Origin of the sequence: Kitasatospora sp. NPDC052868, from assembly GCF_044547105.1 — a bacterium.
Taxonomy (GTDB): Bacteria; Actinomycetota; Actinomycetes; order Streptomycetales; family Streptomycetaceae; genus Kitasatospora.
Genome location: NZ_JBITZW010000006.1, coordinates 284,510 through 325,305, shown reverse-complemented (window position 1 = coordinate 325,305; position 40,796 = coordinate 284,510). Strand labels below are relative to the sequence as shown.

Annotated in this window: 27 protein-coding genes; 13 read left to right on the top strand and 14 right to left on the bottom strand. The window is 73.3% G+C overall.

What is annotated here, in order from left to right; translation table 11 throughout:
* Window positions 1-143: 143 nt before the first annotated feature.
* From ACIGZJ_RS13670 to ACIGZJ_RS13650, 5 genes are all read right to left on the bottom strand, one after another.
* Entirely contained in the window at window positions 144-1,661 is a 1,518-nt protein-coding gene (locus ACIGZJ_RS13670; protein WP_396457345.1) for an MFS transporter, read from the bottom strand.
* Window positions 1,662-2,021: 360 nt separating this feature from the next.
* Window positions 2,022-2,822: an SDR family oxidoreductase gene (locus tag ACIGZJ_RS13665; protein ID WP_396457344.1), complete on the bottom strand. Its 801-nt coding sequence runs from the start codon at window positions 2,820-2,822 to the stop codon at window positions 2,022-2,024.
* Window positions 2,823-2,906: 84 nt separating this feature from the next.
* Entirely contained in the window at window positions 2,907-3,275 is a 369-nt protein-coding gene (locus ACIGZJ_RS13660) for a YciI family protein (protein ID WP_396457343.1), read from the bottom strand.
* An 811-nt stretch (window positions 3,276-4,086) separates the two neighbouring features.
* Window positions 4,087-6,828 carry an FtsX-like permease family protein gene (locus ACIGZJ_RS13655; RefSeq protein WP_396457342.1) on the bottom strand — a complete coding sequence of 914 codons (2,742 nt, stop codon included), beginning with the start codon at window positions 6,826-6,828 and terminating at the stop codon, window positions 4,087-4,089.
* A complete protein-coding gene (locus ACIGZJ_RS13650) occupies window positions 6,825-7,604 on the bottom strand; it encodes an ABC transporter ATP-binding protein (RefSeq protein WP_392934347.1) in 780 nt (259 codons plus the stop codon). The genes ACIGZJ_RS13655 and ACIGZJ_RS13650 overlap by 4 nt, the downstream gene beginning before the upstream one ends.
* A 351-nt stretch (window positions 7,605-7,955) precedes the next feature.
* Here ACIGZJ_RS13650 and asnB point away from each other — a divergent pair, with 351 nt between their 5' ends.
* Both asnB and ACIGZJ_RS13640 read left to right on the top strand, forming a co-directional pair.
* Window positions 7,956-9,788 carry an asparagine synthase (glutamine-hydrolyzing) gene (gene asnB / locus ACIGZJ_RS13645; RefSeq protein ID WP_396457341.1) on the top strand — a complete coding sequence of 611 codons (1,833 nt, stop codon included), beginning with the start codon at window positions 7,956-7,958 and terminating at the stop codon, window positions 9,786-9,788.
* Between the two features lie 303 nt (window positions 9,789-10,091).
* Window positions 10,092-10,781 carry a DUF1275 family protein gene (locus ACIGZJ_RS13640; protein ID WP_396457388.1) on the top strand — a complete coding sequence of 230 codons (690 nt, stop codon included), beginning with the start codon at window positions 10,092-10,094 and terminating at the stop codon, window positions 10,779-10,781.
* A 73-nt stretch (window positions 10,782-10,854) separates the two neighbouring features.
* On the opposite strand, the gene ACIGZJ_RS13635 is transcribed toward ACIGZJ_RS13640, so the two are convergent.
* Both ACIGZJ_RS13635 and ACIGZJ_RS13630 read right to left on the bottom strand, forming a co-directional pair.
* Window positions 10,855-11,376: a GNAT family N-acetyltransferase gene (locus ACIGZJ_RS13635; protein ID WP_396457340.1), complete on the bottom strand. Its 522-nt coding sequence runs from the start codon at window positions 11,374-11,376 to the stop codon at window positions 10,855-10,857.
* Window positions 11,377-11,455: 79 nt separating this feature from the next.
* Entirely contained in the window at window positions 11,456-12,142 is a 687-nt protein-coding gene (locus ACIGZJ_RS13630) for a hypothetical protein (RefSeq protein ID WP_396457339.1), read from the bottom strand.
* 422 nt (window positions 12,143-12,564) lie between these two features.
* Here ACIGZJ_RS13630 and ACIGZJ_RS13625 point away from each other — a divergent pair, with 422 nt between their 5' ends.
* The 3 genes from ACIGZJ_RS13625 to ACIGZJ_RS13615 are packed head-to-tail and all read left to right on the top strand — an operon-like array spanning window position 12,565 to window position 16,012.
* Complete coding sequence (locus ACIGZJ_RS13625; RefSeq protein ID WP_396457338.1) at window positions 12,565-13,089, top strand: PadR family transcriptional regulator; 525 nt, start codon at window positions 12,565-12,567, stop codon at window positions 13,087-13,089.
* The gene (locus tag ACIGZJ_RS13620; protein ID WP_396457337.1) at window positions 13,086-13,787 is read left to right on the top strand and encodes an ABC transporter ATP-binding protein; all 702 of its coding nucleotides are present in this window, start codon (window positions 13,086-13,088) and stop codon (window positions 13,785-13,787) included. The genes ACIGZJ_RS13625 and ACIGZJ_RS13620 overlap by 4 nt, the downstream gene beginning before the upstream one ends.
* The gene (locus ACIGZJ_RS13615) at window positions 13,784-16,012 is read left to right on the top strand and encodes an FtsX-like permease family protein (protein ID WP_396457336.1); all 2,229 of its coding nucleotides are present in this window, start codon (window positions 13,784-13,786) and stop codon (window positions 16,010-16,012) included. Before ACIGZJ_RS13620 ends, ACIGZJ_RS13615 begins: the two co-directional genes overlap by 4 nt.
* A gap of 13 nt (window positions 16,013-16,025) precedes the next feature.
* Here the strand turns inward: ACIGZJ_RS13615 and ACIGZJ_RS13610 are convergent, their stop codons facing one another.
* Together ACIGZJ_RS13610 and ACIGZJ_RS13605 are read right to left on the bottom strand one after the other, a co-directional pair.
* Entirely contained in the window at window positions 16,026-16,499 is a 474-nt protein-coding gene (locus ACIGZJ_RS13610; protein WP_396457335.1) for an NUDIX hydrolase, read from the bottom strand.
* Between the two features lie 21 nt (window positions 16,500-16,520).
* Complete coding sequence (locus ACIGZJ_RS13605; RefSeq protein WP_396457387.1) at window positions 16,521-17,972, bottom strand: SDR family NAD(P)-dependent oxidoreductase; 1,452 nt, start codon at window positions 17,970-17,972, stop codon at window positions 16,521-16,523.
* A gap of 368 nt (window positions 17,973-18,340) precedes the next feature.
* On the opposite strand from ACIGZJ_RS13605, the gene ACIGZJ_RS13600 reads away from it, so the two are divergent.
* On the top strand, window positions 18,341-19,780 hold the full coding sequence (locus tag ACIGZJ_RS13600; protein ID WP_396457334.1) for a GuaB1 family IMP dehydrogenase-related protein: 1,440 nt from the start codon (window positions 18,341-18,343) through the stop codon (window positions 19,778-19,780).
* 6 nt (window positions 19,781-19,786) lie between these two features.
* Here the strand turns inward: ACIGZJ_RS13600 and ACIGZJ_RS13595 are convergent, their stop codons facing one another.
* The 3 genes from ACIGZJ_RS13595 to ACIGZJ_RS13585 all read right to left on the bottom strand — a co-directional run bounded on the left by ACIGZJ_RS13595 (window position 19,787) and on the right by ACIGZJ_RS13585 (window position 22,377).
* A complete protein-coding gene (locus ACIGZJ_RS13595) occupies window positions 19,787-20,635 on the bottom strand; it encodes a DUF5995 family protein (protein WP_396457333.1) in 849 nt (282 codons plus the stop codon).
* Between the two features lie 140 nt (window positions 20,636-20,775).
* Window positions 20,776-21,165 carry a DUF3224 domain-containing protein gene (locus ACIGZJ_RS13590; protein WP_396457332.1) on the bottom strand — a complete coding sequence of 130 codons (390 nt, stop codon included), beginning with the start codon at window positions 21,163-21,165 and terminating at the stop codon, window positions 20,776-20,778.
* A gap of 126 nt (window positions 21,166-21,291) precedes the next feature.
* Complete coding sequence (locus ACIGZJ_RS13585; RefSeq protein WP_396457331.1) at window positions 21,292-22,377, bottom strand: PP2C family protein-serine/threonine phosphatase; 1,086 nt, start codon at window positions 22,375-22,377, stop codon at window positions 21,292-21,294.
* Between the two features lie 144 nt (window positions 22,378-22,521).
* On the opposite strand from ACIGZJ_RS13585, the gene ACIGZJ_RS13580 reads away from it, so the two are divergent.
* Window positions 22,522-23,493: a pseudouridine synthase gene (locus ACIGZJ_RS13580; protein ID WP_396457330.1), complete on the top strand. Its 972-nt coding sequence runs from the start codon at window positions 22,522-22,524 to the stop codon at window positions 23,491-23,493.
* Between the two features lie 98 nt (window positions 23,494-23,591).
* On the opposite strand, the gene ACIGZJ_RS13575 is transcribed toward ACIGZJ_RS13580, so the two are convergent.
* Window positions 23,592-27,404, bottom strand: coding sequence for a ricin-type beta-trefoil lectin domain protein (locus ACIGZJ_RS13575; RefSeq protein ID WP_396457329.1), 3,813 nt, complete (start codon window positions 27,402-27,404; stop codon window positions 23,592-23,594).
* 280 nt (window positions 27,405-27,684) lie between these two features.
* Here ACIGZJ_RS13575 and ACIGZJ_RS13570 point away from each other — a divergent pair, with 280 nt between their 5' ends.
* The 5 genes from ACIGZJ_RS13570 to ACIGZJ_RS13550 all read left to right on the top strand — a co-directional run bounded on the left by ACIGZJ_RS13570 (window position 27,685) and on the right by ACIGZJ_RS13550 (window position 38,738).
* Entirely contained in the window at window positions 27,685-35,175 is a 7,491-nt protein-coding gene (locus tag ACIGZJ_RS13570; RefSeq protein WP_396457328.1) for an RHS repeat-associated core domain-containing protein, read from the top strand.
* A gap of 78 nt (window positions 35,176-35,253) precedes the next feature.
* On the top strand, window positions 35,254-35,487 hold the full coding sequence (locus ACIGZJ_RS13565; protein WP_396457327.1) for a hypothetical protein: 234 nt from the start codon (window positions 35,254-35,256) through the stop codon (window positions 35,485-35,487).
* A gap of 417 nt (window positions 35,488-35,904) precedes the next feature.
* The gene (locus ACIGZJ_RS13560) at window positions 35,905-36,726 is read left to right on the top strand and encodes an SDR family NAD(P)-dependent oxidoreductase (protein ID WP_396457326.1); all 822 of its coding nucleotides are present in this window, start codon (window positions 35,905-35,907) and stop codon (window positions 36,724-36,726) included.
* Window positions 36,723-37,790, top strand: a complete 1,068-nt coding sequence (locus ACIGZJ_RS13555; protein WP_396457325.1) for an S-adenosylmethionine:tRNA ribosyltransferase-isomerase — start codon at window positions 36,723-36,725, stop codon at window positions 37,788-37,790. Before ACIGZJ_RS13560 ends, ACIGZJ_RS13555 begins: the two co-directional genes overlap by 4 nt.
* Window positions 37,791-37,928: 138 nt before the next feature.
* Window positions 37,929-38,738, top strand: a complete 810-nt coding sequence (locus tag ACIGZJ_RS13550; protein ID WP_396457324.1) for an arylamine N-acetyltransferase — start codon at window positions 37,929-37,931, stop codon at window positions 38,736-38,738.
* Between the two features lie 25 nt (window positions 38,739-38,763).
* Here the strand turns inward: ACIGZJ_RS13550 and ACIGZJ_RS13545 are convergent, their stop codons facing one another.
* Window positions 38,764-39,225 carry a nuclear transport factor 2 family protein gene (locus tag ACIGZJ_RS13545; RefSeq protein ID WP_396457323.1) on the bottom strand — a complete coding sequence of 154 codons (462 nt, stop codon included), beginning with the start codon at window positions 39,223-39,225 and terminating at the stop codon, window positions 38,764-38,766.
* Window positions 39,226-39,460: 235 nt separating this feature from the next.
* Here ACIGZJ_RS13545 and ACIGZJ_RS13540 point away from each other — a divergent pair, with 235 nt between their 5' ends.
* Window positions 39,461-40,186, top strand: coding sequence for an SDR family oxidoreductase (locus tag ACIGZJ_RS13540; RefSeq protein ID WP_396457322.1), 726 nt, complete (start codon window positions 39,461-39,463; stop codon window positions 40,184-40,186).
* Window positions 40,187-40,796 lie beyond the last annotated feature (610 nt).

Below are 40,796 nucleotides of genomic sequence, written 5' to 3'. Positions count from 1 at the left end.
CCGGGGTCCCGCGCCCGCGGGGGGGGCCGGGCGCCGCCGCCCGGCCGGGGGCCCCCGGGGGCGGCCCCCCCCCCCCCGCCGGGGGGGGGCGGGGGGGCCCCCCGCGGGCCCCCCCCCGGCCTCCTCGTACCGGTTGCGCAGGGTCAGTCGCCGCTGGTGCGGCTCGCCCGCTGGAAGTAGACCCCCGCCAGGAGCGCCAGCACGACGAAGACCCCGGCGGAGACGGCCGCGACGGTGTTCAGCCCGCTCACGAACGCCGCGTGCGCCGTCTTCAGCAGCGCCGCGGCGGCGTCAGAGCCGAGCTGCGAGGCCTCGTCGGCGGCGCCGGCGACGGTCTCCTGGGCGCGGTCGGAGCCGACCCCGTCCATCTGGCTGCTGTAGACCGCGGAGCCGATCGTGCCGAGGACGGCCAGACCGAGCGCACCGCCGAGGTAGTTCGCGGTCTCGGCCATCGACGCGGCCGAACCCGCGCGCTCCGGCGGCACCGACCCCACCACCAGCCCGATGCCGAGCGCGAACATCGGACCGGCGCCCAGGCCGATCACCGCGGTGCCGAGGACGATCGGCCAGGCGCCGTGGTCGCCGTTCACCACGATCAGCACGGCCGCGCCGATCGCGGAGAGGAGCATGCCGCCGATGATCGCGGTCCGCGGCTGGACCGACCGGGTCAGGGCCGGCGTGGACATCGTCCCCACCGCCATGCAGAGCCCCATCGGGACGAACCACATGGCCGAGGCCAGCGGCGAGTAGCCGAGCACCGTCTGCAGCAGCTGGGTGACGTTCAGGGCGGTGCCCGCCAGGATCATCCCGGCCAGCGCCAGGGCGGTCAGGATGAGCGTGAAGGAGCTGTTCGCGAAGAGCCGCACGTCGAGCAGCGGGTCGTCACCCCGGAGCTGCCGGCGCACGAAGAAGATGCCGAACAGCAGGCCCACGGCCAGCGGCACCAGACCGGACAGGACACTCCCGTTGCCCAGCGAGAGCACCTTGATCGCGTACACCACCGGCAGGATCGCGAGGAGGGAGAGCACGACGCTGACGAGGTCCAGGCGCCGCGCCTGCTCGGGGCGGAACTCCGGGAGCACCATGGGCCCGGCGATCAGGACCACCGCCGCGACCGGGATGGCCAGCAGGAACACCGCGCCCCACCAGAACGGCACCAGCAGCACGCCGCCGAGCACGGGCCCGAGCGCGGCACCCGTGAAGGTGCAGGTGGCCCAGATCGAGATGGCCTTTCCGCGCTGCCTGTCGTCGCGGAAGATGTTGGTGATCAGGGCGAGGGTGGAGGGCATCAGCGTCGCGCCCGCGATGCCCTGCACGCCGCGCGCCACGATCAGCATGAGCGGGCTGGTCGCCCAGGCGCAGGCCACCGAGGCCAGCGCGAACACCGCCATGCCCGCCATGAGGAGCCGGCGTCGCCCGATCCGGTCTCCGACCGTGCCCATGGTGATGACCAGGCCGGCCACCATGAAGGCGTAGGCGTCGGTGACCCACAGCTGCTGGACGTTGCTGGCGCCGAGCTCGGCGGTGAGCCGGGGCAGCGCCAGGAACAGGACGTTCGAGTCGAGCGCGACCAGCAGTGTCGGCAGTGCGAGGATCGCGAGTGCCAGCCACGGCCTCGCATTCGTGCGCGGGAGGTCTGTCTCCGCTGTAGTGACGGACATGGCCGTCCTTTCGCTCATTTCGGAATGTCGCTCACTACGTTGTCGAAGCAGCGGGCCGATTCTTGCGCCGGTTCGCGGAACTTTTTTCGCGAAACCTCTTCGCGTGGGCCGCCGCGCCGCTCGGACGGGTCCCGGGCCCGTCGGACGGCCCTCGCGTGGGCGCTCCCGGCACGGGCACCGCGGCATGGTGCCAAGGCGTCGCCGCCCCGAAAACGGAACACCGGCTGCCGATCGGGTCGGCAGCCGGTGTCAGGTCCGTAGCCCGCGCCGTCCGGCACGGCCCGCGCGCGGGGCGCGGCCGTGGCGGCGGAGCGAAGGCCGGCGGTGCTCAGTGGTGCTCGGTGGGTGCTCGGTGGGTGCTCAGTGGTGGTACTCGCCGCAGTTGACGTCGAAGCAGTGGCCCGTGACGGCGCGCGCCAGGTGCGAGGCGAGGAAGATCACCACGTCGGCGGTCTCCTCGGGGGTCTGCAGGCGGCGCAGGTCCATCTCGGCGGACACCTCCGCGTAGCCCTCCTCCAGCGTGAGGCCGCGCATCTGGGCGAGCTCCCCGATGAAGTCCTTCACCTTGTCCGTCCACATCGGTCCCGGCGCCACGGTGTTCACCCGGATCCCCTCCGGGCCCAGCTCGGTGGCGAGGATCTGGGCCGCCGCGAGCAGCCCCGACTTGGCGATCTTGTACGCGCCGCAGGCGCGCTTGGAGTGCCGCAGGACGGAGGAGTTGACCATGACGATCGAGCCGCCGCTGTCGCGTAGCGCCGGGGTGAACAGCTTCGACAGCCGCAGCGCCGCGTAGACGGTCACCTCCATACCGAGGCGGATGTCCTCCATCTCGGTGACGGCGAGCTCCGTGTGTGGCGGCTCCACCAGGGCGTTGTTGATCAGGGTGTCGACCCGGCCGAACTCGGCGAGGGCTGCGGCGACGAGCGCCTCGGCGGCAGCCTGATCGGTGATGTCGGTGGGGACCGCCAGCGCGCGGCGCCCGGTCTCCTCGACGGCCTTGGCCACCTCGTCCAGGTAGGAGGACGTGCGCGCCGCGAGCACCACGTCGGCGCCGGCCTGGGCGCACCGCACGGCGAGTGTCCGGCCGAGTCCGGCGCCCACACCCGACACGACGACGACCTTGTCGCGGAGCAGCTCCGGAACCTCGATGTGTTCGTCCATGTGTCAGTCCTCTCGATGAAGGGCGCACGGATTGGGAAGGGGAAAAAAGGGTGCCCGGGGGCCTCGCGGCCCCCGGGCAACCGGTCAGGCGGACGCACCCTCGCTGAAAACGATCGGCCGGACCTCGATGCCCAGGCCCTCGACCGCGGCGTCCGGGATCATCGCGGCGATCGCGTGGGCGCGCTCCAGATCCGCGGCCTCGATGATGTAGGCGCCGCCCACGTACTCCTTGGCCTCGGCGTACGGGCCGTCCGTCACCGCGGGCACGCCGCCGCGAACACGCACCACGGCGCTCTGATCGTGGCCGGCCAGGGCCAGGGTCCCGACGAACTCGCCGGTCTCCTTGATCTTCTCCATGAACGGGCCGTGCCCCTGGAAGACGGCGTTGCGCTCGTCCTCGGACAGCGCGGCCAGGACCTCGGCGTTCGGGTACATCATGATCAGGTACTTCATGGTTCCGCTCCTTGCGACGTGAGACGCCCCGCGGCGCCCCTCTACTTCTTCGTCGGCGCCGATGCGCCGTTCTCGACATGGTCGCGAAAAACTTTTTCCCGGCCCAACCGGACCGCCGACATCCGCTTCAGCGTGTCGGTCCGCCGGTGCCGGAGCGGCCTCCTCCGGTCGGGCGGACCCTGCGTCGAGCGGACCTTGCGTGGAGCGGACCCTGCGTGGAGCGGATCCCCGGGCAGAGCGGATCCGGGTGTCCGACGCCGACCGACGCCCAGGAGCCGTGCCGTATCGGGGTGAGCCCAGTATTGTCCGCCCGGATTTCGGCAGGCTTCTCTGCCCGTGCTGAGCGCTCCGACCCGGCGGTGGAGGTCGGGGAGAGGAGGCCCGGGGGCGGTCGACACGGTGGCCCGGCGGGCCGTGCCGCCCCCCGGCGGCACGGCCCCTACCGGGCCACCGTGGTTCAGGGGGCGGAGACCTCCGCGGCGACCGGGAGAGCGCGGCCCGACCGGCGGACCGTACGTACGGTGCGGCGGGGACACATGGCCTTCTCCGGTGGGTTGACGTGACCTCAGTGGGCGGTGACAGCACGCTACTTCGCCCCCGATCATCAGATGATCGTCAGACTGTCCCGATTCTGTCCCGGCCACCGTTCCGCACCGCCTGCGACCGCCGCCGGACACGGCTGCGCCGCCCCCGCAGCACGAGGGCTGCGGAGGCGGCGCGGTCTGACGGCCCGACGGCCGGGCCGGTCTCAGAAGAGGCCGGTCTCAGGAGGAACCGGTCTCGGAAGGAGCCGGTTTCAGAAGGAGCCGGTCTAGGAGGGGCGGCGCACCAGCGACACCCGCGAGCGGGTCAGCGCCGCCGCCGCCAGCCCGGCGACGACCGGCAGGGCCAGCATCATCAGCCCGATCGTCCCCCAGGGCGCGGCCGCCAGGGCCGAGCGCATGTCCAGGTTGAGGGTCCTCGACCGCAACAGGCCCAGGGCCGGGACGAACCCGCTGACCGTGCCGAGCACACCTCCGAGGAAGGCGATCAGCGCGCACTGCAGGGCGGCCAGGGTGCGGCGGATCCGGGGCGGGGCGCCGACCGCGGCCAGCGTCGCCTGGTCCTGCCGGGAGTCGGCGGCCGCCAGACCGGTCGCGATGCCGGCGGCGCCGAGCACCACCAGGGCGGCGAAGCCGGTCAGCGCGAGGGTCATCGCGTCGTTCTTCGGCTGGTAGCCGCGCTCCACCTCCACCTGGGCGAGCCGGTCCAGCCGGGACACCGCGGCATCGGCGCGCTGCTGCGTCCGGTCGTCCGGCGGCGTGGCGGGCAGCCAGACCGAGCCGGTGGCCTCGGGGGTGAGCCCGGCCTTGCGGACGGTCGCCGCGCCCACCAGGCCGGAGCCGAACCGCGCGGCCGACGCGTTCTCGACCAGCACCGCCTCCACCCCGACCTCCTGGAGCTCGGGCTTGGGGGTCTCGCCGGGCTGGGTCGCCCCGCCGCCGCCGCGCAGGATGAGCACGGCCTTGCCCTCGTGCAGGTACGCGCGGTCGAACACGACCACCTTGCCTGCGGCGAGCGCCTGCTCGACGGCCTGATCCTGCACGCCGAACTGGTTGTGCAGCACGGTGGCGTCGCCGACGACCAGGCTCCCCGGGTCCACCCACCGCTGCTTCACCGGGTCGCCCTTGAGGTTGACCGTGCTGGAGCAGTTGCCGCAGAACCGGTACACGGGCTGGTAGAGGTCGGCGCGCACGCCGAGGCCCGGCATCTCCTGCTCCATCGTGCTGCGCAACTGCGGCAGCGCGGGGGAGTCGCCCACCACCCGGAGGGTGACGGCGCCGTTCGGGGTCTGCGGGTGGTAGCTGTTGCGGCCCTCGGCGTCCATGCCGCTGGTGTAGAGGCCGACGGCCACGGAGCCGGCCACGGCGGCCATCACCGCCGCGACGGCGGGGGCGGTCCGGGAGCGGTGGCGGGTCGAGTCGCGCAGGGCGAGCCGGGGGCTGATCGGGAGGTGGCGGGCGAGCCGCCCGAAGAGCGAGACCAGCAACGGGGTGCAGGCGAGCAGGCCGAGTTCGGCGGTGGCGGCGCCGCCCAGCACCGCGAGGGTGCGGGCGTCGAATCCGGCGACCACCGGGGGGCCCGGCACACCCGTCCGGGTGACGGCGCCGAACAGGGCGAGCGCGGCGCCGCCGAGCAGCATCAGCAGGCCGATCAGGGTGATCCAGCGGTTCGGCGGGCGGACGGAGTCGCGGCCGGTGAGGCCCGCGGTGACGCTGCGCCGGGCCGCCTGCACCGCGGGCAGCGCGGCGGCCAGCAGGGCGGTGAGCAGGCCGATGCCCGCGATGGCCAGCAGGTCGACCGGCGGCACGGCGAAGTGGCCGAAGCGGCTGCCGCCGGCCCGCTCGATCCACGGCCGCAGCAGCGCGACCAGACCGGTGCTGAGGACGACACCCGCGAGGGCGCCGGTCAGGCCGAGGACGAGGCCGGCGCCGAGCACCACCGCGCCGACATGGGCGCGGTTGCCGCCGGCGGCGCCGAGCAGGGCGAGCTGTCGGCGCGAGCGCCGGGCGCCGACCGCGAAGGCGGGGCCGGCCAGCAGCGTGACCTCCAGCAGCGCCATGCCCGTGACGGTGCCCGCCGCGAGCCTGGTGGTGTCCGGGACGGACGCCTCGGCGTAGCTGAAGGCGTGCGCGTAATAGGGGACGGCCGGCCGCGCGGGCGGGTCGAGGGCGACGGCGCGCGAGGTGACGGTGTAGCCGTACTTGTTGAACTCCTGGACCTTGGCCCAGTCGATCGCGGCGCCGGCCGGGAGCTTGACCAGCCAGGCCTGCTTGGCCGGCGCGGCCTCGGCGGGCGCGGCCTTGGCGGCGGCGTCGCTCGCGGCGAGCGGGTCGATCAGCTCGCCGGGGCGTCCGACGATCTCGACCTTCCGCAGGTCGTCGGGGTGCTCGATCACACCGGTGATGGTGAAGGGGGTCTTCTCCAGGCCCTTGATCGCGGTGGAGCCGCCGAGTCCGAGCCCGGACCGGTCGAGGAAGGCGCGGGTGACGGCCGCCTCGTGCGGGGCGCTGGGGACGCGCCCGTCGACGAGGTCGAGCCGGCCCTTCCAGACCGGGTTGGTCAGGTCGGCCTCGGTCGTGGTGGTGCGGAGCAGGCCCTCGCGGGAGCCCGCGCTCGCCTCCGGTCCCGGCCGGGAGGAGATCAGCGTGCTGCCCGGCGGCAGCAACCCGGTCACCAGGGTGGCGGGGTCGGTGCTCGCGCTCCTGCTCTCCTCGGGGGTGGCGGGCCTGCCCTGCACGACCTGGGTGACGAGGGTGCCGTCCTCGGCGAACGGCGCCTGCTCGATCGTCCGGCCGAGTGAGAAGCCGCTGATCAGGGCGTCGGATCCGCCCATCAGCCGTTCGACCCGTTCGGTGGGGGTGAGTTGGCCGCTGCGGTGGACGATGTCCGCTCCGGCGACGCCGAGGACGGGCAGCGCGACCATGGCGACGACGAGGGCGCTGCGGCCCTTGGCGCGCAGGGCGTCGCGGCGGGCGATGCGCAGGGCGACCCTGATGGCACTCAGCTTCACAGGGCCACCCCCGCCTGCCCGTAGCCGCCGAGCTGGGCGAGCCCGCCGGGGGAGACGTTCATGCTCTCGTCCACGATCCGGCCGTCGCGCAGGTAGACCACGCGGTCGGCCCAGGCGGCGTGGGCCGCCTCGTGGGTGACCATCACGGCGGCGGCGCCGGCGTTGCAGCGGGCGCGCAGGACGCCGAGGACGGCCTCGCCGGTGGCGGAGTCGAGGGCGCCGGTGGGCTCGTCGGCCAGCAGCAGGCGGCGCTCGCCGATCAGGGCGCGGGCGATGGCGACGCGCTGCTGCTGGCCGCCGGACATGTCGTCGGGGAACCGGTCGGCGAGCTCCGGGATGCCGAGCTCCTTCAGGGCGGCCAGGGCCTCGCGGCGGACGGAGCGGCCGGAGGCGCCGTCGAGTTCGCGGGGCAGCGTGATGTTCTCGGCGGCGGTCAGCGCCGGGATCAGGTTGTAGTCCTGGAAGACGTAGCCGATCGAGCGGCAGCGGACCGCGGCCAGCTTCCGGCGGCTCAGCCCGCCGAGGGCGGTGCCCTCGACCAGGACCTGGCCGGTGCTCGGGGTGTCCAGGCCGCCGGCCAGCGTCAGCAGGGTGGACTTGCCGGACCCGGACGGGCCCATCACGGCGACGAACTCGCCCGGGTGCACCCGGAGATCGACGCCGCGCAGGGCCTGCACCTCGGACGCGCCCTGGCCGTGGACCCGGGTGACGTTGTCGAGGTGCAGGACGGTGTTGCTGGTACGCCCGGGACGGCCGGTCGGATCGGTGTAGGACACACTTCCCCCTCAGTTCTGTGGTCCGGCCTTCGGTCAGGCGGACTGCATATGTCGGGTGACTATATATGCAGGACGGCGACTAGTCAGCCCCGGTTCCGGATCGAGGGGCGGAATTCGTCGGCGCGGAGGTCGGCGGAGGGCCTTCCCCGCTGTGGACTCGGTCCGTACAGGAGGGCGAAGGCCGGGAAACCGTCCGAACGCCTGGAACCCCGGGCGGCCGCCGCCCGACTGGTGGAACGGGCACCTCCGGGCGGCGGCGCCGGCCGGACCACCCGGACCCGCGGACACCGACCCGTGTGCCCCGCCGGTTCCCCCTACGGTCCGACCCGCCGCAACAAGGAGTGCACGCACATGTGCGGAATCACCGGCTGGGTGTCCTTCCACCAGGACGTCCGCCAAAGCGCCCCCGTCATCGAGGCGATGACCGCCACCATGGCCCTGCGGGGGCCCGACGCCGGAGGGGTCTGGCTCGGCCCGCACGCCGCCCTCGGCCACCGGCGGCTGTCCGTCATCGACCTCGACGGCGGCGCCCAGCCCATGGCCGACGTCCGGGACAACCCCGCGGTGGTGCTGACCTACAGCGGCGAGGTCTACAACCACCACCGGCTGCGCGCCGAACTCAAGGCCAAGGGGCACCGGTTCGCGACCCGCAGCGACACCGAGGTGGTGCTGCGCGCCTACCAGGAGTGGGGCGAGGCGCTGGTCGACCGGCTGGAGGGGATGTACGCCTTCGCGATCTGGGACGAGCGCGCCGAACGGCTGCTGCTGGTCCGCGACCGACTCGGCGTCAAACCGCTGTTCTGGGCCGAGGTCGACGGCGGACTGGTCTTCGGCTCCGAGCCCAAGGCGCTCTTCGCGCACCCCGGCCTGACCCCGACCGTGGACGCCGACGGGCTGCGCGAGGCCTACAGCCTGCTCTTCAACACCGGACCCACCGTCTGGGCCGGCGTGCGCGAGGTCCACCCCGGCGCCCTGGTCGTCCTCGACCGCGGCGGCGTCCGCGAGCGCCGCTACTGGGAGCTCCAGGCCCGCCCGCACACCGACGACCTGGACACCACCGTCGAGCGGGTCCGCTCGTTGGTCAACCGCGCCGCCCGGGCCCAGCTGGAGGCCGACGTCCCGCTCTGCAGCCTGCTCTCCGGCGGCCTGGACTCCACCGTCGTCACCGCCCTGGTCGCCGACGAACTCCGGCTCTCCGAGGGCCCGGAGGCCCGGCTGCGCTCCTACGCCATCGACTACAGCGACCAGGCCGAGGAGTTCACCGGCGACGTGCTGCGCACCGGCCACGACACCCCGTTCGCCGCCGAGGCCGGGGCCTTCATCGGCAGCGACCACTCCACCGTCGTCCTCGACCCGCGCGCCCTGCTCGACATCGAGCACCGCCGGGCCGTCGTCGTCTCACGCGACTCGCCGATCGGCGTCGGCGACATGGACACCTCGCTCTACCTGCTGTTCGGCGAGATCCGCAAGCACTCCACCGTGGCCCTCTCCGGTGAGGCCGCGGACGAGGTGTTCGGCGGCTACCCGTGGTTCCACAACCCCAAGGCGCTTGCCGCGCAGGCCTTCCCGTGGCTGCTGGTCACCGGCGACCAGGCCGCCATGCCGATCAACCCGGACCTCGCCGCCCACCTGCGGATCGGCGAGTTCCGCGCCGACACCTACCGCAGCGCGCTCGCCGCCGTCCCCCACCTGGACGACGAGAGCCCCGTCGAGCACCGGCAGCGCGAGATGCAGCACCTCTCGCTGACCCGCTGGCTGCGCCAGCTGCTGCACCGCAAGGACCGCCTGTCGATGGCCCAGGGCCTGGAGGTGCGGGTGCCCTACTGCGACCACCGGCTCGTCGAGTACGCTTTCAACGCCCCGTGGGCGATGAAGAGTTACGACGGCCGGGAGAAGAGCCTGCTGCGGGCCACCGGCCAGGGCCTGGCCCCCGAGTCGGTGCTCTGGCGCCCCAAGAACCACTACCCGGCGACCCACCACGCCGACTACAACAGCGGCCTGCAGCAGCTCGCCCGCGAAGCGCTGGACGCACCGCACGTCCGCGACATCGCCGACGAGACCGTCATCAAGGCCGCCCTCGACACCCCGGCCGACCAGCTGCAATGGGGCCACCGGCTGCGCCTGGAACGGGTGGTCGACCTCGGCCTCTGGCTGGACCACCACCGGCCCGCGCTGGCGTTCTGACCTGCGGCGGCCTCCGCGATCCACCGACCTCGCGGAGGCTGCGCACCCTCCTCCCCGGCACGGTCGGCACCCTCCCGGACCGGCACGGCCCGCACCGGCACCCTCCCGGACCGGCACGGCCCGCACCGGCACCCTCCCGGACCGGCACGGCCCGCACCGGCGTCCGCTGGACGGACGCGACGCGCCCGGGCGGCGCTCGCCCCGCCCGGCCCGCGGAGCGTAGAACGGGGTGCCGGGGATCCCCGGGGGCGCACGACGGGAGGACGCGTGGTGGAGCGCAGGTGGTCGGCCGGGGTGCGGTGGATGGTGGCGCCCGAGCGCCACGGCCCGCTGGTGCCGATGCTGTTGCTGCTCACCCTCGGCACCGGCATGGTGGACGCGGTCAGCTTCCTCGCGCTCGGCCACGTGTTCGTCGCCAACATGACCGGGAACGTCATCTTCCTGGGCTTCGCGCTGGCCGGCGCGGCGGGCCTGTCCGCGACCTCCTCGCTCACCGCGCTGGCCGCCTTCCTGGCGGGCGCCCTCGCCGGCGGGCGCTTCTGCGAACGCCGGCCCGCCCACCGGGGCCGGACTCTGGTCGCCGCGATGGCGGTCCAGGCGGGGCTGGTGGCGGCCGCCGTTGTACTGGAGGGCGTGGCCGGGCACGGTGCCACCCCGGTCCGCCACACCCTGATCGCCCTGCTGGCCTTCGCGGTGGGCCTGCAGAACGCCGTCGTGCGCGACCTCCGGGTGCCCGACCTGACCACCACCGTGCTCACCATGACCCTGACGGCCCTGGCCGCCGACCGGGCGGGCGTCCGGCGGATCGCCTCGGCGGCCTCGATGTTCACCGGTGCGCTGCTCGGCGCCCTGCTCGTGCTGCACGTGAGCGTGACCAGCGCGCTGGTGGTGGCACTCGCCCTGGTGGCCGCGGTCGCCGTGTTCACCCGTCGCGCCTGCGCCGCCCGCCCGGGCGCCCCCGACCCCGCCTGGACCCGGCCGCCGGGGGCCTGAGTCCGGGGCCTGAGCCCGGGGCCCGGGTGGCTGAGCCTTGGGCTGGGGGTTGGGGGGCTGGGGTTTGGACCGGTCAGGGGCGGGTGGCCAGGAAGACGTCCAGCTCGACGCCGTACCAGCGGTCGGTGCGCCCGAGCGGGGCCATGTCCAGGCGACGACAGACCGCGGCCGAGGGCCCGTTGTCCGGGCGCAGGACGGCGTGGATGCCGGTGAGGCCGTCCGCGAAGCCCTTGGCGAGCGCGCCGCGGGCGGCCTCGGTGGCGAAGCCGTGGCCCCAGGAGTCCGGGTGCAGGTGCCAGCCGACCTCGACCCGGCCGTCCTCGGTGCGGCCGTCGCCGTCGGGCAGCGGGACGAGCAGGACGGAGCCCACGACCACGCCGTTGTCGCGCCGCTCCAGCGCCCACACCCCGTAGCGGGGGTCGGCGGACCGCTCCCGCCAGCGCGCGATCATGGCGGGCACCTCGGCGGGGGACTCCAGCGCCCGCGGTCGGGCGCCGAGCCAGCGCATGACCTCCCACCGGGAGTAGATCTCATAGGCGCGCTGCTCGTCGGAATCCTCCCAGAGCCGGGCGGTCAGTCGCTCGGTGTGGAACACGTGCGGTCTCCTGCGGGTAGGTGCGGTCGTTGAGGTCGTTGCGGTCGACGGCCCGTCGACACCCCGGGCGGCGGTGCCACTACTCCGGCGGGCCGCCCGGCCCCGGGTGGCGGCTGGTGCGGCCGCTCCAGCCGGGCTCCAACCTGGCCCAGGAGCGCTGCCACTCCTGGTCCGCCCGCCGGTTGAGCACCCGCAGCCGCAGGGCCAGGCCGCCGACCACCAGGCCGGTGAGGCCGCCGAAGGCGAACAGGCCGGTGCAGACGGCGTCGACGACCAGTCCGGTCGCCGTGGCCGGAGCGTCGGCGGGCGCGCCGGCCCCGTCCACCCAGGCGGTGACGGTGGACCCGGTCCGGGCGGACGGGGGCACCGTGAGGGTGCCGGTGCGGGCCTGCCCGTCGGGGGAGGTCCAGGCGGCCTCGGCGTCGGCCTGGTTCCCGTACCCGCCCGCGCGGCGGCCGCCCGCGGCGGGGTCGCGCGGGTCGGCGAGGAGCACGGCCTCCACCTGGTGCAGCCGCGCCCGGTCGGCCGTGGCGTGCCGGGCGGTGAGCCGGTGGGCGAGCAGCGCGGCGCCCGCGGCGAGGAGCAGCGCGAGCAGCAGGCCCAGCGCCGCGGCGAGCAGGGCCCGGCCGCGGGCCCGGTCCACCGGCCGGACCAGGGGATCGCGGCGGGAGCCGACGGTCCGCCGGAGCTGCCGGGCGGCCCGGCGGAGCGGCGAGGCGGGTCGGGGCTGGCGAAGTGTGCGGGACGGGCGGGGTGTGCGGGGCAAGGCGCTTCCTCCTCACGGGTGTTCAGCGCCCGGGGCGGTGCCGCCGGTTGGGCCTTGGTCCCAATCTCCCTCTGCTCCCCACCCGGGCACAAGGGCCGCCCGACCGGCGCCGCCGGGGCGGGTCGTGCGGTACCGGGACGTTCGGCCCTCGGCGGGGGAGGGGGCGGGAGGGCAGGCTGGTCCCGATCGCGTCCTTTGTGCCGGGGGCGCGGCAGGGGCCGGCCTGCTGTGGGGGCCTGCCGGCCCGTGGTGCGGGAGCCGGGGGCGGACATGGGGCCGCCTCCGGCTCCCGCCTGTCCCGGGCCGGGGCGGGGCCGTCACGGGCCGACCCGGAAACCCCGGCAATCACTGATCACCACAGGTCGGAGGGCTATTCTCGCCAGCTATACACTCGAGGTATACATCTGATGTATGGTCATCTCATGAGTGTTCCTTTGACCCTTCTGGGGCTGCTGGAGCGAGAGCCGAGCCATGGCTACGACCTCAAGCGCGACTACGACGCCTTCTTCGGCCGGGGCAAGCCCCTGCCCTACGGCCAGGTCTACGCCACGCTCGGCCGGCTGGCCCGGGACGGCAAGGTCGTCCCCGGTGAGGCCGAGCCCGGCGACGGACCGGAGCGCAAGCGCTACGTGATCACCGAGGCCGGAGTGACGGAGTTCGAGCACTGGCTCACCGAGCCCGTATCGCCCGAACCCAACCTGCAGACGGTGCTGTTCACCAAGGTCGTGCTGGCCCTGATGCTCGGCCGCGACGCCGAGGTGTACCTCGACACCCAGCGGGCCGCCCACATGGCGCGGATGCGCGAACTGACCGACCTGCGCCGCAAGGGCGCCCTGGTCGACGCGCTGCTCGCCGACCACGGACTGTTCCACCTGGAGGCCGACTTGCGCTGGATCGACCTGACCACCGCCCGCCTGGACGCGCTCGCCGAGGCGGTGCGGTCATGACGCCGCTGATCGAGGCCCGCGACATCACGCTCGCCTTCGGCGAGACCCCGGCCCTGCGCGGCGCCGGCCTGGCGGTCGACGCCGGCGAGGTGCTCGCCATCATGGGCCCCAGCGGCTCCGGCAAGTCCACGCTGCTGCACTGCCTCGCCGGCATCCTCACCCCCGACTCCGGTGAGGTCCACTTCAACGGGCAGCGGATCGACACCATGGCCGAGGCCCAGCGCAGCGCCCTGCGCCGCGACCGGTTCGGCTTCGTCTTCCAGTTCGGCCAGCTCGTCCCCGAGTTGACCGCCGAGGAGAACGTCGCCCTGCCGCTGCTGCTGAGCGGCACCCGGCGGGCGGCCGCATTGGCCGAGGCCCGGCCCTGGTTCGCCCGGCTCGGCCTGGACGGCATGGAGCGGCGCCGCTCCGGCGAGCTGTCGGGCGGTCAGGCGCAGCGCGTCGCACTCGCCCGCGGCCTGGTGGCGCGGCCCCAGGTGCTGTTCGCCGACGAGCCGACGGGCGCGCTGGACTCGCTCACCGGCGAGCAGGTGATGGAGCTGATGGTCGGCGCCGCCCGCGAGCAGGGCACCACCGTCATCCTGGTCACCCACGAGCCCCGGGTCGCCTCCTACGCGGACCGCGAGGCGATCGTCCGGGACGGCAGGGCCACCGCGCTCCCGGCTGCGGGCCGCGCGGCGGAGCGGGTCGCCTCGTGATCCGCTTCGCACTGCGCCTGGCCGTCAGCGGCGGGAGGGAGGCCGTGGCCCGGCTGGTCGTCATCGCCGCCGCCGTGGCGATCGGAGTCGGCCTGCTGCTGTCCACGCTGGCCAGTATCAACGCCGTCGGCAAGGCCAACGAACGGGTGCTGTGGACCAACACCGGGGCGGCCAGCCGCACCGAGACGGCCCCGGTGGACCCGCTCTGGTGGTGGGACCACGGCGACTACTACGACGGCAAGGAGATCTTCCGGGTCGACGTGGCCGCGACCGGGCCGACCGCGCCCGTCCCGCCGGGCCTCACCGGACTTCCCGCGCCCGGCGAGTACTACGCCTCGCCCGCGCTGGCCGAACTGCTGCGCACGACCCCGTCCGTGGAGCTGGGCGACCGCTTCCCCGGCCGGATGGCCGGAGTCCTCGGCGACGAGGCACTGCCCTCCCCGGACTCGCTGTACGTGATCGAGGGGCGGACGCCCGCGGAGATCGAGCACATATCCGGGGCGAGCAAGGTCACCACCATCGCCACCGCGCTCCCGCCCTCCTGCGACAACGACTGCCCCGGGCTGGGCACCCGCGGCGACGCCATGACGCTGATCCTCTCCGTGGTGGCCGGCGCGCTGATCTTCCCCGTGGTCATCTTCATCGGCACCGCGACCAGGCTCTCCACCGCCACCCGCGAGCAGCGCTACGCCGCGATGCGGCTGGTCGGTGCCACGCCGCGGCAGGTCTCGGCGATCTCGGCGGTGGAGTCCACCGTGGCCGCGGCGGCCGGCGCGGTCGTCGGCTTCGGCCTCTTCCTGCTGATGCGCCCGCTGGTGGCGACCATCCCGTTCACCGGCGACCGGTTCTTCGCCGAGGACCTGACGCTCACTCCGCTCCAGGCGGCGGCCACGGCGCTGGGCGTCCCGGTGGCGGCCGCGGTCGCCGCCCGGCTGGCGCTGCGGCGGGTCGCCATCTCGCCGCTGGGCGTCACCCGCCGGGTCACCCCGAAGCCGCCGGGCCTCTGGCGGCTGGCCCCGCTGCTGGCCGGCCTCGCCGAGCTCGCCTTCTTCGTCAACCGGCGCCCCGACAGCACCGACGGGCAGACGGCCGCCTATCTGACCGGCTTCCTGACGGTCATGCTCGGTCTGGTGGTCGCGGGCCCCTGGCTCACCATGGCCGCCGCCCGGGGCGTCGCCCGGCGCACCAGCCGCCCGGCCACGCTGATCGCCGTCCGGCGCCTCGCCGACGACCCGAAGGCGGGCTTCCGCTCCGTCGCCGGCCTCGTCCTCGCCCTCTTCGTCACCACGGCGACGGTCTGCATCATCGGCACCATCAACGAGAACCGGGGCTCGCTCAGCGGGGGCCCGGAGACCAGGGCCGTGGTCTCGCACGGCGCCCTCGTCGACGAAGCGCCGATGACGGACGCGCTGCCGGACCGGCTCCTGGCGGAGCTCCGTGCGGTGCCCGGGTTCCGGGGCCTCGCCGTGGGCCACGACAACCCGCAGGCCATCGGCGCCGAGCCGGGCGAGCGCCCCGGGTTCGCCCCCAGCCTGGTGCTCTGCACCGACCTCGCCCAGACCCCGGTGGCCGGTTACTGCCCGGCGGGTGCGAGCGTCGTCGGCGTCCCGCCGTGGGCCTTCCTGGACGTGCGCTCCAACGCCTCGAAGGAGTGGACGGCCGCACCGGTCTCCGCCGAGGAGGCGGCCCGGCTGCCGGTGCGCAACGTCTACGTGACCACCGACGGCTCCGCCGCGGCCAAGGAGCAGGTCCGCACCGCGCTCACCAAGGCCTACCCGCAGTACCGGTCCAGGACGGTCGGCGACTGGGGCTCCAGCCAGCAGAAGCAGCTGGCCGGCTGGCGGCAGCTGGCGAACGTGGTGCTGCTGACCACCCTGCCGATCGCCGGCTGCAGCCTGGCGGTGAGCGTGGTCGCGGGCCTGTCCGACCGCAAGCGGCCGTTCGCGATGCTGCGGCTGACGGGCGCGCCGCTGCGCCTGCTGCAGCGGGTGATCGGGCTGGAGAGCGCGCTGCCGCTGGTGGTGGTGGCGGCGATCGCGATCGGAACCGGTTTCGCGGCGTCCGCGATGTTCCTCAAGTCGCAGATGAGGTACGACCTGGTGTCGCCGGGCGCGGTGTACTTCGTCCTGGTGGCGCTCGGCCTGGCGGCCTCGCTGGGCATCATCGCCTCGACGCTGCCGCTGCTGAGGCGGATCACCGGCCCGGAGGCGGCCCGCAACGGCTGACCGGCTGCGCGCCCTACCCCGTCACCCGCGCACCGCGGGTGACGGGGTAGGCGTACGTCCCGGCGCGCCGGACGTCGGCGAGGTCCGGCAGCCAGCTGCCGAGGACCAGCGCGGACGGGTAGAACATCGGCCCGGGCAGCGCGTCGAGCGGGAACCGCTCCCAGCCCGCGCACGCGTGCGGCTCGGTGACCTCGGCCGCGGCCAGGCTCGGCGGGGCGAGCACGGCCGCGGTCAGCCGGGGGCGTCCCAGCTCGTGGTCGAGGAGCACCGCCAGCACCCGCATCCGCCCGGCCGGCAGCACGATGCCGGTCTCCTCGGCCAGCTCCCGGGCGGCGGCCTCTTCGAAGGACTCGCCCGGGTCGTCCACCTTGCCGCCCGGCAGGCTCCAGGTCGGCGGCTCGCCGGCGGTGGTCCGGCGGCCGAGCAGCACCCGGCCGTCCCCGGTGGGGACGATGACGCCGGCGCCGAGCAGCGGTGCGGTGGTCAACTCGGTTCCTCCTCGCAGGGGTTACCAGGCGGCGCGGTCGAAGTCCTTCAGGAAGCAGCCGTACAGGTCCTCGCCCTGCTCGCCGCGCACGATCGGGTCGTACACCCGGGCCGCGCCGTCGACCAGGTCGAGCGGGGCGTGGAAGCCCTCGTCGGCCAGGCGCATCTTGTCCGGGTGCGGGCGCTCGTCGGTGATCCAGCCGGTGTCGACGGCGGTCATCAGGATGCCGTCGGTCTCGAACATCTCCTGCGCGCTGGTGCGGGTGAGCATGTTCAGCGCGGCCTTGGCCATGTTGGTGTGCGGGTGGCCGGCGCCCTTGTAGCCGCGCTGGAACACGCCCTCCATCGCGGAGACGTTGACCACGTACTTGCGGCGGGAGGCGGCGGCCGCCATCGCCGGGCGCAGCCGGCTGATCAGGATGAACGGCGCGGTGGAGTTGCAGAGCTGGACCTCCAGCAGCTCCACCGGGCCGACCTCGTTGACGGTCTGCACCCAGCTGTTGGTGGGGGCGAGGTCGGGCACCAGGCCGCCCGCGTCGATCGCGGTGCCGGCCTCGATCCGGGCGGGGGTGGCGGAGCCGGTGACCAGGGCGAGGGAGGTGACGTCCTCGGCGGAGATCCGCTCGCCGCCGCCGCTCGCCTGGGCGGGGAGGGCGGGCAGGTCCACGCTGCCGCTGCCGAAGCGGCCGATGGTGGTGGACTGCGGGAGCTCGCCGGCCGGCAGCGGCGCGGACTCGGCGTTGACCAGCTCGCGGTAGGACTCCGGCGGGCGCCGTACGGTCTGCGCGGCGTTGTTGATCAGGATGTCCAGCGGGCCGTCGGCGGCGACCTCGTCGGCCAGCGCCAGGACCTGGGCCGGGTCGCGCAGGTCGATCCCGATGATCTTCAGCCGGTGCAGCCACTCGGCGCTGTCCGGCATCGCGGTGAAGCGGCGGATCGCGTCGTTGGGGAACCGGGTGGTGATGGTGGTGTGGGCGCCGTCGCGCAGCAGCATCAGCGCGATGTACATGCCGATCTTGGCCCGGCCGCCGGTGAGCAGCGCGCGCTTGCCGGTGAGGTCGGCCCGCGCGTCGCGGCGGGCGCGGTTCTTCACGGCGCAGGTCTGGCAGAGGTTGTGGTAGAACGCGTCCACCTCGACGTACCGCTGCTTGCAGGTGTAGCAGGAGCGCGGCCGCTCCAGGATCCCGGCGATCTCGGTGGTGGTGACGGTGGTCAGGCCGAAGGCGCCGGCCGTCTCGTCGTCGATCCGGGTCGGGGCGCCGGTCGCCGTCCGGGCGGTGACCTCGCGGTCGTTGGCGGTCTTGCGGGCCCGGGTCTCCTGGCGGCGGCGCTGCTTGAGGGTGCGGAATATGCCGCCGACGGCCTGGCGGACGGTGATCGCGTCCGGGTGGTCGACGTGCAGTTCGTCCAGTTCGGCGATCACGTCGAGGCAGAGCTTCAGCCGCTCCGGGTCGAGCCCCGGGCCGAAGTCGATCTCCTCGGCGGTCTCGGCGCCGTCTCCGTCCGTGCTGTTCGCGCTGTCCGTGATGGGGTCCTGCTGGATGTCCACGCCCGCCGTCATGCCTGTTTGCCGCTTCCCTGTTGCCACCGCCGTTACCGCGTGAATGCTACGGGAGCAGGGGTGGCGGGGGCGAAAAGCCGATCGCTTGGAGGAACCTACAGTCCTGACGGCGATCCGATGATCATGGTTTATGCACTGCACCAGCAATCGTGCTCGAACTGGCTTTTGCCTCCGGCGTGCCGGAGAATCGAATGTTGGGTGCGGGGCGCCCGAGTGCGCCCCGCGGAACCGCCGCAACCGCACCCGAGGTGTACCTTCTCCCAGCCAGAGAGCCCCATTTCATGCGCTTCCTGAACGACCTCAAGCCCTCGTACGACCTCACGTACGACGACGTCTTCATGGTCCCCAGCCGCTCCGCCGTGGGCTCCCGGCAGGGTGTCGACCTCTCGTCGAACGACGGCACCGGCACGACCATCCCGCTCGTGGTGGCCAACATGACCGCCATCGCCGGCCGCCGGATGGCCGAGACCGTCGCCCGCCGCGGCGGCCTGGTCGCCATCCCGCAGGACATCCCGACCGAGGTCATCGCCGACGTCATCGGCTGGGTCAAGCAGCGCCACCTGGTGCACGACACCGCGATCACCCTCGGCCCCGGCGCCACCGTCGCCGAGGCCCTCTCGCTGCTGACCAAGCGGGCGCACGGCGCGCTGGTCGTGGTCGAGGACGACAAGCCGATCGGCGTGGTCACCGACTCCGACTGCCAGGGCGTCGACCGCTTCACCAGCCTCGCCGACGTGATGTCCCGCGACCTGCTGCTGCTGGACCAGGGCATCGACCCGCGCGCCGCCTTCGACAAGCTGAGCGAGGCGCACCGCAAGCTCGCCCCCGTGGTCGACGGCGAGGGACGCCTGGTCGGCCTGCTGACCCGCAAGAACGCGCTGCGCGCCACCCTCTACACCCCGGCCGTGGACACCGAGGGCCGGCTGCGGGTCGCGGCCACCGTCGGCATCAACGGCGACGTGGCGGGCAAGGCCAAGGCCCTGGTCGAGGCCGGCGCCGACGTGCTGGTCGTCGACACCGCGCACGGCCACCAGGAGTCGATGATCAGCGCGCTGCGCGCGGTGCGCGGGCTGGACCCGCAGATCCCGATCGTGGCCGGCAACGTGGTCTCCGCCGCGGGTGTCCGCGACCTGGTCGAGGCGGGCGCCGACATCCTCAAGGTCGGTGTCGGCCCCGGCGCGATGTGCACCACCCGGATGATGACCGGCGTCGGCCGGCCCCAGTTCTCCGCCGTCCTGGAGTGCGCCGCCGAGGCGCGCAGGCTCGGCAAGCACGTCTGGGCCGACGGCGGGGTCCGCCACCCGCGCGACGTCGCGATGGCGCTGGCCGCCGGCGCCTCCAACGTGATGATCGGCTCCTGGTTCGCCGGTACCTTCGAGTCGCCCGGCGACCTGCAGACCACCGCCGACGGCCGCCAGTACAAGGAGAGCTTCGGCATGGCCTCGGCGCGTGCGGTGAGCAACCGCACCTCCCAGGACTCCGCGTACGACCGGGCCCGCAAGGCGCTGTTCGAGGAGGGCATCTCGCACTCGCGGATGTTCGTCGACCCGGCCCGCCCGGGCGTCGAGGACCTGATCGACTCGATCGTCGCGGGCGTGCGCAGCTCCTGCACCTACGCGGGCGCCTCCAGCCTGGAGGAGTTCCACGAGAAGGCCGTGGTCGGCATCCAGAGCGCCGCCGGCTACGCCGAGGGCAAGCCGCTGCACTCCAGCTGGGCCTGATCCCGATCAGCTCACGGCCGGCCGGTTCCTCGCCTCGGGGAGCCGGCCGGCCGTTGTGCTGTGGGTGTGGGTGTGGGTGTGGGTGTGGGTGTGGGTGTGGGCGCGGGTGTCGGTACGGGTGCGGCCGTGGTCCGGGGGCCGGTGCCGGTCCTGGCCGGGCAGGCCCAGCGGTGTGAGCAGGGCCCGGCCGAGCAGTCCGACCGAGCCGTCCAGCGCGGCGGTGAGCGCCCGGGCCGCGAGCGGTACCCCGTGCAGCGCCCGCAACGCGAGCACGCTCGCCCAGGCAGCGTCCCGGGCCGCGTCGACCGTCCAGGCGCCGACCAGGTGCGTCAGCGGCTCGGCGAGCTCCAGCACGTCCGGTCCGGGCATCAACCGCTCCCGGACGGCCGTCTCCACCTCCGCCAGCAGCCCGCCGATCCGCTGGTAGTCCCCGGCCAGCGCCTGCGGCTCGCAGCCCAGCCGGTCGCAGGTCTCGACCACCGCCAGCGGCAGGTCGTGCTGGATGTGGGCGTTCATCCCGGCCAGCGCGAACTGCACCGGGTGGATGCCCGGGTGCGCACGCAGCTCGAACAGCGGACGCCAGCAGGCGGGCGGCCGCCGCCCGGCCCCGACCGCGTCCACCGCCAGCAGGTAGCGCCCGGCGAACACCGCGTCCAGCTCGGCCATCGCGCCCGGGTCGGCGAAGCACGGCTCGCCGAGGCGCCGGCGCACCAGCTCCGTGACGGTGAGGTACATGGCGTTGAACACCGCCACGCCGTCCTCCTCGGGCAGGCCGGCCCCGACAGCCCGCAGCCGGCCGATCACCGCGTCGACCCTGGCGAGCCCGCTCCCCGCCCGCATCGCTGCACCCGGCATGCGCCACCCTCCGATGTCGATCGTGCACTGATCGCATCATCGTGACAGCGGCACGCCCCTGTGCCGGGGCCGCCGCGCGAACGGGCGCCCGTCAGGGCGATCCGCCGGGGCACTCGTCGGGTGGGTAGGTGGCCAGGCGGTCAGCCCAGCTCGTACTCCAGGACGTAGGTGTGCCCGCCCGCCTCGTCGACGGACAGCCGGAACGCCCCGGTGATCCCCGCCAGCTCACCCGCACCCGTGCCCGCCACCACCTGGATCGTCACCCCGTCGGTGCCGAACGCGGCGTGCTGCAGCGCGAACGAGCCCTTGCGCCCCTCCAGCTCGCCGGTGAAGTGCTCCACCGCCACGTACGAGGCCGGGGCACCCGCGCCGTCCAGCACGGACAGCATCCGCACCACGCTGCTCCCCGTCATCCCGCCGCTGAAGTCCTTGGTGATCCGGACCCGGCCGAGCGTCGCGCCCGGCTGCTCGTCCGTCTCCTCCGGCTCGAAGCCGGTCACCTTGAAGGCCCCGCCCGCCGTGTTCCCCATGGCTCTGTCCCCTCGAAGCACCCGAGCGCCCGGCCCTGTGCCGACCGCGCCCACAGCCTCGCACGGGCCACTGACAATCGCGCCCGAGAGACGGGCGCCGCCCGCCCGCACCAAAAACCACCGCGGCTACTCCCAGCGGACCGCCAGCATCGCCGCGTCGTCGTCCAGCCCGCCCGCCCCCACCCAGGCGCCGACATCCCCGAGCAGCGCGTCGAGCAGGTCCTCCGGACTCCCCGGGTGCAGCTCCGCCCAGCGCTGCGCCAGCGGGTAGAAGCGGCCGGCCGCGTTGCGGGCCTCCGAGACGCCGTCGGTGTGCAGCAGCAGCAGGTCGTCCGTCCGCGGCTCGAACCGGCCCGCCTGGTACTGCCCGCCGACCAGCCCGAGCAGCCCCAGCGGCGGCGCGTGCAGCGGCGGCTCCAGCTCCACCACCAGGCCGTCGCGGCGCAGCAGCGGGTGCGGATGCCCGCAGTTGACGAAACCGGCCGCCCCGCCCGGCGGCACCTCCAGGAACAGTGCCGTGACGAACCGCTCGTTCGCCGGGCGCCCGGCCAGCGCCGCGTCCAGGCGCTCGGCGAGCCGGGCGAGGTCCGGCTCGGTGCGCGCCGCCTCCCGGAACACCCCGAGCACGTCGGCGGCCGTCTCCACCGCCGGCAGCCCGTGGCCCTGGACGTCCCCGAGCAGGATCCGGATGCCGTACGGGGTGTCCGCGACCTCGTACAGGTCCCCGCCGATCCGCGCCTCGGCCGCCGCCGCGGCGTACCGCACGGCGATCCGCAGCGGCCCGATCCGCTCCGGCGGAGGGCGCAGCAGCGCCCGCTGCGCCGCCTCGGCGACCGTCCGGACCTGCGACAGCTCGCGCTCCCTGGCCGCGACCAGGCCGACGTTGGCCGCGCTCGCCAGGGTCGCCGCCAGCACGGTGATCAGCGCGGTGAGGTGGACGGAGTCCGGCAGACCGTTGTTGCTCAGCTCCAGCAGCGCCACGGCGGCGATGGCGATCGCCCCGGTGATCATCGGCACCCGGGGTCTGCGGGTGGTGACACCGACGAGGATCGGCGCGACCGCGAGCACGGGGGACAGCGTCGTCCCCGGCCCGGTCACCAGGTCGGCCGCCACGGCCGCGACCAGCAGGAGGAACGCGCAGCCGAGCAGCAGCCGGATCCGCCGCGGCAGGCGCAGCGGCGGCACCGCGTCCTGCGGGCGATCGCCGGTCACGCGCGCTCCTCTGAACGGGCGGGCCGGTCGGAGTCCGACCCCTCCTCCGTCCACTCTCCACCGCGGCCGCCCCCCTCAGCACCTCGGGGCGGATCCACTGCACCGGTCCGGCGGCCGAAAGCAAGGGCTTAGGCTGACCGGGAGATGAGACGTAAGCGGAAGGTGCCGCCCACCCCCCTGCCACAGCGCAACGGGGTGGATCCGGTGCACCTGCGGCTGCCCGCCGAGGGGGAGTGGCCGACCCTGCGGGCGTACCTGGCCGACCGGCTGCCGACGGTCGACCCGGCCCGGATCGACGCGCTGCTGGGCGGGGGCGAGATCGTCGGCGAGCACGGCCCGGTCGCCCCCGACGAGCCGTTCCGGCCCGGCGCCCACCTCTGGCTCCACCGCGACCTCCCGCAGGAGGTGCACGTCCCGTTCGAGCTGGACGTGCTGTACCGGGACGAGCACCTGGTGGTGGTCGACAAGCCGCACTTCCTGGCCACCACCCCGCGCGGGCGGCACGTCGTGGAGACGGCCCTCTCCCGGCTGCGGCACTCGCTCGACCTGCCCGCGCTCAGCCCCGCGCACCGGCTGGACCGCCTCACCGCGGGTCTGGCGATGTTCGTGGTGCGGCCCGAGGAACGCGGCGCCTACCAGACGCTGTTCCGGGACCGGCTGGTCCGCAAGGAGTACCAGGCCGTCGCGGGGTACGACCCGGCGCTCGCGCTGCCCTGCACGGTGCGCAGCCACATCGTCAAGGAGCGCGGGGTGATCGCCGCCCAGGAGGTCGACGCCCCGCCGAACAGCGAGAGCCTGATCGAGCTGGCCGAGCTGCGCGACGGGCTCGGCCGCTACCGCCTGCGGCCGCTGACCGGGCGCACCCACCAGCTGCGCCTGCACATGAGCGGCCTGGGCCTGCCGATCCTCGGGGACCCGGTCTACCCGGTGCTGCTGCCCGAGCCGGCTCCGGACGACTTCCGTCGGCCGTTGCAACTGCTCGCCTCGGTGGTCGAGTTCACCGATCCGCTGACCGGCAGGCCGCACCGCTTCGAGAGCCGCCGCAGCCTCACCGCCTGGTCCGCCCCGGAGATCTGGGCGCAGCAGGCGGCCGAGCCCGTCAGCCCGGGTCGCTAGGGTCGCTACAGACAGACAGCCAGACGCCGCGGGCAGCACGGAGCTGCTCGCGGCGCCTGGCTGTCCCCGGGGCCCGGGGGCCGTGGTTCCTCAGGAGGTCAGGGACCGGTCTCGGGGTTCAGGGTCCACTGCTGGTTGGCCTGGAGGACGGGGCAGTCCCAGATGCCGAGGCGGATGCCCTGGTCGGGGCTCCACCCGGGGCGGTCCAGGCAGCGCCCGGTGGGCGCGCCGGCCGAGACGGTGGCCGGGAGGTAGATCCGGCCGTCGGAGGTCGTCGCCCACTTCTGGCTCGGCTGGTTCCGGCAGACGGCGAGGACCACCTTGGAACCGTTGTCGAGCGACGGGTCCTGCACGGTCAGGCAGTAGCCGGAGGCGCGGACGGTGCCGTCGATGCCGAAGGTGAACCGCTGGTTGACGGTCTGCCAGCACCCGTAGACGGAGATCTCGGCCCCGTCGCGCGGGCCGCCCTCGGCGTCGACGCACTGCCAGGGGACCTGGTTGGAACTCAGGGACACGCTCGTGTTGGCGTAGCCCATGACGGAGTAGCCGGTGAAGCCGTCGACCCGGCCGGGCGCCCCGCCGGTGCCGGTGAAGATCGCGATCGCACCGGTGTTGTCGATGACCCAGAGGTCGGCGAAGCCGTCACCGTTGAAGTCGGCGGCGCCGATCCCGGGGTGGCTGGTGGAGTTCAGGCCGCTGATGGTCTCGATCGGCTTGCCGCCGGCGGGGTTGGTCAGCGCGCTGAAGTCGGCCTTGCCGTTCGCGCTGCGGGTGATCGGGTAGGCGAAGATCTGGCCCGTGGTGCGGTGCCGGGCCCAGAGGGTGGCCTGCTTGGCGTCGTCGAAACCGGCCGTCGTGGTCACGCCGTTCGCGGGGCCGGGGTTGATCAGGTCGTAGTCGTCCCAGCTTCCCGTACCGGGGGCGGTGGGAATGAGCAGGGCCGGGGAGTTGACCTCGTTCCACTTCAGCTCGCTGGCGTCGTGCAGCCAGAGCCGGCCGCCCTCGACGGTGAGCAGGGAGGTCTGGCTGATGATCGAGGTCTTCGCCGGGTCGGTCGGGGTCCCCGGGCTGGTGCTGGTCAGCTCGCCGTCGGGGGTGCCGAGGGAGACCACCTGGCTGACCTCGGACCAGTCGGCGGCGTACGGCCGACCGGTCGGGCAGGCCAGGCCGGAGGTCGGTACGGCGGCGCAGTTGGTGGACTTCTGCCTGGTCAGCGGGATCTTCTGGTAGATGTCGTAGCGGCCGGTGCCGTCGTTGTCGATCAGGTAGAGGTACTTCTTGAGGTTGGCGTCCCGGGTGTTGTGGACGATCAGCTGGTCCAGCGCCCCGGACTCGTTGAGCGTGCCGCGGTGGGTGACCTGGTAGTCGGCCCAGCTGGTGGCGGTGTCGTTGACGCCGTTGCGCGGTGCGCTGACCCCGGTGGCGGTGATGGCCCGCGCCGGGTCGGCGTTGCCGCTCAGGGTGCGCAGGTTGCCGCCGGCGTCGGGGGTGACGATGTCGGGGATCTGGTCACCGTCGGTGTCGCCGAAGACGGGGACGAAACCGGGCCGCCAGGGGGCGTAGAACGAGTAGTCCGCACGCTGGCTGTAGTTGCCGGCGACGTCCATGGCCCACGCGTAGACGCTGTTGGTGCCCCACCGGGTGGGCGTGAACGGGACGGCCGCGCCCGGGCCGTAGGTGCCGGAGTCGCCGCACTGCCAGCCGGTGACCGGGGTCGGCTGGGCGCTGAAGCGCACGCAGGCGATGCCGGAGGCCTCCAGGCCCGCTCCGGGGGCCGGGTCCTCGGCGTTGATCAGGAAGGTGGCCGGGTTGGTGTCGTTGGCGTACCGGGTGGGGTGGTCGTTGGGTGTCCCGGACGGCGGGAAGTCGGGGGAGCTGATGCTGAGGCGCGGGTTGGTGCGGTCGACGCGGAAGTAGCACCAGGCGCTCATCGGCGAGGTCAGGGCCTCGTCCGTGGCCTCGGCGTACCAGCCGTACTTGTGGCCGTCGGAGAGCGAGCCGACCGGGAGGCTGTAGCCGGGGTCGTTGTAGCTCCCGAGCCAGCCGCCGTTGACGACACCGAAGCCGCCGTCGTTGTCGTCCCACAGGTGGAAGCGGGTGTAGACGCTCTGCCCGGTGGGGGACCAGCTGTTGGCGATCAGGTTGATGTTCAGGTTGTTGCCGATCCAGCCCGGGTTGTCCCAGGGCCGGGTGCCGCCGCTGGTGCACTCGGCGGAGGTCCGGCTGTCGGCGAAGCCCGGACCGGGGCTGGTCCGCGGGTACCAGACGGTGGGCGCGATGTCGTAGGTGGTGGCGATGCTGGGGTTGCTGGCGACCTTGACCCGGTAGAGCTTCTCGTACTCGCTCGCCTTGGGTGCGAAGCCGACCGTCCAGACCGACCACTGGCCCGCCGCGGCCTGCTTCATCCACTCGGTGACGTCGACGGACATCGGTCCGCCGCCCGTGGTGGTCTGGCTGCCGACGTAGGTGCAGCCCTCCATGACCACGCTGCCGTTGTCGCCGCAGGGCTGGTCGGTCCATTTGCTGTGCTCGTGGATGACCCTGCCCTGCGGGGCCGAGTAGACGCCGAGGTCGACGGGTGTTCCCGGGCTGGAGGGGTTGTTGACCTGGGCGTTGAGCGTGGAGGTGTACAGCGTGGGCGGGGCGTCGGCGCCGTTGGGCTTGGTGTAGACGGCCGGGTTGATTCGGAACTGGAAGTAGGCGCGCTCGCGGCCCTTGACGGCGCAGTTCAGGTTGGGGTCGGGGCTGGAGTAGCCGCAGTAGCCGGTGGCGACGTTGGTCTTCTTGTTGTAGTTCTCGGCGGTCTTGTAGTTCTCCTGGACCTGGACCGAGCCCTCGGAGTAGCTGGCGACCGCGGTGAGGGTCGGATCGAGGTACCACGGGCCGGTGCCCGAGCGCAGCGCGGCCTGGTCCGGCACGAGCTCCAGTGCGTCGCCGACCACCTTGGTGGCGATCGCGGCGACGTTGGCACCGTCGCCGGGGGCCTCGGCGGTGGAGGCGGGCGGCGGCGGGGGCGCGTCGAGGCTGTTGCCCGCCGCGGCCGACTTGGCCGACCTGGCCGAGGAGGCGGGCTGGGCGGCGGGCCGGGAGGAGTCCCACTGCAGTGCGGCGGGGGACCGGAACCGGACGGTGCCGCCGTCGTCCTTGACGTTCACCTCGCCGGACTCGGCGGCGGAGACGGTGAGCCCCTCGGCCTTGAGCGGGAAGCGCAGGGTCTTCAGGGCCGGGTTGGCGGCGGCCTCGGCGGTGCGGACGACGATCACGTCGCGCCAGCCGCCGACGGACAGCGCGGTGAGCTGGAGGTCGACTCCCGGCAGGACGTCCGGGTAGGTGGCGGTGGCGCCGGCCAGGGTCGGCTTGGGGAGGGGGAAGGGGGCCTCGACGGAGAGCTTCCTCCCGTCGTCGGTGCTGATCGTGGCCATCGGGCCGCGGCCGCCCCCGGAGAAGGAGACCGGGGTGGAGGCGACGGCCGGGGTCAGGGTGCCGTCGGGGTTCGCACGCAGCGTGGCGTCGAGCTCGACCCAGCCGCCGGACCGCCTGGTGCGGACGGGCGCGCTGTCGTCGGTGGTGGTGAGGGTGCCGTTCGGGTTGGCGACGGTCCTGGACGCCTCGGTGGTCATCGCCTCGACGACCACCGGCTTGCCGGTCGACCTCGCCGTGGTGACCGCGTCGAGCATGGCCTGCTGCTCGGGGGTGCGGGCCGGCGCGGGGCCCATCGGCGCGGCCGTCGCGGAGGTGCCGCCGGCCGGGCCCGGTGCGGCCACCGCGACGGGGGCGCCCGTACCGCCGAGCAGCCCGAGGCCGAGCGCGAGGCTGGTGCCGAGCGCGGCGAGGGCCCGGTTCGGTGATCGGCGGCGGCCGGTACGAGGTATCCGGTTCTGTGGTGATTGTGCGGATCTGATGGACGACATCGGTCCCCTCCGGTGAAGCCCGCCCGTCCCGGGCGGCGCGTACGGGAACGAACGATGCTGGCTGACCTGGCGAATCGTCAAACCCGTTCGGTGCTTTGTCTTCACATATCCCATTGGTGTACCGACGCTCGGTAACAAAGGTATAAACCAATTCCGGTTTGCCCGATTCGTGGTGGCAGGTCGGGGCTGACGGTCAATAAGGTCCGTGCGCGATTGATTCGCACGGAGGGGCGCGCCCACCACTGAGGCTGCGTCATGCCGTTTGACGGAGGGGACAGTAGTGGAGCTTCGGCATGCCCTGGGGCGGGCCGGGAGGGCGAGGCGGCGCGGCCGCTGGTCGCCCGGCCTGGCCGCCCTGCTCGCGTTGACCTTGACCGGTGTGGTGGTGCCGCCGAGTGTGGCCTGGGCCGCACCGGAGCCGGAGGACCTGGTCTGGTCCCCTCCGCAGACACCGTTGGGCGCTGACACACCGTCGGTTCCGGGCCGTGACCACCTGCCAGGTGGCAAGGACGGCAAGGACGGTGCGAAGACGGCGCCGCGTCCGGACTCCTGGACGCCCGTCGTGGCGCCCCCGGTGGTGCCCGGCAAGGCCACCGTCCTGCTGGGCGCCGACGGGCCGGCGGCCAAGGCCGCCCGTGCCGCGACCGGTGGGGCCTCCCCGGCCTCGGGCGGGGCCACGGCGAGCCGGGCCGGCACGCTGCCGGTCCTGCTGGCACCCGCCTCCGGCGACGCGGCCTCCGCGCGCTCGGCCTCCGCGGCCTCGGCGTCCGCAGGCTCGGAGCCGGCCGCCGACGGGGCGCCCGCCACCCCGGCGCCGGCCGCCACCTCGGTGGCCGTCGAGCTGACGGACACCGCCAAGGGCCGGGCCGCCGGCGCGGGCAGCGCCCTGGTCGCGCTGACCGACACCGACCCCGCGCCGTCCGCCGAAGGGCGACGCACCAGGGTCACCCTGGACCTCAAGGGCCTCCAGGCCGCCGGCTGGGCGGACCGGGCACGGCTCGTCGCGCTGCCCGCCTGTGCGCTGACCACGCCCGAGCGGGACGAGTGCCGCACCCGGACCCCGGTGGAGTCCACCGTGGAGGCGGGCGGCAGGCTCTCCGCCGACGTGGTCCTCCCGCCCGCCTCCACCGCGAGGTCCGCGAAGGCGCCGGCCGCGAAGTCCGCACCGGGCACGGACGCCGCTCCGGAAGCCGCGGAGGCCGCTCCGGCCGCGCAGCGCAGCCAGGCGGCCCCGATGGTCCTGGCCGCCGAGCCGACCGCGTCGGGCGGCGGCGGCAGCTACGCGGCGACGCCGCTGGCACCGTCGATGGACTGGAGCGCCGGCTCGAACGTCGGCAGCTTCACCTACAACTACACCGTCCAGACCCCGCCCACCCTGGGCGGCCTGGCGCCGTCCGTGGTGCTCGGCTACAACTCCTCGGCCGTCGACGGCCGGACCTCCGCCACCAACTCCCAGTCCTCCTGGATCGGTGACGGCTGGTCGTACGAGCCCGGCTTCATCGAGCGCTCCTACCGCACCTGCGACAAGGCCGGCGACAAGGGCATCAAGGACTCGGGCGACCGCTGCTGGGGCGGGCAGAACGCGACCCTGTCGCTGGCCGGCCGCTCCGGCACGCTCGTCCGCGACGACACCACCGGCGCCTGGCACCTGCAGAGCGACGACGGGTCCAAGGTCGAGCAGCTCACCGGCGCCCCGCGCGGGGCCGGCGAGCGTGAGTACCGGGACACCGAGTACTGGCGGATCACCACCCCGGACGGCACCGAGTACTACTTCGGCAGCAACCACCTGCCCGGGGGCGACGGCACCGACCCGGCGGCCCAGTCCGTGCTGACCAGCCCGGTCTACTCGCCGAACGCGGGCGACCCCTGCTACAGCGCGTCCACCGGCAAGGCCTCCTGGTGCCAGATGGCGTGGCGCTGGCAGCTCGACCACGTCGTCGACACGCACAAGAACCTGATCACCTACCGCTACGCGCCGGAGACCAACCACTACAGCCGCGGCGGCGGGCAGAACAACGGCAACGGCGCCCTCAGCCCCTACGAGCGGGCCGTCACCCTGACGCAGATCGGCTACAACCAGCGCTACGACGAGCAGAAGGCCGCGAAGGGCGCGCTCACCCCGGGCGCCCTGGTGCGGTTCGACGCGACCGCCGAGCGCTGCAACCCCAGCGGGGCGATCACCTGCGCCGAGAGCCAGCGCACCACCGCCAACGCGGACGCCTGGCCGGACGTGCCGGTCGACCAGCTCTGCGCCTCCTCGGGCGCCTGCACCAACTACGCGCCGAGCTTCTTCTCCACCAAGCGGCTCACCTCCATCAGCACCGAGGTGACGACCGCCTCCGGGCCGGTCACCGTGGACAGTTGGGCCCTCGGCCAGTCCCTGGTGGAGCCGGGTGACGGCACCAAGCGGACGCTGTGGCTGGACTCCATCACGCGGACCGGCACCAACGGCCACCCCGAGGCGAAGCTCCCGGCCGTCACGTTCGCCTACAAGATGATCGCGAACCGGGTGGACGGCCTGGTACCGCCCTCCCCGATGTTCATGCGCCCGCGCGTCCGGGAGATCACCACCGAGACCGGCGGCCGGATCAACGTCCGCTACACCGACGCCGAGTGCTCGCGCGTCAACAACACCATGCCGGCCTCGGCCGACGGCAACACCAAGGCCTGCATGCCGGTCAACTGGTACCCGCCGGGCCGGATCCCGCTGCCCGGCCAGACCGAGGTCCAGCCGGTCCACGACTGGTTCAACAAGCCGCTGGTCCAGACGGTCACCGAGCAGGACCTGGTCACCAGCCCGTCGACCACCCGGACCACCGAGTACACCTACCACGGCCCCGCCGCCTGGCACCGCGACGACGCCGAGTTCACCGACCCCAAGGCCCGCACCTGGGACTACTTCCGCGGCTACGAGGCGGTCACCACCACGACCGGCAGCGCCGCCCCGGGCGAGGCCCCGAAGACCCAGAAGAAGGCCACCTACCTGCGGGGCATGGACGGCGACTACCTCGCCAACGGCACCACCCGCAGCGTCGACGTCGCCAGCCCGCTCGGCGGCACCGTCAAGGACAGCGACTGGCTGGCCGGCACCGTCGTCGCCACCGAGGTCCTCGACCAGGCGGGCGGCTCCGTGGTGTCCGTCGCCGGCAGCGTCCGCTCCGGCCAGCAGAACACCGCGACCCAGACCCAGAGCGCGGGCGCGCCGAAGATCTACGCCCGCTACCCGGACTCCCAGGTCACCGACATCAGCAAGGCCAAACTGGCGAACGGCACCTGGAACACCACCACGTCGGTCACCACCACCGACCCGGCGCACGGCAACCGGGTCCTGACCAGCACCGACAAGGGCGACGGCACCGCCGCCACCCCGGAGCTGTGCACCACCATCGAGTACGCGGCCTCCGACAACCCGGCGCTGATGATCCTGCCGGCCGCCCGGACCACCGTGCAGGGCCCGTGCGGCACCACGGCGACCGCCGCGAACACCGTCGGCGGCAGCCGGACGCTGTACGACGGGCGGCCGTTCAAGCAGGCCGGCACGATCGGTGACGCCACCAGCGTCCAGGTGCTCGACCACTACGACGGCGCCGGCAGGCCGGTCTACACCCACGGCGGCAGCACCACCTACGACGCCTACGGCCGCACCGTCACCACCGCCACCCCGAACGGGTCGTCGTACGACGCCAACGGCGCGCAGCTGAGCGGCGCGACGCTCACCCCGGCCGTCACCGGCACCACCCGCAGCCCGGCCACCGGCCTGTTCCCGACCACCGTCACCACCACCGGCCCGCTGGGCGCCGACTGGACGGCCGTGGTCAACCAGGAGCCCGGCCGCGGACTGGCGCTCAACGAGACCGACGCCAACCAGCGGACCACCACGCAGGAGTACGACGGCCTCGGCCGCCGGACCGCCGTGTGGGTCCCCGGCCGCGACCTCGCCGAGCTGCCCAACCAGCGGTTCAGCTACGCCGTCAACGGCGCCGCGGGCCCCTCGGTGATCACCAGCGAGTGGCTCCAGCGCAGCGGCGGCACCTACTCGGGCCGACGTGAGCTCTTCGACGGCCTCGGCCGTACCCGGCAGGTCCAGCAGACCAGCGACGCCCGGGCCACCGGCCGGCTGATCACCGACACCGTGTACGACTCGCACGGCTGGGTGATCAAGACCTCGGCGCCCTACTACGAGGCCACCACCGCGCCCAGCACCGCGCTCTACCTCCCGCAGGACTCGCAGGTCCCGGCGCAGACCTGGACCTCGTACGACGGCCTCGGCCGCCCGGTGCGCGCCGAGTTCCGCTCCAACGCCAACCTGCAGTGGGCCACCACCACCGCCTACCGCGGCGCCGACCGCGTCGACGTGACCCCGCCGGAGGGCGGCGCGCCGACCACCACGATCACCGACGCCCGCGGCCGCACCGTCTCGGCCTGGCAGTACCGCACCGCCACGCCGACCGGAAACCCGGCCGACGCCGACATCAGCACCTACACCTACACCGCGCTCGGCCAGCCGGCCACGCACAAGGACTCCGTCGGGAACACCTGGTCCTACACCTACGACCTGCTCGGGCGGCAGACCTCGATCACCGACCCGGACGCCGGCACCTCCAGGACCTACTACGACGCCAACGCACGGGTCGACCACACCGTCGACGACAAGGGCAACACGCTCGCCTACACCTACGACCTGATCGGCCGGAAGACCGGTCAGTACAACGGCGGCGTCGCCCCCGAGAACCAGCTCGGCTCCTGGACGTACGACACGCTCGCCAAGGGCAAGCCCACCTCGTCCACCCGCTACGTCGGCGGCGCGAACGGCGCGGCCTACGTCAACGCCGTCACCGGCTACGACGTCGGCTACCGGCCGACCGGCACCGCGGTGACCATCCCCTCCGCCGAGGGCGCGCTGGCCGGCACCTACGAGACGGCGGCCACCTACGACCCCGTCCTCGGGCTGGTGGACACCCTCACGCTGCCGGCCGCCGGCGGGCTCCCGTCGGAGACCATCGGCTACACCTACAACGACACCGGGCTGCTGGTCTCCAGCAAGAGCCTCAAGAAGTCCGTGGTGGCCGAGGTCGTCTACGACGCCGCCGCCCGCCCGGTGCGTACCACCGTCGGCCCGTACGGCCGCCAGGTCGCCGCGACCCAGCAGTACGACTGGGCCACCGGCCGGGTCGTCAACTCCTTCGTCGACCGGCAGAACGGCACCGTCTCGGCCGACCAGACCACCTACACCTACACCGCCTCCGGCCGCATCACCTCGGTGACCGACCTGCAGGACGCCCGCGACCGGGACCTGCAGTGCTTCACCTACGACGGGCTCGGCCGGCTGACCAACGCCTGGACCGACACCGGCGCCACCCACACCACCGCGGACTGGACGGACTCCTCCGGCGCCACGCACGGCACCGGCAGCTCCACCACCGTCCCCGGCATCGGCGGCTGCGACAACGCCGCCGGCCCGGCGGCCGTCGGCCCGGGCGGGCGCACCGTCGGCGGCCCGGCGCCGTACTGGAACACCTACAGCTACGACGCGACCGGCAACCGCACCGGCCTGGTCCAGCACGACATCAGCGGCAACAGCCTCAACGACACCACCACGACCCAGACCTTCGGAGCCGCCGGCACCCGCAACACCCCCACCAGCGCCCCCAACACCGGTGGCGGCACCGGCGGCCCGCACGCGCTGCTGAACTCCACCAGCACGGGCCCGGCGGGCACCAAGACCACCCGCTACCAGTACGACGCGGCGGGCAACACCACCGCGATCACCGACACCTCCGGCACCACCAGCCTGGCCTGGAACGCCGAGGGCAAGCCGACCACGATCGGCAGGACCGGGACCGCCGGCGACACCACCTACGTCTACGACGCCGACGGCAACCAGCTGGTCCGGCACAGTCCCGGCAAGACCACCCTCGTGGTCGGCAGCGACGAGCTCACCCTGGACACGGCCACCGGGGCCACCACCAACACCCGCTCCCTCGCCGGCGGCGGCGGGCTGACCTTCACCCGCGTCACCGCCCCGGTCGGCGGCGGCACCGTGGTGATCCAGGCCGCCGACCCGCACGGGACCAACGGCGTCCAGATCGGCATCGACGCCGAGATGACCGTCACCCGACGGCTCACCGACCCCTTCGGCAACCCCCGCGGCGCCCAGCCCGCGGCCTCCGCCTGGGCCGGCACCAAGGGCTTCGTCGGCGGCCTCACGGACGAGACCACCGGCCTCACCAGCCTCGGGGCACGCCAGTACGACCCCGCCACCGGCCGCTTCATCAGCCCCGACCCCATCCTCGACCCGGCGAACCCGCTCCAGTGGAACGCCTACGCCTACAGCTACAACGACCCGGTCAACACCAGCGACCCCAGCGGCCTCTACGGCAGCTGGTGCGCCACCCAGGCCTGCGCCGAACAGACCCAGGCCGAGGAGGACAAGAAGGCCGCCGGCAACGGCGGATCCGGCGGGACCGGCGTGACCTCCGGTACCGGTGGGGACGGGGACGGGGGCGGTGGCGACAGCGGCTCGGGCCCGGCCCCGGTGGCCGCCTCGACCCAGCGGGTCTACGTGGCCATCACGATGACCGTCGCCGTGCAGGACGACGGCTCCGGTCTGGCTCGGAAGCTCCAGAAGGCCTACGCGGCCGAGGTCAAGAAGATCGCGTACCCCGAGTACATGACGGTGAAGGACGAGAACACCGCCCTCGCCGCCGCGTGCAAGGCCATCGGCCCGGCCTGCACGGACGAGGTCCAGGCGTTGATCGAGAACATCTCGGTCGTCAACGGCTATTCGAGCACCGGGCAGGCGGCCCCCATGGAGCGGGCCAGCCTGCTGGTCAACTCCTGCGCCTTCCACAGCTCCTGCGGAAGCGGCAACAACGGCACCTTCGTCACGAACGACGAAGGGACGTTCGGCGACAAGAACAACTCCGGCCCGGGCGCCTACGAAATCGACTACGGCGGCGGCTGGCGGATGGTGTGTCACAGCTTCCCCGCGGGGACGCTGGTGTTGATGGCGGACGGCACCCTGGTGCCGATCGAGCAGATCCAGGCGGGGGACCGGGTCCTCGCCGCCGATCCCCAGCAGGGACTCAGCAGCCCCGAGGCCGTCACCGATGTGATCGTGACGGACGACGACAAGGAGTTCGCCGACCTCTCCATCGGATCGTCAGGCACGAAGCCCGCCACCCTCACGACGACCGCGCACCACCCGTTCTGGAACACCGCCACCCAGCGGTGGGAGGAGGCCCGCAACCTGCAGGCGGGCGACCTGCTCCAGAGCTCGGACGGGAGCACCGCCACCCTGACCGCGGTCGACCAGCGTGTCGGCGAGGGGCGCACCTTCGACCTCACGGTCTCGAACCTCCACACCTACTATGTTGTGGCGGGAACCGTGTCGCTCCTGGCCCACAACTGTGGGGCGGCAACGGCTGCTGAAGCGGTGCAGGGCCCAGGAGCCACGGTCGATCTTTACCGCGCTGTGGGCGTGCGGGAATTCGAGGGCGTCATGGAGACCGGCGGATTTCACCCAGGGGGTCCCAGTCTTGAAGGTCGGCAGTTCGCCTTCACGGAGGGTGAGGCGCTGACCTATGCAAACTGGGACAAAAGCAAGGCTGCGATTCTGAAGGTTACCATCAGCCGAAGCGCACTGCCTCATTTCGACTTCTCTAGGGATATTGATGTTTCGGTCTTCCGCAATGGTGTGATCACCGTGCAGCCGGGCACCCAGGCTGACCAGTTCCATGCAGCTATCCAGGGAATCAAGCATGTTCTTTAATGGAATTCGCGGGTGAGGCCTATGCGAGCGCAAGTGAGGTTTCTTTCGACATCTGAGGGTGGGCGTAGGGCGCCTGCGATGAGCGGGATCCGACCCCAGTTGAAGATTGGTGAGCGCTTCACCAGCTGTATCGTTCTGGCCACCTCTGAGGATGAATTGTTCCTTTTGGGGCAGGAGTATGAGGTTGATTTGCAGCTGGTTTTTCGGGAGGAGTACCAGGATTTGCTAACCCGTCATGACCCGATCGAGCTGTTTGACGGCAGCAAATTGATCGCGACCGGCCGCTGGGCGGATGATGGGAACGCATCGTAGGTAGGTGCGGTGCCGTGTAGGCGGCCTATCGCCGATCGGCCGAATGGGGCCCGCCGGACGTTTCCGGCGGGCCTCTTCGTGTTGGCGGACCCGGCAGGTGATGGCGCCGGTACTCGTTCGCCACTTTGGTGGTCCTCCGATGCCTCGCAAGCCGCGGTGCATGGAGCCCGCCGGGTGCAGTCGAGCACCTCCGCCTCCGCCGTGTGTCGAGTCACACGACGGAGGCGGAGGCACGTTCGAGTCCGTGAAGGCTCTTAGGCCCGTTCGCGACGCCGACGGCTGCGCGGTGGGAGTGCCCTGGTCTGCCCGGGAGCGACCGAACGGACCCTAAGCCCCGCGGACTACGCCGAAGGAACCACCTGGCCACCGGACCGGCGGCCGATCCACCCCGGACCCCTTCGGAGCGATCGTGGTGCCATGAACGCACCGCAGAACGCCTCCAGCCCCACCCGGTCCGCCGCTCCCTCCGCCCCCGTCGCCCTGGTCACCGGGGCCTCGCGCGGCCTCGGGCGCGCCCTCGCCCAGGCGCTCGCCGAGGCGGGCTGGCAGCTGGTCATCACCGCCCGCAACGAGCGTGAACTCTCCGTCGCCGAGGCCGAACTGGCCGCCGTCACCAAGGTCGTCGCACTGGCCGGGTCGGTCGTCGACGACGCCCACCGCGCCCACCTCGCCGAGGCCGCCGCCGGCCTCGGCGGGGCGAGCCTTCTGGTCAACAACGCCGGGACGCTCAACGGCTCGGACGGTCAGGGTGCGCCGCTGCCCCGCCTCGCCGACGTCCCGCTGCCCGACCTGCTGGAGACCTTCGAGGTCAACGCCCTCGCGCCGATCGCGCTGACCCAGCTCGTCCTGCCCCAGCTGCGGGCGCACGCCGGGGCCGTCCTCAACATCAGCTCCGACGCGGCCGTCGAGGCCTACGTCGGGTGGGGCGGCTACGGCGCGAGCAAGGCGGCGCTGGACCAGGCCTCCGCCGTACTGGCCAGGGAGGAACCGGAGTTGAAGGTCTGGGCGGTCGACCCCGGCACCATGCGGACCAGGATGTACCAGGACGCCTACCCGAGCGAGGACATCTCCGGCGAACTGCCGCCCGAGGCCGTGGCACCCGCACTGCTCGGCCTGCTGCGGGGCGGCGTCGCCTCCGGCCGCTACCGCGCCAGCGACCTGCCGGCCGAGGCAGGCTCGGCGGCCCATGCGGGCCAGGCGGCCCATGCGGGCCAGGCGGGCGCCCGGGAGGACCGGTGACCGCACGCACGGATCCCGGGATCGACCTCGTCGTACCGCCCGAACTCTCCGCCCGCGCACCGGCGGAGGCCCGCGGGGCGGCCCGGGACGGCGTGCGGATGCTGGTCGGCCGCCGGAGCGGGACGGCCGTCGAGCACCGCCGCTTCACCGACCTGCCCGAGGTACTGCGCCCGGGGGACCTGCTGGTGGTCAACAACTCGGCCACCCTGCCGGCCGCGCTGTCCGGCCGGCTGCCCGACGGCACCCCGGTCGCGCTGCACCTCTCCTCCGCCCAGCCGGACCAGCGCGGCGCCTACCTGGTGGAGTTGCGCCGGGTCGTCCCCGGTGCGGCCGCCGCCTACTATCCACCCGCCGAGTCGCCGGCTAGCCCGGGGCTGCGGGTGGCGCTGCCCGGCGGTGCGTCGGCCGAGCTGACCGAACCGTTCACCCCCCGGCTCTGGCGCGCCCGACTGGACCTTCCCGTACCGCTGTTGCGCTATCTGGACCGCCACGGGCGGGCGGTCCGGTACGGCTACGTGGACCGGGACTGGCCGATCGAGGCCTACCAGACGGTCTTCGCCACCGTCCCCGGCAGCAGTGAAATGCCGAGCGCCGCCCGGCCGTTCAGCGCCGAGGTGGTGGCCCGGCTGGCCGGTCGGGGGGTGCTGCTCGCGCCGGTCACGCTGCACACCGGCGTGGCCTCGCCGGAGGCGCACGAGGCGCCGTACGCGGAACGGTTCCACGTGCCGGCCGCCACCGCCCGGCTGGTCGGGCACGTCCGGGCCGGCGGAGGGCGGGTGATCGCGGTCGGGACGACCGTCGTCCGGGCCCTGGAGTCGGCGGCCGGCCTTGGGGGAGAGGTCCAGGAGGCGGACGGCTGGACGGAGTTGGTCATCACGCCCGAGCGCGGTGTGCGGGTGGTGGACGGCCTGCTCACCGGCTGGCACGAGCCGCAGGCCTCGCACCTGCTGATGCTCGCCGCCGTCGCCGGCCGCCCGCTGCTGCGGCGCTGCTACGCGGAGGCCGTCCAGCAGCGGTACCTGTGGCACGAGTTCGGCGATGTGAACCTGCTGCTGCCGAACTGACGCCGCCCATCGGGCCGACCGGGCCGACCGGGGACCGCCCCGACTGGCAGGTCCGCGCTGGTCCTAGGTCGCGCGGTCCATCGGGGTCAGGCCCACGGGTGGAGGTCAACGCCCCTGTGCGGTTCGTAGGGTGGCCGTATGACCGTTGATCTGGAGAAATACTTCGCACGCATCGGATGGGACGGCGAGCCCGAGCCCACCCTCGCCACCCTCCGTTCCCTGCACCGCGCGCACGTCCTCGGCATCCCGTTCGAGAACGTCGACGTGGTCGTCGGCTCGGTCCCGTCACTGGACCTCGCCGACCTGCAGGCCAAGCTCGTCGAAGGCTCCCGAGGCGGCTACTGCTTCGAGCAGAACACCCTGTTCGCCGCGGTACTGGAACAGTTGGGATTCGAGGTCACCCGGCTCACCGGCCGCGTCCTGGTCGGCGCACGCCCCGGGGAGATCCGGCCGCGGACCCATATGGTGCTGGCCGTCCGGGTGCCCGGGGAGTCCGGCCGCCACCTCGCCGACGTCGGTTTCGGCGGGCGCGGCGCGCTGCTGGAGCCCCTCCCGATGGTTCCCGACCAGGTCCGGGACGGCGCGGGGCGCCACCACCGCCTCCTGGTCGAGGAGCCGGACGGTCCCGCGCCCGTCTGGGTGCTCCAGGCGAAGACGGACGGTGTCTGGGACGGCCAGGTCGCCTTCACCCTGGACCGGGTGCCCGCCCCGGACATCGGGGTGGCCAACTGGCACGTGGCGACGTACCCGCGCTCGCCCTTCAAGCGGCTCTACATCCAGTACACCAAGGGCGCCGGCCACGTGAGGCTCGACGGCATGACCTTCACCCGTACCGCGGCCGACGGCACGGCCGCCGTCCGAGAGCTCGAAAGCCCGGACGAGGTGGTCGAGTTGCTGGAGGGCGAGTTCGGGATCGTCCCGCCGCCGGGTCTCCGGTCGAGCCTCTGACGACGGTCGGCGGTTCCCGGCTGCCTCAGCTTGCCGGGGCAGCCGGGGCAGCCGGGGTCGCCGGGTCCGCCGGGTCAAGCGGGTCCGCGAACAGCGTCTGCGCCGCGTGCTGGGTGTCCAGGTACTCGCGCACCGAGGTGATCAGGCCGTTCTCGACGGTGAAGATGCCCAGGGCCTGGTTGTCGTAGCTCGACCCGTTCGCGGCGGTGCCCTTGGCGCTCCACTCGGCGACCACCTGGTTGCCGTCCGCGAGCAGGCCGGTGAGCGCCACCGCGGGGGCGCCGCCGGGGGCGAACAGGGTGCCGACCGAACCGAGGAAGTCCCGGACGATGGCGTCCCGGCCGCGCCACTGCCGCGACAGCGGCAGGTTTCCCGGGTACGTCCAGGTGGCGTCCTCGGCGAAGGAGGCCACGACGGTGTCGAGGTCGCCCTCGGCGACGGCGGTGACGTAGCGCTCCACGACGGTCCGGGGGTCGAGCTGGTCCATGGTGACTCCTGTGCTGGCGGATCGGGATCGGGCCGGTTGCCCGGGACCAAGCCAATCCCGGGGCGCCCGAGCGGTCCAACAACCGTGCGCGAGTGCCGACAACCGCCGGTTGTCGGCCGAGGTCGCAACCCGGTCGCCCCCGTCCGGCTGTGCCGCCGTCCCGGGATGCGTCCCGGGCCTCCATCGGAGGGTGTTTATGCCATATTTCGGACATGCTCCCGACGAAAGGCATGTCATGAAGTTCGCGGTCATCGGCGGTACCGGGCTGATCGGGTCGCAGGTCGTCAGGAACCTGAACGCCGCCGGGCACGAGGCGGTGCCGCACTCGCAGTCCACCGGAGTCGACGTCATCAGCGGCCAGGGACTGGACGAGGCGGTGGCGGGGGCCGACGTCGTCGTCAACCTGACGAACTCCCCGACCTTCGACGAAGCCTCCCTCGCCTTCTTCCGGACCTCGATGGCCACCCTTCTGGCCGCGGCCCGGAAGGGTGGCGTCGGCCACGTCGTCATCCTCTCGATCGTCGGCGTGGACCAGGTCCCGGAGCTGGACTACTACCGCGCCAAGGTGCTCCAGGAGGACATCCTCGCGGCCGGGCCGATCGCCTACTCGATCGTCCGGGCGACGCAGTTCATGGAGTTCATGGACGCCGTCCTGTCCTGGACCGCCGCCGACGACACCGTCCGGCTGCCCGCCACGCCGATCCAGCCCATCGCCGCCAAGGACGTGGCCACCGCGGTGGCGGAGGTCGCGACGGGCGCCCCGCTGGGCGGCATCCGCAACATCGCCGGCCCCGAGATCTTCCCCCTGGACGAGCTGGGCCGGATCACCCTGGCCCACAAGGGCGACAGCCGGACCGTCGTCACCGACCCCACCGCCGGCATGTTCGCCGCCGTCAGGGGCGACGTCCTCACCGACAAGGACGCCCACCTCGCCCCCACCCGCTACACGGAGTGGCTCTAGTGTTGGATTCCTCAAAGGCGGTACACGAATCGCCGTCGGCATTGGCGGGTTGGTGGGGGCGGTCTGCCCCGGATCCAGGGCTTGGCACGTGCGTTGAGCTGGGTGGTTGCGAGGCGGGTGGCCTGGTCGGTCTCGTCGGGGCCGGCGAAGGACTGGCCGACGAGGGCGGTCCTGCGGAAGATGCGCCACCAGCCCTCCTGGAGGTTGTGCCAGCAGGCGCCGACGGGGATGAAGACATGTCGTATCCGGGGATGGTCCTCGAGCCAGGTGCGGGTGGACAGGCTGTTGTGGGCCGCCAGCCACGGTGTAGTACGCCCGCTCCGGCAACGGGTCAACGAACGCGGCCAGTCCGCTGTACCAGGCCACCCAGTCTGCGAGCTCCGGCAGCCAGCGACTCGGCCGGGCGGTGAACACGAAGACCGCCCTGTGCTCGGCGAGCGTGCGCAGCGCTTCGATGGCGCCAGCCCTGGCAGGCCGATACGGCCGCCCTGCCAGGGCTGGCGGATCGTCAGTGCCGTAGCGGCGGAGGGGGCCGGCGGGTCGGGCGGCTCGCCGATGCGGCGCAGCGCCTCCGCGAGGGCGGCGTTCCAGCCGCCGGTGAAGGTGGGGC

Bases quoted from the DNA above. Each gene is read 5' to 3' on its own strand.
- ACIGZJ_RS13600 (WP_396457334.1), top strand. From the start codon at position 18,341: ATGCGCTTCCTGAACGACCTCAAGCCCTCGTACGACCTCACGTACGAC.
- ACIGZJ_RS13595 (WP_396457333.1), bottom strand. From the start codon at position 20,635: ATGCCGGGTGCAGCGATGCGGGCGGGGAGCGGGCTCGCCAGGGTCGAC.
- asnB (WP_396457341.1), top strand. From the start codon at position 7,956: ATGTGCGGAATCACCGGCTGGGTGTCCTTCCACCAGGACGTCCGCCAA.
- ACIGZJ_RS13565 (WP_396457327.1), top strand. From the start codon at position 35,254: ATGAGCGGGATCCGACCCCAGTTGAAGATTGGTGAGCGCTTCACCAGC.
- ACIGZJ_RS13550 (WP_396457324.1), top strand. From the start codon at position 37,929: ATGACCGTTGATCTGGAGAAATACTTCGCACGCATCGGATGGGACGGC.
- ACIGZJ_RS13580 (WP_396457330.1), top strand. From the start codon at position 22,522: ATGAGACGTAAGCGGAAGGTGCCGCCCACCCCCCTGCCACAGCGCAAC.
- ACIGZJ_RS13590 (WP_396457332.1), bottom strand. From the start codon at position 21,165: ATGGGGAACACGGCGGGCGGGGCCTTCAAGGTGACCGGCTTCGAGCCG.
- ACIGZJ_RS13660 (WP_396457343.1), bottom strand. From the start codon at position 3,275: ATGAAGTACCTGATCATGATGTACCCGAACGCCGAGGTCCTGGCCGCG.
- ACIGZJ_RS13620 (WP_396457337.1), top strand. From the start codon at position 13,086: ATGACGCCGCTGATCGAGGCCCGCGACATCACGCTCGCCTTCGGCGAG.
- ACIGZJ_RS13575 (WP_396457329.1), bottom strand. From the start codon at position 27,404: ATGTCGTCCATCAGATCCGCACAATCACCACAGAACCGGATACCTCGT.
- ACIGZJ_RS13540 (WP_396457322.1), top strand. From the start codon at position 39,461: ATGAAGTTCGCGGTCATCGGCGGTACCGGGCTGATCGGGTCGCAGGTC.
- ACIGZJ_RS13560 (WP_396457326.1), top strand. From the start codon at position 35,905: ATGAACGCACCGCAGAACGCCTCCAGCCCCACCCGGTCCGCCGCTCCC.
- ACIGZJ_RS13545 (WP_396457323.1), bottom strand. From the start codon at position 39,225: ATGGACCAGCTCGACCCCCGGACCGTCGTGGAGCGCTACGTCACCGCC.
- ACIGZJ_RS13665 (WP_396457344.1), bottom strand. From the start codon at position 2,822: ATGGACGAACACATCGAGGTTCCGGAGCTGCTCCGCGACAAGGTCGTC.
- ACIGZJ_RS13625 (WP_396457338.1), top strand. From the start codon at position 12,565: ATGAGTGTTCCTTTGACCCTTCTGGGGCTGCTGGAGCGAGAGCCGAGC.
- ACIGZJ_RS13670 (WP_396457345.1), bottom strand. From the start codon at position 1,661: ATGTCCGTCACTACAGCGGAGACAGACCTCCCGCGCACGAATGCGAGG.
- ACIGZJ_RS13640 (WP_396457388.1), top strand. From the start codon at position 10,092: ATGGTGGCGCCCGAGCGCCACGGCCCGCTGGTGCCGATGCTGTTGCTG.